This window comes from Nocardioides sp. Z21_20, from assembly GCF_059766585.1.
Genome location: NZ_JCBAJX010000012.1, coordinates 1 through 54950, shown reverse-complemented (window position 1 = coordinate 54950; position 54950 = coordinate 1). Strand labels below are relative to the sequence as shown.

At 70.9% G+C, this 54950-nt stretch carries 56 protein-coding genes, 1 tRNA gene, 1 rRNA gene and 1 other RNA gene (1 of these 59 running past the window's edge); 23 read left to right on the top strand and 36 right to left on the bottom strand.

The window, feature by feature from the left end:
- Both AC6EH9_RS16415 and AC6EH9_RS16410 read right to left on the bottom strand, forming a co-directional pair.
- Positions 1 to 1246, bottom strand: the 5' portion of a protein-coding gene (locus AC6EH9_RS16415; protein ID WP_498424580.1) for a glutamine synthetase family protein. The gene continues 95 nt to the left of window position 1, outside the view; the window shows 1246 of its 1341 coding nt (coding positions 1-1246); it begins with the start codon at positions 1244 to 1246; its stop codon lies off the left edge, out of view.
- A 21-nt stretch (positions 1247 to 1267) separates the two neighbouring features.
- Positions 1268 to 3316 carry an NAD(+) synthase gene (locus tag AC6EH9_RS16410; RefSeq protein WP_498424579.1) on the bottom strand — a complete coding sequence of 683 codons (2049 nt, stop codon included), beginning with the start codon at positions 3314 to 3316 and terminating at the stop codon, positions 1268 to 1270.
- A gap of 140 nt (positions 3317 to 3456) precedes the next feature.
- Here AC6EH9_RS16410 and panB point away from each other — a divergent pair, with 140 nt between their 5' ends.
- On the top strand, positions 3457 to 4344 hold the full coding sequence (gene panB, locus AC6EH9_RS16405) for a 3-methyl-2-oxobutanoate hydroxymethyltransferase (protein WP_498424577.1): 888 nt from the start codon (positions 3457 to 3459) through the stop codon (positions 4342 to 4344).
- A gap of 18 nt (positions 4345 to 4362) precedes the next feature.
- Positions 4363 to 5517 carry a PQQ-dependent sugar dehydrogenase gene (locus tag AC6EH9_RS16400; protein ID WP_498424575.1) on the top strand — a complete coding sequence of 385 codons (1155 nt, stop codon included), beginning with the start codon at positions 4363 to 4365 and terminating at the stop codon, positions 5515 to 5517.
- Positions 5518 to 5523: 6 nt separating this feature from the next.
- On the opposite strand, the gene AC6EH9_RS16395 is transcribed toward AC6EH9_RS16400, so the two are convergent.
- Entirely contained in the window at positions 5524 to 5790 is a 267-nt protein-coding gene (locus AC6EH9_RS16395) for a hypothetical protein (RefSeq protein ID WP_498424573.1), read from the bottom strand.
- On the bottom strand, positions 5787 to 6002 hold the full coding sequence (locus tag AC6EH9_RS16390) for a hypothetical protein (protein ID WP_498424572.1): 216 nt from the start codon (positions 6000 to 6002) through the stop codon (positions 5787 to 5789). Before AC6EH9_RS16390 ends, AC6EH9_RS16395 begins: the two co-directional genes overlap by 4 nt.
- A gap of 24 nt (positions 6003 to 6026) precedes the next feature.
- Here AC6EH9_RS16390 and map point away from each other — a divergent pair, with 24 nt between their 5' ends.
- The gene (gene map, locus AC6EH9_RS16385) at positions 6027 to 6875 is read left to right on the top strand and encodes a type I methionyl aminopeptidase (protein ID WP_498424570.1); all 849 of its coding nucleotides are present in this window, start codon (positions 6027 to 6029) and stop codon (positions 6873 to 6875) included.
- Positions 6876 to 6899: 24 nt separating this feature from the next.
- Here the strand turns inward: map and AC6EH9_RS16380 are convergent, their stop codons facing one another.
- A complete protein-coding gene (locus AC6EH9_RS16380) occupies positions 6900 to 7382 on the bottom strand; it encodes a tetratricopeptide repeat protein (RefSeq protein ID WP_498424569.1) in 483 nt (160 codons plus the stop codon).
- A 38-nt stretch (positions 7383 to 7420) separates the two neighbouring features.
- On the opposite strand from AC6EH9_RS16380, the gene rnpB reads away from it, so the two are divergent.
- Both rnpB and AC6EH9_RS16370 read left to right on the top strand, forming a co-directional pair.
- Positions 7421 to 7827, top strand: an RNA gene (rnpB, locus tag AC6EH9_RS16375) — RNase P RNA component class A.
- 28 nt (positions 7828 to 7855) lie between these two features.
- Complete coding sequence (locus AC6EH9_RS16370) at positions 7856 to 8212, top strand: hypothetical protein (RefSeq protein WP_498424568.1); 357 nt, start codon at positions 7856 to 7858, stop codon at positions 8210 to 8212.
- A gap of 4 nt (positions 8213 to 8216) precedes the next feature.
- Here the strand turns inward: AC6EH9_RS16370 and AC6EH9_RS16365 are convergent, their stop codons facing one another.
- From AC6EH9_RS16365 to AC6EH9_RS16340, 6 genes are all read right to left on the bottom strand, one after another.
- A complete protein-coding gene (locus AC6EH9_RS16365; protein ID WP_498424567.1) occupies positions 8217 to 8591 on the bottom strand; it encodes a hypothetical protein in 375 nt (124 codons plus the stop codon).
- A gap of 154 nt (positions 8592 to 8745) precedes the next feature.
- Positions 8746 to 10380 (bottom strand): translation initiation factor IF-2 N-terminal domain-containing protein, encoded by a 1635-nt coding sequence (locus tag AC6EH9_RS16360; RefSeq protein WP_498424566.1) that lies wholly within the window; start codon positions 10378 to 10380, stop codon positions 8746 to 8748.
- Positions 10381 to 10576: 196 nt separating this feature from the next.
- Positions 10577 to 11860 (bottom strand): ApeA N-terminal domain 1-containing protein, encoded by a 1284-nt coding sequence (locus AC6EH9_RS16355; RefSeq protein ID WP_498424565.1) that lies wholly within the window; start codon positions 11858 to 11860, stop codon positions 10577 to 10579.
- Positions 11861 to 12007: 147 nt separating this feature from the next.
- Positions 12008 to 12631, bottom strand: a complete 624-nt coding sequence (locus tag AC6EH9_RS16350) for a DUF8453 domain-containing protein (RefSeq protein ID WP_498424564.1) — start codon at positions 12629 to 12631, stop codon at positions 12008 to 12010.
- A gap of 329 nt (positions 12632 to 12960) precedes the next feature.
- Positions 12961 to 13524 carry a hypothetical protein gene (locus AC6EH9_RS16345; protein ID WP_498424563.1) on the bottom strand — a complete coding sequence of 188 codons (564 nt, stop codon included), beginning with the start codon at positions 13522 to 13524 and terminating at the stop codon, positions 12961 to 12963.
- Between the two features lie 94 nt (positions 13525 to 13618).
- A complete protein-coding gene (locus tag AC6EH9_RS16340; RefSeq protein WP_498424560.1) occupies positions 13619 to 14566 on the bottom strand; it encodes an alpha/beta hydrolase in 948 nt (315 codons plus the stop codon).
- A gap of 111 nt (positions 14567 to 14677) precedes the next feature.
- Between AC6EH9_RS16340 and AC6EH9_RS16335 the strand changes: the two genes are divergently transcribed.
- Entirely contained in the window at positions 14678 to 15196 is a 519-nt protein-coding gene (locus tag AC6EH9_RS16335) for a TetR/AcrR family transcriptional regulator (RefSeq protein WP_498424559.1), read from the top strand.
- A 425-nt stretch (positions 15197 to 15621) separates the two neighbouring features.
- Positions 15622 to 16449, top strand: coding sequence for a GIY-YIG nuclease family protein (locus AC6EH9_RS16330; protein WP_498424558.1), 828 nt, complete (start codon positions 15622 to 15624; stop codon positions 16447 to 16449).
- A gap of 28 nt (positions 16450 to 16477) precedes the next feature.
- Here AC6EH9_RS16330 and AC6EH9_RS16325 read toward each other — a convergent pair whose 3' ends face one another.
- The 4 genes from AC6EH9_RS16325 to AC6EH9_RS16310 form a co-directional block, all read right to left on the bottom strand.
- On the bottom strand, positions 16478 to 17434 hold the full coding sequence (locus AC6EH9_RS16325) for an NAD(P)-dependent alcohol dehydrogenase (protein ID WP_498424556.1): 957 nt from the start codon (positions 17432 to 17434) through the stop codon (positions 16478 to 16480).
- Positions 17435 to 17624: 190 nt separating this feature from the next.
- Entirely contained in the window at positions 17625 to 17948 is a 324-nt protein-coding gene (locus AC6EH9_RS16320) for a hypothetical protein (RefSeq protein ID WP_498424555.1), read from the bottom strand.
- 201 nt (positions 17949 to 18149) lie between these two features.
- Entirely contained in the window at positions 18150 to 19064 is a 915-nt protein-coding gene (locus AC6EH9_RS16315) for a DUF480 domain-containing protein (RefSeq protein WP_498424554.1), read from the bottom strand.
- A gap of 110 nt (positions 19065 to 19174) precedes the next feature.
- Positions 19175 to 19576 (bottom strand): VOC family protein, encoded by a 402-nt coding sequence (locus AC6EH9_RS16310; protein WP_498424552.1) that lies wholly within the window; start codon positions 19574 to 19576, stop codon positions 19175 to 19177.
- A 755-nt stretch (positions 19577 to 20331) separates the two neighbouring features.
- On the opposite strand from AC6EH9_RS16310, the gene AC6EH9_RS16305 reads away from it, so the two are divergent.
- Positions 20332 to 22203, top strand: coding sequence for a RecQ family ATP-dependent DNA helicase (locus AC6EH9_RS16305; RefSeq protein ID WP_498424551.1), 1872 nt, complete (start codon positions 20332 to 20334; stop codon positions 22201 to 22203).
- An 11-nt stretch (positions 22204 to 22214) separates the two neighbouring features.
- Here the strand turns inward: AC6EH9_RS16305 and AC6EH9_RS16300 are convergent, their stop codons facing one another.
- Positions 22215 to 22415, bottom strand: a complete 201-nt coding sequence (locus AC6EH9_RS16300; protein ID WP_498424549.1) for a hypothetical protein — start codon at positions 22413 to 22415, stop codon at positions 22215 to 22217.
- Between the two features lie 184 nt (positions 22416 to 22599).
- Between AC6EH9_RS16300 and AC6EH9_RS16295 the strand changes: the two genes are divergently transcribed.
- A complete protein-coding gene (locus AC6EH9_RS16295; protein WP_498424548.1) occupies positions 22600 to 23166 on the top strand; it encodes a DUF2231 domain-containing protein in 567 nt (188 codons plus the stop codon).
- 15 nt (positions 23167 to 23181) lie between these two features.
- A complete protein-coding gene (locus tag AC6EH9_RS16290; RefSeq protein WP_498424547.1) occupies positions 23182 to 23544 on the top strand; it encodes a TfoX/Sxy family protein in 363 nt (120 codons plus the stop codon).
- On the opposite strand, the gene AC6EH9_RS16285 is transcribed toward AC6EH9_RS16290, so the two are convergent.
- Entirely contained in the window at positions 23528 to 24334 is an 807-nt protein-coding gene (locus AC6EH9_RS16285) for a GTPase domain-containing protein (protein ID WP_498424546.1), read from the bottom strand. The genes AC6EH9_RS16290 and AC6EH9_RS16285 overlap by 17 nt on opposite strands.
- Positions 24335 to 24503: 169 nt before the next feature.
- Positions 24504 to 24800 (bottom strand): DUF4193 domain-containing protein, encoded by a 297-nt coding sequence (locus AC6EH9_RS16280; RefSeq protein WP_498424544.1) that lies wholly within the window; start codon positions 24798 to 24800, stop codon positions 24504 to 24506.
- A 214-nt stretch (positions 24801 to 25014) separates the two neighbouring features.
- Between AC6EH9_RS16280 and AC6EH9_RS16275 the strand changes: the two genes are divergently transcribed.
- Complete coding sequence (locus AC6EH9_RS16275) at positions 25015 to 25335, top strand: ribonuclease E inhibitor RraB (RefSeq protein WP_498424542.1); 321 nt, start codon at positions 25015 to 25017, stop codon at positions 25333 to 25335.
- A 13-nt stretch (positions 25336 to 25348) separates the two neighbouring features.
- On the opposite strand, the gene AC6EH9_RS16270 is transcribed toward AC6EH9_RS16275, so the two are convergent.
- The 3 genes from AC6EH9_RS16270 to AC6EH9_RS16260 form a co-directional block, all read right to left on the bottom strand.
- Positions 25349 to 25618 carry a PepSY domain-containing protein gene (locus AC6EH9_RS16270; protein WP_498424539.1) on the bottom strand — a complete coding sequence of 90 codons (270 nt, stop codon included), beginning with the start codon at positions 25616 to 25618 and terminating at the stop codon, positions 25349 to 25351.
- A 36-nt stretch (positions 25619 to 25654) separates the two neighbouring features.
- On the bottom strand, positions 25655 to 26944 hold the full coding sequence (locus AC6EH9_RS16265) for a sensor histidine kinase (RefSeq protein ID WP_498424538.1): 1290 nt from the start codon (positions 26942 to 26944) through the stop codon (positions 25655 to 25657).
- Positions 26945 to 27039: 95 nt separating this feature from the next.
- Positions 27040 to 27369 (bottom strand): DUF6221 family protein, encoded by a 330-nt coding sequence (locus AC6EH9_RS16260; protein WP_498424537.1) that lies wholly within the window; start codon positions 27367 to 27369, stop codon positions 27040 to 27042.
- Positions 27370 to 27548: 179 nt separating this feature from the next.
- Between AC6EH9_RS16260 and yaaA the strand changes: the two genes are divergently transcribed.
- Positions 27549 to 28328 carry a peroxide stress protein YaaA gene (yaaA, locus tag AC6EH9_RS16255; protein ID WP_498424536.1) on the top strand — a complete coding sequence of 260 codons (780 nt, stop codon included), beginning with the start codon at positions 27549 to 27551 and terminating at the stop codon, positions 28326 to 28328.
- A 7-nt stretch (positions 28329 to 28335) separates the two neighbouring features.
- On the opposite strand, the gene AC6EH9_RS16250 is transcribed toward yaaA, so the two are convergent.
- The 5 genes from AC6EH9_RS16250 to AC6EH9_RS16230 form a co-directional block, all read right to left on the bottom strand.
- Entirely contained in the window at positions 28336 to 29364 is a 1029-nt protein-coding gene (locus AC6EH9_RS16250) for an ATP-binding protein (RefSeq protein WP_498424535.1), read from the bottom strand.
- A gap of 101 nt (positions 29365 to 29465) precedes the next feature.
- Positions 29466 to 30677, bottom strand: a complete 1212-nt coding sequence (locus tag AC6EH9_RS16245) for a bifunctional RNase H/acid phosphatase (RefSeq protein ID WP_498424534.1) — start codon at positions 30675 to 30677, stop codon at positions 29466 to 29468.
- A complete protein-coding gene (locus AC6EH9_RS16240; protein WP_498424533.1) occupies positions 30674 to 31378 on the bottom strand; it encodes a zinc ribbon domain-containing protein in 705 nt (234 codons plus the stop codon). Before AC6EH9_RS16240 ends, AC6EH9_RS16245 begins: the two co-directional genes overlap by 4 nt.
- Positions 31379 to 31469: 91 nt before the next feature.
- The gene (locus AC6EH9_RS16235; protein WP_498424532.1) at positions 31470 to 32603 is read right to left on the bottom strand and encodes a Nif3-like dinuclear metal center hexameric protein; all 1134 of its coding nucleotides are present in this window, start codon (positions 32601 to 32603) and stop codon (positions 31470 to 31472) included.
- Positions 32604 to 32623: 20 nt separating this feature from the next.
- A complete protein-coding gene (locus AC6EH9_RS16230) occupies positions 32624 to 34165 on the bottom strand; it encodes an AMP-binding protein (protein WP_498424531.1) in 1542 nt (513 codons plus the stop codon).
- Between the two features lie 106 nt (positions 34166 to 34271).
- Between AC6EH9_RS16230 and AC6EH9_RS16225 the strand changes: the two genes are divergently transcribed.
- From AC6EH9_RS16225 to AC6EH9_RS16215, 3 genes are read left to right on the top strand one after another with little or no spacing between them, the layout of a single operon-like run.
- Entirely contained in the window at positions 34272 to 34616 is a 345-nt protein-coding gene (locus tag AC6EH9_RS16225; RefSeq protein ID WP_498424530.1) for a hypothetical protein, read from the top strand.
- 34 nt (positions 34617 to 34650) lie between these two features.
- Complete coding sequence (locus AC6EH9_RS16220) at positions 34651 to 36102, top strand: sensor histidine kinase (RefSeq protein WP_498424529.1); 1452 nt, start codon at positions 34651 to 34653, stop codon at positions 36100 to 36102.
- A complete protein-coding gene (locus AC6EH9_RS16215; RefSeq protein WP_498424528.1) occupies positions 36087 to 36758 on the top strand; it encodes a response regulator transcription factor in 672 nt (223 codons plus the stop codon). The genes AC6EH9_RS16220 and AC6EH9_RS16215 overlap by 16 nt, the downstream gene beginning before the upstream one ends.
- Here AC6EH9_RS16215 and AC6EH9_RS16210 read toward each other — a convergent pair.
- On the bottom strand, positions 36748 to 37623 hold the full coding sequence (locus tag AC6EH9_RS16210) for a serine/threonine-protein kinase (protein WP_498424527.1): 876 nt from the start codon (positions 37621 to 37623) through the stop codon (positions 36748 to 36750). The two genes, AC6EH9_RS16215 and AC6EH9_RS16210, sit on opposite strands and share 11 nt — an antisense overlap.
- Before the next feature lie 35 nt (positions 37624 to 37658).
- Positions 37659 to 38054 (bottom strand): hypothetical protein, encoded by a 396-nt coding sequence (locus AC6EH9_RS16205; RefSeq protein WP_498424525.1) that lies wholly within the window; start codon positions 38052 to 38054, stop codon positions 37659 to 37661.
- A 235-nt stretch (positions 38055 to 38289) separates the two neighbouring features.
- On the opposite strand from AC6EH9_RS16205, the gene AC6EH9_RS16200 reads away from it, so the two are divergent.
- A complete protein-coding gene (locus AC6EH9_RS16200; protein WP_498424524.1) occupies positions 38290 to 39201 on the top strand; it encodes a glucose 1-dehydrogenase in 912 nt (303 codons plus the stop codon).
- 12 nt (positions 39202 to 39213) lie between these two features.
- Here AC6EH9_RS16200 and AC6EH9_RS16195 read toward each other — a convergent pair.
- The 4 genes from AC6EH9_RS16195 to AC6EH9_RS16180 form a co-directional block, all read right to left on the bottom strand.
- Positions 39214 to 39285 (bottom strand) — tRNA-Val (locus tag AC6EH9_RS16195).
- A 208-nt stretch (positions 39286 to 39493) separates the two neighbouring features.
- The gene (locus AC6EH9_RS16190) at positions 39494 to 39961 is read right to left on the bottom strand and encodes a peroxiredoxin (RefSeq protein WP_498424523.1); all 468 of its coding nucleotides are present in this window, start codon (positions 39959 to 39961) and stop codon (positions 39494 to 39496) included.
- 100 nt (positions 39962 to 40061) lie between these two features.
- On the bottom strand, positions 40062 to 41669 hold the full coding sequence (locus AC6EH9_RS16185) for an AMP-binding protein (RefSeq protein ID WP_498424522.1): 1608 nt from the start codon (positions 41667 to 41669) through the stop codon (positions 40062 to 40064).
- Between the two features lie 35 nt (positions 41670 to 41704).
- Entirely contained in the window at positions 41705 to 42202 is a 498-nt protein-coding gene (locus AC6EH9_RS16180; RefSeq protein ID WP_498424521.1) for a DUF3052 domain-containing protein, read from the bottom strand.
- Between the two features lie 246 nt (positions 42203 to 42448).
- Here AC6EH9_RS16180 and aceE point away from each other — a divergent pair, with 246 nt between their 5' ends.
- The gene (gene aceE / locus AC6EH9_RS16175) at positions 42449 to 45217 is read left to right on the top strand and encodes a pyruvate dehydrogenase (acetyl-transferring), homodimeric type (protein WP_498424519.1); all 2769 of its coding nucleotides are present in this window, start codon (positions 42449 to 42451) and stop codon (positions 45215 to 45217) included.
- Between the two features lie 39 nt (positions 45218 to 45256).
- On the opposite strand, the gene AC6EH9_RS16170 is transcribed toward aceE, so the two are convergent.
- Positions 45257 to 46273 (bottom strand): alpha/beta fold hydrolase, encoded by a 1017-nt coding sequence (locus AC6EH9_RS16170; RefSeq protein ID WP_498424518.1) that lies wholly within the window; start codon positions 46271 to 46273, stop codon positions 45257 to 45259.
- Positions 46274 to 46373: 100 nt separating this feature from the next.
- Here AC6EH9_RS16170 and AC6EH9_RS16165 point away from each other — a divergent pair, with 100 nt between their 5' ends.
- The 6 genes from AC6EH9_RS16165 (at position 46374) to AC6EH9_RS16140 (ending at position 52950) form a co-directional block, all read left to right on the top strand.
- Positions 46374 to 47573: a PucR family transcriptional regulator gene (locus AC6EH9_RS16165; protein ID WP_498424516.1), complete on the top strand. Its 1200-nt coding sequence runs from the start codon at positions 46374 to 46376 to the stop codon at positions 47571 to 47573.
- Positions 47574 to 47657: 84 nt separating this feature from the next.
- Positions 47658 to 48839 carry an acyltransferase domain-containing protein gene (locus AC6EH9_RS16160; RefSeq protein WP_498424515.1) on the top strand — a complete coding sequence of 394 codons (1182 nt, stop codon included), beginning with the start codon at positions 47658 to 47660 and terminating at the stop codon, positions 48837 to 48839.
- A complete protein-coding gene (locus AC6EH9_RS16155) occupies positions 48839 to 49849 on the top strand; it encodes a beta-ketoacyl-ACP synthase III (protein ID WP_498424513.1) in 1011 nt (336 codons plus the stop codon). Before AC6EH9_RS16160 ends, AC6EH9_RS16155 begins: the two co-directional genes overlap by 1 nt.
- 48 nt (positions 49850 to 49897) lie before the next feature.
- Positions 49898 to 50143, top strand: coding sequence for an acyl carrier protein (locus tag AC6EH9_RS16150; protein ID WP_498424512.1), 246 nt, complete (start codon positions 49898 to 49900; stop codon positions 50141 to 50143).
- Positions 50144 to 50263: 120 nt separating this feature from the next.
- Positions 50264 to 51514, top strand: coding sequence for a beta-ketoacyl-[acyl-carrier-protein] synthase family protein (locus tag AC6EH9_RS16145; RefSeq protein WP_498424510.1), 1251 nt, complete (start codon positions 50264 to 50266; stop codon positions 51512 to 51514).
- Positions 51514 to 52950: an acyl-CoA carboxylase subunit beta gene (locus AC6EH9_RS16140; protein WP_498424509.1), complete on the top strand. Its 1437-nt coding sequence runs from the start codon at positions 51514 to 51516 to the stop codon at positions 52948 to 52950. The genes AC6EH9_RS16145 and AC6EH9_RS16140 overlap by 1 nt, the downstream gene beginning before the upstream one ends.
- A 176-nt stretch (positions 52951 to 53126) precedes the next feature.
- Here AC6EH9_RS16140 and AC6EH9_RS16135 read toward each other — a convergent pair whose 3' ends face one another.
- The 3 genes from AC6EH9_RS16135 to rrf all read right to left on the bottom strand — a co-directional run.
- Positions 53127 to 53603: a DUF3145 domain-containing protein gene (locus AC6EH9_RS16135; RefSeq protein WP_498424650.1), complete on the bottom strand. Its 477-nt coding sequence runs from the start codon at positions 53601 to 53603 to the stop codon at positions 53127 to 53129.
- A 231-nt stretch (positions 53604 to 53834) separates the two neighbouring features.
- The gene (locus tag AC6EH9_RS16130; protein WP_498424508.1) at positions 53835 to 54776 is read right to left on the bottom strand and encodes a tetratricopeptide repeat protein; all 942 of its coding nucleotides are present in this window, start codon (positions 54774 to 54776) and stop codon (positions 53835 to 53837) included.
- A 106-nt stretch (positions 54777 to 54882) separates the two neighbouring features.
- Positions 54883 to 54950, bottom strand: a 5S ribosomal RNA gene (gene rrf, locus AC6EH9_RS16125); the annotation flags it as partial.

Here is a 54950-nt window from a genome sequence, read left to right as displayed (position 1 = left end):
AGACGTGCTCACCGAGGGTCTCGGCCAGCAGCTCGGAGGACTCGGCGACGGCGATCGCCTCGGCGAGCGACTTGGGCAGCGGCTCGATGCCGAGGCTCTTGCGCTCGCGCTCGGTCAGCGACCAGACGTCGTCCTCGGCCTCGCGGGGCAGCTCGTACTCCTCCTCGATGCCCTTCATGCCGGCGGCCAGGACCACCGCGAACGCCAGGTAGGGGTTGCAGGCGGCGTCGAGGGTGCGCAGCTCGATGCGCGTGGACTGGCCCTTCTCGGGCTTGTACATGGGGACCCGGATCATCGCCGAGCGGTTGTTGTGGCCCCAGCAGATGTACGACGGGGCCTCCCCGCCGCCGATCAGCCGCTTGTAGCTGTTGACCCACTGGTTGGTGACGCAGGAGATCTCCGGCGCGTGGCGCAGGATGCCGGCGATGAACTGGCGACCGGTGCGGCTCAGCTGGTACTCGGCGCCGGGCTCGTAGAAGGCGTTGCGGTCGCCCTCGAAGAGCGAGACGTGGGTGTGCATGCCCGAACCGGGGTGGGTGGTGAAGGGCTTGGGCATGAACGAGGCCCAGATGCCCTGGCTCAGCGCGACCTCACGGATGACGGTGCGGAAGGTCATGATGTTGTCGGCGGTGCTCAGCGCGTCGGCGTAGCGCAGGTCGATCTCCTGCTGGCCGGGGCCGCCCTCGTGGTGGCTGAACTCCACCGAGATGCCCATCGACTCGAGCATGCCGATCGCCTCGCGGCGGAAGTCGGCGCCCATCGACTGCGCGGTGTGGTCGAAGTAGCCGCTGCGGTCGACCGGCACCGGGTCCTTGCCCGGCTCGGGGGTGTCCTTGAACAGGTAGAACTCGATCTCGGGGTGGGTGTAGAACGTGAACCCCTTGTCGGCCGCGGCGCTCAGCGTGCGCTTGAGCACGTAGCGCGGGTCGGCGTACGACGGGCTGCCGTCGGGCATCACGACGTCGCAGAACATCCGCGCCGTGGAGGGGCCGTCGCCGCTGCGCCAGGGCAGGATCTGGAACGTCGAGGGGTCGGGCATGGCGAGCATGTCGGCCTCGTAGACCCGGGCGAAGCCCTCGATCGCGGAGCCGTCGAAGCCGATGCCCTCCTCGAAGGCTCCCTCGAGCTCGGCCGGGGCCACCGCGACGGACTTGAGGTAGCCCAGCACGTCGGTGAACCACAGCCGCACGAAGCGGACGTCGCGCTCTTCAAGAGCGCGGAGAACGAAGTCTTCCTGCTTGCCCATGGAGCAACTATGGCGTATGCCTCACCGCGGTTCGCCGGAGGGCACGTTCTCCAGCTCCGCGAGCCAGGCGGCGGGGCTGGCGTCGGACGGCATCCGCCAGTCGCCCCGCGGCGACATGGTCCCGCCGGGCGACACCTTCGGCCCGTTCGGCAGCGCCGAGCGCTTGAACTGCGAGGCGAAGAACCGCTTGACGAAGACCTCCATCCAGCTCTTCACTTCTGCCAGGTCGTAGGCCTTGCGCCGGTCCTCGGGGTAGCCGGGGGGCCACTCGCCGGCCGCGGCGTCGCGCCAGGCGTGCCAGGACAGGAAGGCGATCTTGCTGGGCCGGTAGCCGCGCCGGATCACGTGGTAGAGCGTGAAGTCCTGCAGCGCGTAGGGACCGACGGAGTCCTCGGTGGCCTGCGGCTTCTCGCCCTCCCGGGTGGGCACCAGCTCGGGGGTGATCTCCAGGGCCAGGATGTCGCGCAGCACCTCGTTGGTCTCGTCGGTGAACTGCCCGCTCTCGATGACGTAGCGGATCAGGTGCTGGATGAGGGTCTTGGGCACGCCGGCGTTGACGTTGTAGTGCGACATCTGGTCGCCCACGCCGTAGGTGCACCAGCCCAGCGCCAGCTCGGAGAGGTCGCCGGTGCCCAGCACGATGCCGCCGCGGTGGTTGGCGAGCCGGAACAGGTAGTCGGTGCGCAGGCCCGCCTGGACGTTCTCGAAGGTGACGTCGTAGACCTCCTCGCCGTCAGCGAAGGGGTGGTCGAGGTCGTCGAGCATCTGCCGGGCCGCGGGGGTGATGTCGATGGTCTCGAACGTCACGCCCAGCGACTCCGAGAGCCGGGTGGCGTAGCCCTTGGTGGTGGCGCCGGTCGCGAAGCCGGGCAGCGTGAAGGCGTGGATGTCGCTGCGCGGGCGCCCGAGGCGGTCCATCGCCTTGGCCGCCACGATCAGCGCGTGGGTGGAGTCGAGGCCGCCGCTGACGCCGATCACGATCTTCGGCTGGCCGATCGACTCCAGGCGCTTCTCCAGGCCGGAGACCTGGATGTTGTAGGCCTCGTAGCAGTCCTGGGCCAGCCGCTCCACGTCGTCGGGGACGAAGGGGTAGCGGTCGACCTTGCGGCGCAGGCCGATGTCCCCGCTCGGGGCGCCGAGGAGGAAGCCGATCGTGCGGAACTCGGCGATCCGGTCCGCGAACGAGCGGCGGTTGTCGTCGAAGGTGCCCATCCGCAGCCGCTCCTGGCGCAGCTTGTCCACGTCGATGTCGGCCACCGAGCGGCGGGGGCCGTCGGGGAACCGCTCGGTCTCCTCGAGCAGGTCGCCGTTCTCGTAGATCATCGTCTGCCCGTCCCAGGACAGGTCCGTGGTGGACTCCCCCTGCCCGGCGGCGGCATAGACGTACGCCGCGGAGCAGCGCGAGCTGGCGCTGCGGCACAGCAGGTGGCGGTCCTCGGCCCGGGCGATGGTGATCGGGCTGCCGGACAGGTTGGCCAGCACGGTGGCCCCGGCCAGCGACGCCTCGGCGCTGGGCGGGATCGGCACCCACAGGTCCTCGCAGATCTCGACGTGCAGGACCAGGCCGGGCACGTCGCCGGCGGCGAAGAGCAGGTCCGGCCCGAGCGGCACCTCGCGTCCGGCCAGGGTGATCGTGGCGCCGCGCAGGTCGTCGCCGGGGGCGAACCAGCGGCGCTCGTAGAACTCGCGGTAGTTCGGCAGGTGCGACTTCGGGGCGACGCCGAGGATCTCGCCGCGGTGGATGACCACGGCGGCGTTGAGCAGCCGCAGCCCGGCGCGCACCGGGGCGCCCACGACCAGCACCGGCATCAGGTCGGCCGAGGCCGCGACGATCTCGGCCAGCGCCGCCTCGGTTGCCTCCAGCAGGGTGTCCTGCAGGAAGAGGTCGTCGCTGGAGTAGCCGGTCAGGCACAGCTCCGGGAAGACGGCGATCGCCACGGACTCGTCGTGGCAGGCGCGTGCCTGCTCCAGGACGCGCGCCGCGTTGGTGGCGGGATCGGCGACCGAGACCGGAAGCGTCACCGCCGCGACGCGGGCGAAGCCATGGGCGTAGGCCGAGTAGAAGTCCACGCCGGCGAGTGTGTCACGTGGCCTGTCCCACGAAACCCGGCGTGAGCGTCGCCACAGCCCATCGGCAGCCGCCCGGGACTAGCCTGTCGGTGGTCCGTGGACTCCACCCGGGAGCCGCGAGAGCACACGAGGTGAACCCCATGAGCGAGCAGAACGCCGCTTCGGCAGCGAGCGGCGAGGTAGCCGCGCCGTACGGCACCGGGCCCGCGAAGCCGGCCGGCACACCGGCGCCGATCCGCCGGATCCGCACCCACCACCTGCGTGAGATGAAGCAGCGCGGCGAGCGCTTCGCGATGCTGACCGCCTACGAGCAGTACGCCGCGCAGACCTTCGACGAGGCCGGCATCGAGGTGCTCCTGGTCGGCGACAGCGCCTCCAACAACGTCTACGGCAACGAGACCTCGCTGCCGGTGACCGTCGACGAGCTGATCCCGCTGACCCGCGCCGTGGCCCGCTCCGCGCACCGGGCGCTGGTCGTCGCCGACCTGCCGTTCGGCTCCTACCAGGCCTCCCCCGAGCAGGCCTTCCACACCGCGGCGCGGTTCATGAAGGAGGGCCTCGCGCACGCGGTCAAGCTCGAGGGCGGGGTCGCGATGACGCCGCAGACCAAGCTGCTGACCGACGGCGGCATCCCGGTGATGGCGCACATCGGCTTCACCCCGCAGTCCGAGCACAACCTCGGCGGCTACCGGGTCCAGGGCCGCGGGGACTCCGCGGCGCGGATCATCGAGGAGGCGCGCGCGTTCGAGGAGGCCGGCGCGTTCGCGCTGGTGATGGAGATGGTGCCCGGCGACGTGGCCGCCCAGGTGACCGAGGCGCTGTCGATCCCCACCATCGGCATCGGCGCGGGCTCGCGCTGCGACGGGCAGGTGCTGGTCTGGCAGGACGCGTTCGGGCTGCGCACCGGGCGGATGCCCCGCTTCGTCAAGCAGTACGCCGACGTGCACGGGGTGCTGCTGGCGGCGGCACGCGAGTACGCCGCGGACGTCAAGGCCGGCACCTTCCCCGGTCCCGAGCACACCTTCTGAGGCCGTAACCTGGGTCACATGCGCCTGGCACTCGGAGCCCTCACCCTCGCCCTGGTCGGTTCGTTCACCCCGGCGGTGGCCGTCGCGCCACCAGACACTGCGCCGGCAGTGCAGCGGGCCGCGGCCCCGGCACTGTCGGTGACGCGTGCCGTGGGCGGCCTGACGCTGCCCTGGGACGTGCAGACCATCGGCGGTGGCGACCTGCTGATCACCGAGCGCGAGTCCAAGCGGTTGCTGCTGCACGCCGATGGCCGGACCACGCCGGTCGCCTTCCCCTCCGGCACCGTGTGGGCCAGCGGGGAGACCGGGCTGATGTCGCTGGCGGTGGACCCGGGGTTCGGCACCAACCGGCGCTTCTACACCTGCGCGGGCGGCTACCGCTCCGGCGGTGGGAACGACGTGCGCGTCACGGCGTGGACGCTGAGCGCCGACGGCAGCCGAGCGACGCTCAGCCGGACCCTGCTGGCCGGGCTGCCGGCCACCACCGGGCGCCACGGCGGCTGTCGGTTGCTGATCACCCGCCAGGGCGCGCTGCTGGTCGGCACCGGCGACGCCGGGGTGGGCCACAACCCCCAGCGGCTCGGCTCCCTGGGCGGCAAGGTGCTGCGGCTGAACCGGATGACCGGGGCGCCGTGGCCGCAGAACCCGTGGGCGAAGTCGGGCAACAAGAACCGCCGCTACGTGTTCACCTACGGCCACCGCAACGTCCAGGGGCTCGCCCAGCGCGCGGACGGCAGCCTGTGGTCGGTGGAGCACGGCAGCTACCGCGACGACGAGGTCAACCGGCTGCGCCGGGGCGGCAACTACGGCTGGAACCCGGTGCCGGGCTACAACGAGTCGGTGCCGATGACCGACCAGTCGCTGCCGGGTCGTCAGGTCGCGGCCCGCTGGCGCTCGGGCACGCCCACCATCGCCACCTCCGGGGCGGCGTGGGTGCGCGGGAAGCGCTGGGGCGCCTACAACGGCACGCTCGCGGTGGCCGCGCTGGCCGGCGAGCGGCTGGTCTTCATGAAGTTCGACCGCGCCGGGAAGCTGCGGTGGGCGCGGGCTCCGCGGGCGCTGCGCACCCTGGGCCGGCTGCGCTCGGTGACCCGGGCGCCGAACGGCGACCTGCTGGTGACCACGTCGAACGGGTCGAACGACGCCGTGCTGCGCGTCTCGCCGCAGCGCTGAGAGGGCTCAGGCCCCCCAGCCCCACCAGAGCGCGCCGGCCGCGATCGCGCCGATCCAGGCGAGCAGCGCGACCAGCGGCAGCGCCGCCACCCGGACCGGGTGCGGCGTCCACCAGCGGGCGCCCAGGACGAGCAGCACCAGCCAGAGCGCCAGGAGAGCGGCGACGCCCCACCAGGGCGCGACGGCTCCACTGGCGGCGTACACGAAGAACATGCAGGCCAGACCGCCCATCCCCAGGAACGGCCAGGGCGGCGCCGCGGTGTTGCGGCTCACGCCTTGGGCTCGGGGCCGGGCTCGCCGTCGACGTCGTCGTTCCAGTCGGGGTCGTTGTCCCACGACTCGTTGCGCTCGGCCACCGTCTCCAGGGCCCGGGCGGCCTCGGCCGCGGAGGCGTAGGGCCCGAGCCGGTCGGCGTTCTTGCAGCCGTCGCGCTCCTCGACCACGTGGTGGGTCAGGCAGAACCAGTACTCGCGGGGGTCACTCATAGCGGCGAAACTACACTCGCCCCCATGTCCGCCATAGCTCCTGCCACGATCTCGCCGCAGCGCCGCGTGCCCACCCACATCCCCCGGCCCGAGTACGTCGGCAAGGACGCCCCCGCGAAGTTCACCGGCAGCGAGGTCAAGGACGCCGAGACCATCGAGCGGATGCGCGCCGCCGGCCGGCTGGCCGCGCAGGCCCGCGAGCTGGTCGGCAGCCACGTGGCGCCGGGGATCACCACCGACGAGCTGGACCGGATCGGGCACGAGTTCCTCTGCGACCACGGCGCCTACCCCTCGACGCTGGGCTACCGGGGCTTCCCCAAGTCGCTGTGCGCGAGCGTCAACGAGGTGGTCTGCCACGGCATCCCCGACAGCCGAGTGATCGAGGACGGCGACATCGTCAACATCGACATCACCGCCTTCCTCAACGGGGTGCACGGCGACACCAACGCCACCTTCCTGGCCGGCGACGTCGACGAGGAGTCACGGCTGCTGGTCGAGCGCACCCGCGAGGCGCTCGAGCGCGGCATCCGCGCGGTCAAGCCGGGGCGGCGCCTCGACGTGATCGGCCGGGTGATCGAGTCCTACGCGAAGCGCTTCGGCTACGGGGTGGTCCGCGAGTTCACCGGGCACGGCATCGGCACGTCGTTCCACAGCGGGCTGGTGGTCCCCCACTACGACGAGTCCGGCTACGACGACCTGATCCTGCCGGGGATGACGTTCACCATCGAGCCGATGCTCAACCTGGGCACCCACGAGTGGGAGATGTGGGACGACGGCTGGACGGTGGTGACCCGCGACCGGCGCCGCAGCGCGCAGTTCGAGCACACGCTGCTGGTCACCGCGACCGGCGCCGAGGTGCTCACCAACCCCTGAGCCCGGCCGGGCCCTTCGCGCGGCTCAGCGCAGGTCGTCGAGGGAGCCCTCGGGGCTCTGCGCGAGCAGCCGCTCGACGCGCAGCACGGCCAGCTCGTGCTCGGGGTCGCCGCTCATCGCCGCGGCCAGGCGTAGGTGCGGCAGCGCCTCACGCATCCGGGACTGGCGCTCCAGGCTGCGGCCCAGCGCGTGGCGGACCCAGTCGTCGTCGGGCAGCAGCTCGACCAGGTCGCGCAGCTCCGCCTCCGCCTTGACCAGGTTCGCGCGCATCAGCAGCGCCCATGCCTTGAGGACGCGCAGGCCGGTGGCGTCGGGGTCCTGGGCCAGCGCGGGCTCGATGATCTCCAGCGCCTCGCGCGGGGCGCGGCGGACCAGCAGGTCGTGCGCGGTCCGGTACGCCGCGACCGGGCTGTCGGCCTGGCCGGGGAACACCACCGCGGGGGCCGGCAGCTGCTCGTCGTACTCCATCGTCGTCCTCTCCGTGTGGTGGCGTGGGGTCAACGTCATGCTCCGGCGCGTTCTTCCCCTATCCTGACTCACGCGGATGGGCTGGCCGGGCGACCGCGTCGTCCTCTCACGAGGATGCCGAGGAAGGTCCGGGCTCCACAGGGCAAGGTGGTGGGTAACGCCCACCCGGGGTGACCCGCGGGACAGTGCCACAGAAAACAGACCGCCTCCCGGCTTGCCGGGCGGTAAGGGTGAAACGGTGGTGCAAGAGACCACCAGCGCTCCGGGCGACCGGAGTGGCTAGGTAAACCCCACCTGGAGCAAGATCAAGAAGCCGTTCCCTCTCCGGAGGGGCGGTGCGCGAGTGTTCGAGGGCGGCCCGCCCGAGCTCGCGGGTAGATCGCCCGAGGCTGTCGGCAACGGCAGCCCTAGATGGATGGTCGCCAACCGTGTGGTCGCGAGGCTGCATGGCGAACAGAACCCGGCCTATGAGCCAGCCCCTCCGCACCCTCTCCCTAGGGCAGGATGGCCCGATGTCGACCACGCCCCTGCGGACCACGCGCCGGGCCTCCTCCGTCGCCGCCGCCTGCACGGCCGCAGTGTTCCTGGTGACCTACGCCTACGGCTTCCTCCAGCAGAACGGGGTCTGGGACGTCGAGGAGACGTGCGAACTGGACGCCGGCGTGCCCTTCGACGTGGACTACTACGCCGCACACGTGGACGCGCCGTGGTGGACGTTCACCAACCCCTGCAACGCAGAGCACGACCTCGTCCCGTCCTGGGTGACACCGACCGCCTGGACGTCCTTCACCCTGTGCGCCGTCCTCACCGTCACCGCGATCGGGCTGAGGATCGCGGCCTCGAGGCGTGCGGCTGCCGAGGCACCATGACCGGTCAGTCCAGCGGCCTGTCGAACCTCAGGAAGAGACGGACCTCGTCGCCGACGACCTCCAGACCTGAGCACACCTTTCGACGATCGAGCAGGCTCCGGGCGGCGCAACTCTCACCTGTGCTGTTGATGCCTGCGGCGACCTCCGCCGCCGACCAGGCGTGCGGCCCGCTGACGGTCCATTCGCGCCAGCAACCACCGGAAGCGCAGTTCACCCTCGGGTCGGTGGCGGCGAACCCATCGGGAAGGGGCGGCGCATCCGTCGCGGGCGGTACAGCAGTCTCGTCGATCGCTAGCCACAGCACGGGCGCGGTTACAGCGGTTGCTGCGAACGCGAGTGCCGACAGCACGATCACGAGGATGGCGGCGGTGCGACGCATCTGTGGACTGTAGGCCGCCGCACGCTCGTTGGCATGTGTGGACGGGCTGGGACTTCGATCGCTATCACCCGCAATCGGATGGGGGGCGTGCTGGGACGACCTGCGTGGCGCCTTGGTCACCCACGCATATCGCCCACTATGACGCAACTGGCGCTCAAGCCGGACCCTGGCTCAACCGCAATGCGATCGCCCTGTCCACGAGCGAGCTGACCGTGGCGTTCATATTGACCAACTTGATGCGCCGGTTGAAGACGTTGAACCCCATCTCCGCGAACATCTTGCCGATCACCTCGTCGGCGAAGCTCGAAGAGACGACCGCCTGACCTTCGAAGTCCAAGACCACGTGCGGTACTCCATCGTTCAGCACGTTCACGATGAGCGTCTTCAGTTCGCGGGCGGCTTTTCGACTCCCCGAACCTCCCGCTTGGTTTCGGATGCTGATTACGTGCTCACCGTCATCCGACTCCAAGCTCTCCAGAAACATGTTCGTGGGGCTGTAGTTCAGCGCATCCCCAAGACTCACCGGCTTGTCGATCTGGAGTTGGAAATCGACTGTCGTTCCGTGATTGTCCGGCCCAACAAACTCCTGATCGTTGGCTCCTGAGAATCGGTCACCCTCGAGGAGCATCCGACCCCTGCCAGACGTAAGGTTCATCCGGCCACCGTTCTGCTCGAGGATCTTTACTAGACCGAACAAGCCATTACCTTGGTTAGTCTTGTCATCGCGCGTAACTCCCTCTCTCACCGCGAGGGTTAAAGCGTCGAAGGAGGTCGCGGGCTTGTACTTTGCTGACGACGCTAAGGAGCGTTGGACGCCGATGCCCGTGTCCGACACACAAACTGCTAGGCGTTTGCTGCTGGCATGGATTTGAAGCATCGCGAATCCGGCGCCTGACTTCGAATGCTGGGTGACATTGTCAAGGACCTCCATCAGGCACCACTCCAGCGCTTCCAGAACGCCTTCCCGGCACTCGACCTTCCGCCGAATACAATCCATGAAGGCAGTCGTCAACGCGCTTGCTTGATGGTGGTCGAAGTACACCCATATACGCGACAAGGGTTCGTTCAGATCGTCGAGGTTCGTCCTACTAGCTTCGAGTGGATTCCGCAGTCTCATCGTGTCCGCGATTCGGGGCATGTTCGCCAAGTCAACCGAGACGCCCTCGCGTCGAAAGTGCTGGACGATGGCCACCGCCGGAACAGCAATACTCGGATAGAACCCACTCGCGTCCGAGAGATCGAACAACAAGCGCTCGCCGTCGCGCTGAGCTCGCTTGCACTCCCGCAGGACTGTCCGGACATCGCGATCGCTGGACAAGGAGTGAATGGTTACCGTCCGAGGTGCTTGGGCACCGGCCGCCGATCCCGGCAGGTTGGGAGGGGACACAAGAGTCTGCGGCAACGATGCGGTGGCCCGCGGATCTCCCTTCTGAGGTGCCCTTGGTTCAGGCGCGCGGCTGCTGGCCCTGGGCTCCGGCACGCCTGTCCGTCTGACAGCAGCATGTGTCGCAGCTTCGCGTGCCGCCGTCCGGCGTGCGAAATCGCTCTCCGGTGGGGATGTCGCTGGCGGCGGGGACGGAGCACCTGCCACCGACGGCACGGCGCCCGTCTTGCTTACCCGGTCGAATCCGCGTTCAGCGAGATGTTTCCGGAGGCGCATCTCAGCCGGAAGATTGACGGTAGATGATGCACTTTTAACGAACTCGCCCAAGTCCTTGAGCATCGCGAGGATCGTCTTCGACTCAACGCCGAACTCCTTCGCAAGTTCGTGGACCCGCGTCTTCGCCATCGATCACTCCTTGTAGGTCCCGGTGCAGGCTAGTTCGTGCAACCGACTGGGCGAGGGACTACATCGTGGCCCTAGGCGGTGGCGTTTGAACAACCGCCGGCCGGGTTACCCCGTCTGGCACCGACGGGTTAGGGCCGCATCATTCAACCGCGTTACATCCCTCGTCGTCGCTCCGTAGCCCCGTCTGGTAGCCAGTTCATGGACGAGATGTTCCAAGAACTTCGCGCACGTTGCCTCCAAGAACCCCCAGTGACGTACCGAAGAGGTGCCGGCTCGGCTGCGTGGTGCCCGCGCATTTGTCCAGGATCGCGGCGGTCAGTAGCCACCGACCGGTGATTTCGAGCGCACTTACGAGGTTGGGGTCAAGGTCATCCTCGGGCTGGTGCTTCACGTGGTTGTACGACGCCCAGAATTTGCTCAGCCAGACGTTCGAGTCACCGATCCAGTCGCCCCAGGATGGATCGACTATACGGACGATTGCACCGGGCAGGTCCTCGTCCTTGACCTTCTTCGCCCAGTCGTGGCCCCGTCGGTGCGCCGCTACCCACGACTCCATGGCGGCTGCCGTCGAGAGAAGCCGAGCCTCTGGGGTCTGGTTCGGCTCGAGCACGTGCCGCACGACCGGGGTCACCGCGCGCCGATGACTCCGCACAATCTCGACCCACCTAGCAACCGACCCGAGGCCGCCGAGTTGGTCAAGGCCAATGTGGGGGAAGAAGTGCGCGACGTCGTGCGAACCGTCTGCCGACATGAAAGATGTCTCCCAGAAGCCGCTCCAACTCGAGTCTGCAGTCAATCTCGCGGAACCCCCGAACGCGTGAACCCGCTCGCGGTGCGCGATGTTGAGGAGCGCGTGAACGGCGTCGAGCCGACCGATGTGGTCGTGGATGCTGCGTCGATCAGAGGACTCGACGGTGGCAATGAGCGGGGTGGCGAAGGTCCGACGATCAAACCCACCCCCCACGCTCCAACCCGTGCTCAAGCGCAGGGTGAATCCGTCGTCGAGTGGGACGGTGATTCCCTCGGCGTAGCGAAGCTCGGCGCTCCAGCCAACGTGCTTGCCGTCTTCGATGAGCGGGTCGTCCCGGTAGATCTGGTCGGGAAGCCAATTGTGCAGACCGTGGTAGGCGAACTGCACCGCGACGACCTTGTCGGCGTCGACCAGCTCCAGGTCGAGGTCGACGATCACCCCGTGCGCTGCGTACTTGGCGACCTTGAGCTGGCCCGCACCGTTTCCTCGAGTCCTGATATCGACGAGCAGGATGTCACCCGCCTCCGTGCTTCCGCCGACGGCGACGGCGTCGATCGGGAGCCTCTCGTTATCGAACGCCTCATCGTCGGCGACCAGCTTTGCGACGACGGCGTCTGCGCCCAGTTTGATCAGCCCGGTGAGGAGCCGATCCTGCGGCGGCTCCGTCGCTGGCGCCAGGAGTCCGACCACTCCCTCGCGTAGTTGGTCCATCTGTTCGGCCCGCCTCACGGCTTCCTCACCTCTTGGCTGCGCGAATGCACTCTCTGCTCCCCTCGATTTAGTTGAGAGTCACCTTGCAGGACTCCTCCGACACCGGGTCTGCTGCATGAATCGATGCCAGCACGACCTAGCCCATTCCGCGTCTGCATGCTCGGCCTACTGCCGGAGCATTCCAACGTGGGTGTTCAGAGTGCGCAGCGCCCGGTCAATGTTCGCCAGACTCTCTTCGGACTTGGTGAGGCTCGAACTCGAGATCTTGCTTCCTGTTGACGGGGAGGGCGCCACGGGCCCGTATCCCTCTGTCACAACTTCGAACTGGTCGAAGTACTCGGTCCCCCCGACATCGTTGTAAGTGGCGGTCACATTCACATCGGAGTCAGCACCCGCGACCGTCCGCCCAGGATCTCCCTCCATCCGCCACATCACGCGACGTCGCGCACCTGGCGGAAGCGTGTGGGATCGCGACAAGAACTGGGACAAGCGCTCGCTGATGTGATCGTCCGCATCTCGTGCCGCGAGCGGCCCGGCATCGATGCGGACGTTGCGCGCGATCGAGCGGCCAACGTTCTCGATGGTGATGTCCCAGAATCCATTTCCATGAAGCCCTGGGGCGAGATCGATGTTCACGTAAGGGCGGGTCTGTCGAGCACTGTCGGTTGCGAGCAACTTCAATTGTGCGACCGAGGCTCGGAAGGCCGTGAAGGCGAATACAGCAAGACCCAACGTCCCGATCGCTGTCGCGATGCCGGCACAAACAGTCAGCCACTCAAACGTCGTCATGACGGCTAGTGTGCACGGACGCGCCGAGAGTGAAGTCGCTACCGATCCACCGCTGTGGGCCGTCCTTCCGACCGCCTGCCTACACCCGTCGGATCTGGGTACGGGCTCGCTCTCGCTGATACGTCTTCGAGGGGCTCAACGCGCCAGTGCGTCTTACCACCGCCTGTGGCCGTAACGACCCTGTTGTTGCCGGTGTGGTGTGCCTGTCCGCGCCCTCGCCATCGCCGCAGTCCGTGCCTCGCGCAAACACACGGCTTCACAGTCCACCACAACCGACACCGGTAGCACGGGTAACGGCGCATCGCTTTGGTCCGGCGCGGTCGGCTGGCTTAAGGCCTGGGCAACTGCGGCAGCGTAGGTAGAGCGGGCGGCACAAATGTGAGCGCGGGATCCTCGAGGTGGTCCTGCAAAACCTTGATCACCCCGTCGCCATAGCCAGCGAGCGCCTTCTGGTATCCCTGCACGACTGGATACGTGGACGTCAACTCGTCCGCCGTCACCAAGAACTGCGAATCACGGACCCACTGCCGCCAAGCGAGGGACGTGTCGTAGAAGTCGTGGACCACGCGATAGCTGGGATAGCGGCCTAGTGGCACGTAGGTAGTGAACAACGCATTACGCATGCGCCACAGCACTGCCGTGCCCGCCAAGCCCCTCCTACGTCCGCAGACATCGTCGCGAAGATTGCTGACTTCGACCATGAGCTGAGCAGCGGCGGCAGCGCGCTCGTCCGCTGCCTTCCGTGCGTCGACTTCTCGCAGCTCGTCGCGGCGGGAGCGCTCGCCGTACCGGTACGCCAAGAGCACGCCAAGTAACACAGTAAGGGCCCCCAGAACTGCGCCGAGAAGCGTTGATGCCCATCCCGACCATGCGTCGGCCGACTCCATCTGCATGAGGCGACGTTACTGCCGCGATCGTGCGACCCGCGTCCTTCCACCGCGAGTCGGACGCACGGATCTGAGGATGAGCGGACGGCCTGCCTTGCCCTCAGTGGAGGCCTCGCACCGGGACCTGGCCGCGCAGGAAGTCCAGTTGGTCGCTCACCACTTGCTCGAAGTGGGGTTCCACGTAGGGGTCGAAGTGCCCGCAGTCGTAGACGCGCACGGTCGACTGGGGCATCTTGGCGGCGGCTCTCTCGGCCACTGGGCGGGGCGTGACGGTGTCGTGGGCGGCGATCTGGACCAGCGCGGGGCACGTCACGCGATCTGCATACCTGGCTGGCGAGTAGAGGCCGATCTTGAGAGTGACCCGGGCTGCGACGTAGGCGGGGTAGTCATCCTCGACGAGACCTGATGCCTCGATCTGCCGGGCGAGACCTGGCGCGGCGTCGGGGGTGGTCATGACGGCGGTCGTGCCGGGCTCACCCACGGCCTCGACGTAGACAGGAGTTCGTCGGCGCAATGCCGCGACTTGGTCGAGCACAGCTGGGCGCAGGAGACGCAGAGCCGCGACGATGCCCGTCGCCCGCACCGCTGCGGGACCACTGACGTGCGGGACCTGCGCGATGATCGCGGCTAGCCTCTCTCCCTGTCCCGCCAGGGTGAGGACGTGGCCACCGCCGAACGAGGTGCCCCACGCGATGAGCCGCTCGGGGTCGGCACCCGGCAGTGCGCGGGCGAAGCCTAGCGCGGACCGCCAGTCCTGAAGCTGCATGGCGACGTCCAGCACCTGTCGGGGACTGCCCTCGCTCTCCCCGAACCCGCGGTAGTCGAAGACCACGACCAGGTAGCCGGAGGCGACGAAGCGCTCGGCATAGGCATAGAGCCGCAGCGCCCGGACACCGCCGAAGCCGTGACCCATCACGATGACCGGCCTGGGGTCGTCCGCAGCCGAGGGGTGTGCGCTTGGGCGATAGACGCGGGCCGCGCACGCGGTCCCCTCGGATCGGAATGTCTGCTCCGAGGTGGTGAACGGGAGATCGGACGGCTCTGGCACTGGCTCTCCTGGCTCGTCTTGAATGGCGCGCAAGAGAGCCTCGCCGACTCTTGAACCGCGGTCAAGATAAGGTGACCCATGCCTCGAAACCGCCGCCAGCAGGACCCCGGGGTGAAGCGCGCCGAGATCGTCGATGCCGCAGCAGGACTGTTCACCGAGGCCGGCTACGACAACACCTCCATGGCCAAAGTCGCAGCAAGCGCCGGAGTCACGACGAACACGATCTACTGGTACTTCAAGGACAAGGACGCGCTTCTCGTCGGCGTACTCGACCACCTCCTCAGCGAGTCGCTGGCGGCCGCTTCCCTCCACGCCGGCGAGCCCTGGGTCGACCAGGTGCTGTGGGCAGTCGAGCAGCTCGACCAGTACAACCGGCTCGTCACGGACGTCCACGCCAGAGCCTCCACCTCGCCCGCCATCGAGGCCTGGCACAAGAGCTTCCACGACCTCATGGACTCGCTGATGGCCAAAGGTTTCCGCGGAGTCGGCGTAGCAGAGGCCGACCTGGACGCGATGAACCGAATCGGCGCCTTCGTCGTCGAGGGCCTCCTGATGCACCCACACACGGGGCCGAGCCGACGTGAGATCGTCGAGCAACTTGCCCGTCCTCGTGGAGATCGAGGCGCGTAGCTCGCCCGTCGCTCAGCTTGCATCAACGTCCGCAGCCGCGATCCGCGCGTATGCCTGGTGCGTCTAAGCGCCGTCTGCCGGCCGCGCGGTTCTGCCGAGATCCGGCCGTGTTACGCATCGCTTCAGGTACTGTCCTCGTGCGGTCATCTCAGCGGTAACAAAGGCGCAGAGGGGTCCTCGGCAGAGCCGAGAACTAAGGCTGAGTGAAGTCCCGGCCTCGCTCTAACCAGTGCCTCCCCGGAAGGCGCCGCACTCCGCGCTCAGCAGCGCAAGACGCACGATCTGCCGCGATCCGCGTATGCCTGGTGCGACTTAGCGCCGCCCGCGGGCGACACCCCGAACGTCCGCTCATGCAGGCCGATGTCCACATGACCGCCCGGCGCGTGCGAGCCCGCTATATGACGCGGCCTGCCTATGGTCCATCCATGGAAGCCATCCCGCTCGCCGCGCTCCTCCCCGCCGGGCTGGACCCGACCGCCTTCAAGGTCCACTTCGCAGTCTGGAACGGCGTCAAGCACCCGATCGACGTCCTAGCGAGCAACCAAGAGGAGTGGCAGGGCTGGAACTCCTGGCGTAGCGGGAAGGACGACTTCAACCGCGAGTTCATTTTCTCGCTCGCCCAGGACAAGCACGACGCGAGCCTCTGGCTCTTCGGCGGGATCTGGGAGGTCCTAGAACGCCGACCCGAGCAGCAGGCGCATTCGTACACCGTGGCGCTCCGTGAGGACCTGATGGGTCCGTTCATGCGCCGTCTCTATATCCGCCACAAGCGGACCGGTAGGAACATCCGACGCACGATGGAGTCGGTGCTGCCCACGATGACCGTCTCATCGATCTTGGAAGAGCCGTTTACCGGTGACCCCTTCCCGGGACACGACCGAATCAACCACAGCCTCGCCGACCTCCAGGCTGTCGTCGCGCAGGCCCGGGCCGATTGGCGAATCGCGTTGGAGAGCATGAAGGGCGTCTACGTCATCCACGACAAGGAGACCGGGCAGCGGTACGTCGGTTCCGCCTACGGGGACACCGGCGTCTGGCAGCGGTGGGCGACGTACGCGGCCACGCTGCACGGCGGCAACGTCGGCCTGAAGGAACTCGTCGACGAGAAGGGCGAGGAGTATTACCGGACCAACATGCGGTTCGCGCTCCTGGAGTATTGGTCCATGCGGACCGGTGACGATCACGTCCTGGAGCGGGAGTCGTACTGGAAGGACGTGCTTCACGCGCGATCACTCGGACACAACAAGAACTGACCGGAGCGAGCGGATCTGCGCAGCGACTCTATGACGGCACGATCACGACCTTGCCGAGCGACTGCCCTTCTCCGACGTACGCGAGCGCGGCAGGGGCCTCCTCGAGCGAGAAGGTCCGGTCGATGGGAATCACTATCTCCCCCGTAGCGCACCGCTCGGCGAGCGGCTGGAAGCGGACCGGGCCTCCCTTCACGGCGAGCACCCCGATGGAGCGGCGGCTGAGGAGCCCGACTGCCGAACCGGCGGTGAGCACCCGGAGCAACGTGCCGACCGACCCACCTACACACCGGTAGCGGCCCCCACGATTCAGCGCGCGCCGGTAGGCGAAGACCGACCGATGCGCGACCAGGTCCAGGATCAGGTCGAAGGGCTGGGACAGGCGCGTGAAGTCGTCCGCGGTGTAGTCGACCACGTCGTCGGCGCCCAGGGACCGCATGAAGTCCAGCTTCTTGCCGTTGTCGACGCCGGTGACGTGGGCGCCCGCCCGCTTCGCGAGCTGGATGGCGAACGCCCCCGAGCCTCCGCCGGCCCCGTTGATCAGCACCCGCGACCCTGACCGGGCCCAGCTGGTCCCTTGCCAGGCGATCGCTCCCGACTGCGGGACGGACGCGGCCTGCGCGAACGTCAACGCAGACGGCTTACGGGCCAACACCGACTCCGGTGCCACGGCATACTCCGCGAAGCCGCCCTTGAGCGCGAGGTTGTCGCCGTACACCTCATCCCCAGCGCGGAAACGGGTCACCCCCTCGCCGATCGCCTCGACCACGCCGGCGATGTCCGAGCCGAGCGTCGGGCGCGCCGGAGAACGCAAGCCACCGATCCGCGCATAGACGGGCGAGCCACGCAGGCACTCCCAGTCGCTGAGGTTGATCGAGGTCGCCGCGACCTTGATCAGCACCTGACCGGCGGCGGGCGACGGCAACGGCACGTCCTCAATGCGGAGCACCTCAGGACCGCCGTACTGGCCATAGATGACAGCTCTCACTTCGCCGCTCCCGCCTTGGGGCCCTGCAGAGCCCCGCCCCAGCAGGGTAGGCGGCGAGCTACGACTTGTCTGGCCCACGCGGCGCTCCAGCCGGTGCGTCAAGCCACCGCGAGCCGGCGCGGTGGCACCGTTGCTGGTCTCGTCCTAGGAAAGGAAGAACACTCTCTCCGCGGCTAGCTGACGCGCTGGGTCAGTCGCCTACCGTGGCGGTGAGCGCGAGCCAGCCCTGGAGCACCGACCCGAGGATGAAGAAGGCCAGTGCCGCGCCGACCCTCGGCGCCTTGTCGATCAGCGCCTTGATCACGTCGCTCCCGGGTAGATCGATCTTCGTCCCGGCTGCGTCGGTGATCGAAACCGTTGGCGCCGACTTGAACTTCGTCACCGCCCAATCGGCGATGTCTACGAGGACTAGTGCGACTCCGATAGCGATGCAGATGAATACAACGGCGCCCTTCCTTTGTTGCTCCTCCCGAAGTGTTGCTCGACGGTAGGGCTGCTTGACGTACGGCGTCATGACCCGATTGCGGCACGCGAAACGGGGCAGCCGATCCTTCGGGTATGACCACGCGGCATCTCTCCTTGCCGAAGCCCGCCAAGGTGGTCATGGCGATCGCCGCCAACCAATCGAGTCCTAGCGCCCGTCGAATGGCATGTCCGCGGGCCGGCTTCACGTGTCCCCGAAGAGGCGTCTATCCGCCGCGGACGACCAAGGCCCTCAGCTTGCGTGGTGCTGAACGACGTTGAGCACGTTGCCATCGGGAGCGCGGACGAAGAAGCGAGTCACGCCCCATGCCTCGGTTGTCAGGGGATGCACGATCTCGTACCCGCGCTCCTGTGCTTGGCGGTAGGCGGCTTCGACGTCGTCGACCATGACCGAGACCACGGGGTCCACGGGCGCGGTGGCATCGCTGGTCATCACCTGGAGCGTCGCCCTGGATACCGGCGACGTGTGGCGGGCCACCCAGCCCAGGTTGAACTCCTCTTCGGCTAACCCGAGGTAGTCGCTGTAGAAGCCCCTGGAGGCGGGGAGGTCGGGTACGTGGAGGTCGGCGATGATCTGCGTGACGCGGATGCGTGACGGGTCGGCACTCCCAGCTCGGGCCGTTTCGCCTGAGTTCTGCTCCGACACGGCGCCCAGGAGGTGGATCCAGCGAGGATCCTGCTGGCCCGACCGGCGCTCGAGTTCGCGTACCAGCGGTTGCGGGCGGCTCGCCATCCGGTGCAGGCACTCCTCGACCTGGCCCCGGTCGGCGAACCGGTGCAAGCGCTCGGTGCGGGTGCGCAACTCACCCGGCGCCTGCGCGCCGCGTAGCAGCAGCACCGTGAGCAGCGCCCGCTCGTCGGGCTCGAGGGCGAGGTGCTCGTCGAGGATCTGGTGGTACTTCAGTGTCCGGCGCCCGGTGTCGGACCACACGATCCGCAGCAGCCCGCGTTCCTTGAGCGACTTCGCGGTCCGTTCGACGATCTGCTGGTCGAGGTCGGTGACGGGGTCGCGGCTGCTCGTCTGGTTGCACGCCGACATCAGTGCGTTCGCGGAAAGGGGATAGGTGGCGGGCACGGTCGTCTGCTTCTCCAGCAGGCTGCCGAGGATGCGCTGGTCAGTCGCATCGAGGACGGGGAGTTCTCTCACGTCACGACCTTAGGTCTGCCTGGCACGATGCGGATCAAACAGCGTCTATTCACCGCGAATCAGCGTGGAGCCGCGCAGTCGATCAGTCGGCGACGCCCCTGCCGTGTTGCCTAGCCTGCGAACGTTGCGAAGGTCCAATGGTTGCCGTCGGGGTCAGCCACCGTGAAGTCGCGCGACGGATAGTCGGTCTGGTCGACGATCTCGCGCACGACTCTCGCGTCCAGTGAAATTGCGCGAGCCAACACCGCGTCTGGATCTGCGGTCACCACGTGCAGCGAGGCGGTCCCCGGCCTGCACGGTGTGGGTCGCTCACCGGTGCTTGAGAGCAGGATCCGCCCACCCTCGGGCCAGTCGAGCTGGCAGTGGTGAATGGCATCCACACGCTCACCGGGAATCAGAAGGTCTTCGGCGAACCCGAGTTGGAGCAGCCAACCGCGAAGGGCCTGGGCGTCATCGCTGACGAGGCTCGCCCAGACGCTGTGCTGCAACACCCGACTAACCCGGACGGTCATGATTGTCAGCGTACGTCTCACGCGCCCGACAGTGCCTGCATCCTGCCGGGCCCCGCCACCCTGAGGGGCCTCGTACGCGCTCCGAATCAGTCACGCTGTAGTCGGCGTACGGCCGGTGCTCGGTCGATGCGGCGGCCGTCACTGATGCCGAACTGAACGAAGATCTCCGGCTCTCGGTGTCCCCGCAGACAGCGAGTGGGAACGGCGAGCCGAATGCGCGCCTGCTCCCACGTACCTTCGACACCTCGACAGCGACGCGGGGCCGCATCGAAGTGGTCGAAAAAGAGGAGCTTGGTGCGTGCTGCTCGTCCCCGTCTCTTGCTGATCTCGACGACATAACCAGCCTCGAATATCTCGAAGCGCGAGATGCTGAGCGAGGCAGTCCCATTCCGCCGAAGCCCCGGAACTTGGGCCGTGACCGCGACTTTTTCGGACGTATGCACGTATCGCGCGCTCTTAATGTCAATCCCGGCCGGAGCGTCGTTCAACCTGTCCTCACGAGTAACTACCTCAGCCGAGGCAATCCCTGCCGGGATGGTGAGCATGAGAGTGACTGCGGCGATCAAGGCACCGGACCTATTCATTCACGCAGGATGACACGAGGATCTGGTTCGCCACCTGCGGCCTCGGGTGCCACGAGGGATCCGAGGGCTGCTTTGGCCAGTCCCTCCTCCTCACGCCGCTGACCTGCCCAGATGCAGGCCGCCCGAGGGGCGGCCGCCGTCCCGGGTCGACGATACGAGACGGTAGACCCCGTGCGCCGCCCCGACCTGACTCCGCTCCAGGTCCTGAGGACCACCTTCGGCCACCAGGCGTTCCGCGGTCCACAGGCCGCCATCGTCGACACCGTCACGGCCGGCGGCGACGCCCTGGTGCTGATGCCTACCGGCGGCGGGAAGTCGCTGTGCTACCAGATCCCGGCGCTGGTCCGCCCCGGCACCGGGATCGTGGTCTCGCCGCTGATCTCGCTGATGCAGGACCAGGTCGCCGCGCTCGCGGCGCTCGGCGTGCGGGCGGCGTTCTGGAACTCCGCGCTGACGCCACCCGAGCGCGACGAGGTCGTCCGCGCGTACGGCGCGGGCGAGCTCGACCTGCTCTACCTCTCCCCCGAACGGCTGGCGGCCCCTGGCACGCTGGAGCTGCTGGGCCGGGCCCCGATCAGCGTGATCGCGATCGACGAGGCGCACTGCGTCGCGTCCTGGGGGCACGACTTCCGGCCCGACTACCTGACGATCTCGCGGCTGACCGCGCAGTTCCCAAACGTCCCCCGGATCGCGCTCACCGCGACCGCCACCACCGCGACGGCCGCCGAGATCGCGGACCGGCTCGACCTCCGCCTGGGCGACGACGACGCCGGCCGGTTCGTGGCGTCGTTCGACCGCCCCAACATCGAGTACCGGATCGTCGCGAAGACCGATCCGCATGCCCAGATCCTCGACTTCCTGACCCGCGAGCACGCCGGTGAGAGCGGCATCGTCTACTGCCTCTCGCGCCGCTCCGTCGAGGAGACCGCGGCCTTCCTGACCCGCCAGGGCATCGAGGCGCTGCCCTACCACGCGGGCCTGCCCACGGCCGTGCGCGCCGAGACCCAGGCCCGGTTCCAGCGTGAGTCGCCGCTCGTCGTGGTGGCCACGATCGCGTTCGGGATGGGCATCGACAAGCCCGACGTCCGGTTCGTCGCGCACCTCGACCTGCCCAAGTCCGTCGAGGGGTACTACCAGGAGACCGGCCGCGCGGGCCGCGACGGCGCCCCGGCGACCGCGTGGCTGGCGTACGGCGCGGCGGACGCGGTGCGGCTGCGCGGGTTCATCGCCCGCTCCCCCGGCGGCGCCGCCCAGCGCAAGGTCCAGACGGCGAACCTGGACGCGATGCTCGCGCTGTGCGAGACGATGCGCTGCCGGCGCGCCCAGCTGCTCACCTACTTCGGTCAGCTCACCGTGACCGCCTGTGGGAACTGCGACACCTGCACGAGCCCGCCCGAGGACTACGACGCGACCGTGCCTGCGCAGGAGCTGCTCACCGCGGTGGCGCGGCTCGCGCAGAGCCGGCAGGTGCTCGGCGTCGAGCCGCTCATCGAGCTGCTGCGCGGGGAGGGCTCCCCCACCACCGAGCAGGAGTGGCGCGCCGTGGTCCGCCAGCTCGTGGCGCAGGGCTACCTCTCCTGCGACGTCCGCGGCCGGCAGACGCTGCACCTCACCGACACCTCGGCGCTGCTCCTGGACGGCGAGGTGAGCCTCCGGCTGCGCAAGGAGACGCCGGTGGCCGCGGCGCCGGCCGCGCGGGCGGCACCGCGCGCCGCCCGCGCCTCCCGCCGCCGTGGTCGTCGCGGCCGCACCAAGCGCAGCCGCAAGCGCAGCACCCGCAAGACCACGGCCCCCGCACCGCTCGTCCTGGGCGACCTCGACGCGGACGCCCAGGCCCGCTACGGCGCCCTGCACGCGTGGCGCTCCGACCAGGCGCGCGACCTCAGCCTCTCGCCGTTCCTGATCCTCAACGAGCGCACCCTGCTCAGCATCGCGCAGCAGAACCCGAGCAACCCCGACCAGCTGCTCGACATCGTCGGCATCGGCCCGCAGAAGCTCCAGCGCTGGGGTGCGCCCGTCCTTGGGGTGCTCGCCGACGCCTGACCCGGCTGGGCTTACGGCCCGTGGAAGCCGATGACCAGCGCGACCGCCCGCTGCCAGCGCCGCAGCCCCTCGAGGATCGCGCGCATGGCGTAGCTCGCGCAGACGACCACCTCGTAGTCGCCGCCATAGCGACGGCGCAGCTCACCGCCGATGACCTCGCGCGTGACCGCATCGATGGTCGCGAGCAGCATGATCGGGTCGGTGTCCTCCATGGCTCAGGCTGCCTCCTCGGCTCCTCGCGGCGTGGTCCCCCCGCGGGCCGATCTCGCCCTCTCCTCAGCCTGACCCCGGGCGGGCCGGAAAGTCATCGCAACGGGACGGGCTGTTTCCCTGTTGACCGATGCGGTGGTGCAGGGCACCGTGAATCGGAACGGCGCCGTGCGCGAGGAGAAGCCGATGAGCTCGATCGAACGTCCCCCGGCCATCGTTCGCTGGACGCTGCGCCTCGAGGAGACCGCGGCCCTCGACCGTGCGGTACAGGCCATCGAGCCCTCGATCCGCGCCGAGTTCGGGACGGGCACGCGAGGCTCGGTGCTGCGCGGCGACTGGCTCGGGCACGCGGTCCATCCCGCGCTCACCGACGTCGTCCTCGGCACCTGGACCTCCGCCACGGTGCTGGACCTGTTCGGCGGACCCGGGTCAGCGGCGGCGGCGCGGCGACTCGTCGGCACCGGCCTGCTGTTCGTCGTTCCCACCGCCTGGACCGGGTGGGCCGAGTGGTCGAGTGCCGGCCCGCGCGAGCAGCGGGTCGGCGTGGTGCATGCGGCCACCAACGCCGCCGCGGTCCTCACCTACGCGGCGTCCTGGACCGCCCGCCGCCGGGGCCGGCAGCGCGCCGGGGCGCGGCTCGCGCTGGCCGGCGCGACGATCGCGGGAGTCGGCTCCTACCTGGGCGGGCACCTGGCCCGGGCGCGCCAGGTGTCCTCCCACGATCCCGCCTACGACGCTGCGCCGGGCGAGTGAGGACACAGGCTCCCGATGACCTACGACGAGAGCCTGGCCGAGCGGATCCGGGCCGCGGTCCTCGTGGCGGCCGGGGCGGACGGCATACGCGAGATCAAGATGTTCGGTGGCCTGTGCTGGACCGTCAACACCCACATGGCCGTCGGTACCGGCGCCGATGACCTGATGGTCCATGTCGGCGTGGACGGAGTCCACGAGGCACTCGCCCAAGGCGCCCGCCCGGCGATGATGGGGGCGCGCACCATGGGCGGCGTGGTGCTGGTCCCCGCGGCCGATCTTCCGGACGCCGACGCGCTGGGGGCCTGGGTGGGCCCGGCGGTCGAGCGCGCCCGGGCGAGGCCACCGAAGCCGCCGAAGCCGCTCAGACCTGCCCGCTGAGCTGCTCCAGCCGAGCCGCGAGCGCATCCACCATCGCGCCGGCCCTCTTGGCGGAGATGGCCGCGTGCCGGTCGCCGCCCTGGCTGGACACCGGGAGCACGTCGACCGAGAGCCTCGCGCCGCCGGCCAGCGCCCGCAGCTCGTCGATCTTGTCGCCGAACGGCGAGCCGCTGCCCGGGGAGTAGTAGCGGACGACCTCGTCCAGCTCGTCGGCGTACAGGTCGGCCTTCGTCACCGCGATCACCAGCCAGATCGGCCGGTCGCGGCGTACCGCCATCGAGGCGATCCGGTGCGCGGTGATCGCCCAGTCCTCGAGCTCCGCGGCCAGCTGCTCCTCGCGGGTCGCGACCGCGACCCCCGTCGTGCCCGCGGTACGCCGCGGCGTGGCGTGGCCGTTGGCGACGACGTGGATCACCCCGTCCACGGGCTCGTCGTGGAAGACCTCGTCGAGGGCACCCAGGCGCGTCGCCGCGTTGTCGCCGGGCACCACCAGGAACCGGAAGCCGTGCAGGCGGGCCGAGCGCCGGGTGCGCCGTTCCATCACCGCCGAGCCGACCTCGGCCACCCCGTCACCGGAGGTGCGCCGCGCGAGCCGATCGGCGAGCTGGGTCTTGCCGACCCCGGTCATCCCGGTGACGGCCACCGTCGGGAAGCGCCGACGGAAGAGTCGCCCGATCCGGTCGGGGGCCGACGCGAGGCCGGTCAGCACCCCGCCGGCGAGGGTGGCCCCGAGGGCCGCGCGGCCCGATCCGGGCAGAATCGTGCGGAATCGATCTGCGGCGTGGGGCACGGCGCCTCCTCGGTCTGCGTTCGGTGCGGGTGCGGCACGCGCGAGCCTACGTTCCTGCGGCCCTCACGCACCGCAGCGCGGACCCGGATTGAGCGTGAGGCCGTCCCTACCTCCGCTCGATCCGTGGCGCGTTCACGGGCAATGCGCTGAGCTGGGGCTCGCTGTCGTGCTAGTCGCAGTCGCTGCAGAGGTCCGAGCCCGGCGCCGAGCGCCGCGACCCGTGCTGGACCAGGTAGCAGCCGGTGCAGGTGAACTCGTCGGCCTGCATCGGCGTGACCTCGATGGAGAGCGTCTCGTGGGAGAGATCCGCGCCCGGAAGCTCATACGACTCGGCCAGCTCGGCCTCGTCCTCGTCCACCTTCCCCGAGGTCTTGTCCTGCTCGCCCGAGGTGAGGCGTCGAGCCTCCAGGCTCTCTTCCTTCTGCTCGTCCTCTGTCTTGCGGGATGCGTCGTAATCAGTGGCCATGCGGGGTCCTCTCTGGGCGGAGCGCGAATGTTATCGCCGCAGGTTTCCCGGCCCGCAATCACGGTGCCGCCGGGCCGCGCGGGGGACGGCTGGTGGGCGACCGTTCAGAAGGAAAACGCGAGCCCCGCCAGGCTGCTCCAGGCGTGGGCGCCGACGTGTTTTCCTTCCGAACGGTCGCCACCCCCAGCGGCTCGGAGCCATGGGAGAGTGAGCCATGGGCATCTTCCGGAGGAAGCCGGTGATCGAGCCGCCCGCTCCGCCCAGCGAGCCGAGCGTCGGGCGGCATTGGATCCACTACCTCTACTTCGCCGGCGAAGACGCGGCCCGCGCCGCCGCGGCACAGATCAGCACCGCCGGCTGGGGCCTGCAACGGGTGGACCGGTCCGCCGGCGGCGGTCCGGAGTGGATCGTGATCGCGGAGGCGCACGGCGCGGTCGTCGATTCCGAGACGGTCGACAGGGCGCGCAGCTTCTTCGAGGCGGTCGCTGCCGCCCACCACGGCGGGGACTACGACGGCTGGGAGGCCAGTCTCTGAGCAGGCACGCCCCTCAGCTGCTGGGGTTGAGCACCTCGTAGTCCTCGTCGAGCTGGATCTCGACGTCCTCGCCGTTGTCGAGCGTCACCTCGACGACGTAGGCGTAGGGGTCGTCACCGTCCCCCTTCTCCACCTCGGTGACGCGGCCCTCGCCGACCTCCTCGAGGGCGACCTCTCCGGCGCGGTCGCGCTCGCTGTCGCTGACGGAGTCGTCCTCGCCACAGGCGGAGGCTCCCAGGACGAGGATCAGGGCGGCGGTGAGGGTCGAGGCTGTGCGGCGCATGGTGGGTCCTTCCCGAGCGGAGGTCGCTCTTCGAGGCTACTCCCGGCCGGTTTCGCCCAGCCGAGTCGAAGGCGCCGAGCGGAGACCGAACACGGCGGCGCGGAGGTCGCGGATCGTGGTGTCGATCTCCTCGATCGCCTGGCCCAGGCGGCGTCCCATCTCCACGTGGTCGTGCAGGGACGCCGTGCCCTGCAGCTCCAGCTCGATGGTGAACAGCCGCTGCAGGACCAGGCCGTGCAGGTCCTGGGCGATCCGGTCCCGATCCTCCAGCACCGCCAGCCTCTCCGCGGCGCGACGGGTGCGGGCGATGTGCAGGGACAGCGCCGCCTGCTCGGCCAGCAGCGCCACCAGCGCCGCGTCCGGCGGGCGGACGGCCGCGGCGGCGTCGGCGTCGGCGTCGGCGCACCAGCCCAGCGTGACCACGCCCTCAAACCCGATCGCGCTGCGCAGCGGCACGCCGATCCCGGCGGCGACGGGCTCTCCGCCCAGGGCCCGGCTGACGTCGACGGCACGCGGGTGCTCGGACAGCCGCTTCACGGCGAGGGGGCGCCCGCAGGCGGCGGCACAGCGCGAGAGCGACCTGCTGAAGTCCAGCCCGGACATCGCGTCGGGCTGCGCGGGCAGACCGGAGACCACCTGGAGCCGCAGGTGGGCCGGGTCGGGGCCGGTGACCAGCCAGGCGACGTCGGCCCCGGCCAGGTCGCGGGCCCGGTCCGCCACGATCTGCAGGGCGACGTCCTCGGCGTCGGGCCTGAGCACCGCGGTGGCGAGGTCGGCAGCGGCCGCCAGCCAGCGCTCGCGGCGCAGCGCGTCCTCGCGCAGCCGGGCGTGGTCGATCGCCACCACCGCGGCCGCGACCAGAGCGGCCACGAGCTGCTCGTCCTCGTCGCCGAACCCGCCGCCGGGCGCGGCGGTGAGGTGGAGCGTGCCGAGGACCTTCTCGGCCAGCCGGAGCGGGACCCGCAGGAAGGGGCGCCGGGGTGGGTGCGGTGTCTGCGCCGCGCCCCGGATGCGCGCCACCTCGTCGACGGCGGGACCGTGGCTGGCCAGCACCCGCTGCCCCACCGCGCCGTCGGCGATCGTCAGCGTCGCGGAGCGGGCCCGGGTGAGGTCGGCGGCGACCGCGAGCACGTGGTCCAGCAGCTGGGCGAGCGACAGGTCCGCGCCCAGGGTGGCGAGGGCGTCGACCAGCGAGTGCCAGCGGCCCTCGCCGCTCGTGGCGCCGTCGACCTGCTGACCTGCCATGCGCATGAGCTCGTCGAAGGAGATCTCGTCCCACGCCGGAGACGAGCCCTCCCCCTCGAGCTCGCCCGAGGACTCCTGCATGCCGCTCCTAGAACACGGACGCCGCCGGTCGTGGCAGCCACCCTGATCACGGTAACGCGACCGGGACCCCGAAGGGCACCAGAAGCGGCGCCGAATCAGTCCCGGGCGTGGTCCGCCACCTGGCGGCGCCGTGCCCGCGATCGAGGAGCCTCGGCGCGCCGCGTGCCGGGGCGCCACTCCTCGCGGTAGTCGGGGTGGTCGGCGTACAGCTCGGCGCGCATCTGCAGCGCGTGCAGGCGACGGTGGGTGCGCGGGTCCTCGCCCTGGCTGCGGACCCGCTCCACGCCGGCCAGCGTGATCCGGCTGCCGTCGACGAGGACCAGGTCGGCCGACCCGTCGGCACAGGCCGCCTCCTCGTCCTCACGCGCGCGGGCCTCGAGGAACTCGAGCATGGTGGACAGGGACGTGGATGAGGGGCAGGTCATGGCGGGTCCTGAGGAATTAGCGGTGCGGGTACGGCGTGGACCCTTTCTCTACCCGCGGGTAGGCCGCGCTCATCGACCAGGAAGGTAAAGGATCCCCACAATTGGGTAACAAAACGCAGGCTGCGCTCCACTCGACCCACGCCGCCGGCCGCGCGGCCGCACCGCCTACCCTGTCGGTCGTGCTGATCCTGTTGCCGCCCAGCGAGGGCAAGGCCGCGCCCCGCCGGGGCCGCCCCCTCGCCCTCGACACCCTCGGCTTCCCGGGACTCACCGACGCTCGCCAGGAGGTCCTCGACGCCCTGGTCAAGCTGTGCGACGGCCCCACCGAGGAGGCCGCGAAGGTGCTCGGTCTGGGCGCGACCCAGCTGGACCTCGTGCAGCGCAACGCCGAGCTCCGTGAGGCCCCGACCGCTCGAGCCGACAAGGTCTACACCGGGGTGCTCTACGAGGCGCTCGACTTCGCGACGCTCTCGACCGCAGCCAAGCGCCGGGCCGGTGCCCGGGTCGCGGTCACCTCGTCGCTGTTCGGGCTCGTCCGTCCCGGTGACGCGATCCCCGCCTACCGGCTCTCCGGCGACGCGACGCTGCCGGGCGTCGGCTCGGTGGCGGCGCTGTGGCGCGCCCACCTGGGCGCGGCCGCGGTCGAGGCGCTCGGCGAGGGCCTGCTGGTCGACCTGCGCTCCGGGATGTACGCCGCGTTCTGGCGCCCCGGGCCGGAGCTCGCGGCGCGGGTGGCGACGGTGCGGGTGCTGCACGAGGTCGACGGGGTCCGCAAGGTGGTCAGCCACTTCAACAAGGCGACCAAGGGCCGCATCGTGCGGGCCCTGATGGAGGACGGCCGCGCGCCGCGCACCCCCGCGGCGCTCGCCGAGGTGCTGCGCGACCTGGGCTGGGTGGTCGAGCTCGGCACCCCCGGACCGCGCGGCACCCAGCTCGACGTGGTCGTCGGCGACGTCTGAGGGCCGCTCAGCCCTCGGAGCCCTGCCACAGCGGATGCGTGGCGTCGTAGGACAGCGACTTCACCATGTGCACGACCGCGCCGGACTGCGGCTCGTCGCGGAAGTGCAGCCGATCCACCAGCGCCCGCATCAGGGTGAGCCCGCGTCCCGCCTCGGCCGACTCCTCGGCCGTGCGTGGGACCGAGCTCGCGTCGAAGCCGCTGCCGCTGTCGACGACGATGATCGCGCACCGGTCGGCGGCCAGCTCGACCTTCACGTCGTAGGTGTCGGTCTCCATGGCGTGGTCGATCACGTTGGCGCAGGCCTCGGTGATCGCGAGCTGGACGTCGTCGATGTCGGAGTCGACGACCCCGAAGGCCTGGAGCGCCTGGGCCGCGAGCCGGCGCACCACGGGCACGCTCACGCTCTCCCGGGGCAGGCTGAGCGAGAGGTCCAGGTGCGGCGTCGGGCCCTCGTGCCGGGCAGCGGTGGGCGGCCAGCGGTGCGTCTCGCCCTCCTCTTGGCCCCGGGAGCCGAGCCAGATCTGCAGGTGACACTCCCCCGTCTCGCCCTCGATGGGCCGCTCCAGCGCGACGGTGGCGACTCCGTTGAGGCGGGCGCCCAGCCGGCCGGCGAGACCGCTCACCACGTGGCACAGCGTCTCGCTGCCCGGGCCGGAGGCTCCCAGGGGGCAATCGAGCACCATCACCTCGACGGCATCCTCCGCGACGGAGACCAGCCGTGCCCGCCCGCCCAGGACGCGGTGGGCCTCGAGGAAGATCTCGCCCACCTCCGCCGCCGCCCGGGGTGGCGAGTCCCCGACGAAGCGGTCCGCGAGCGCGGCGCCGGCCAGGGAGGCCATCTGCGCCGGGGTCGCCGTGGGGTGAGCCTCGGCGGCGGCGGCCAGCGCCACCGCGACGCTGACTGCCCCGATCTTGCGGGGGTCGGCGTCGATCTGCGGCATCGGCGGCGGGCCGTCGTCGAAGGTCCTACGGACGCGGACCGTGGCCGGCGACGCCGCCGCTGCCCCTTCCGACGGGTCGAGGATCCGGTCCATGGCGCCGCCTGTCGGTAGGGGATGTGGCACCTCACGATTCCCCGGCGCGGCACGGACAAACGGGGCGCCGAGCGCTCGGCATCGGCGCCCCGCTGTGACGACTATCTCAGGGCGGGGTGGTCCGCCGGCCGAGCGTTGTACAGGCGCATCGATGCCATCGACTCGTCGCCGTCGTGCCCGCCGAGGAAGTAGGACAGCACCGTGACCGACGCCGGCGAGAGCTCCATCCGGTAGACCGACTCCAGCGGTGCGCGCAGCGCGTCGGCCACCAGCGTCTTGATCGGGGTGACGTGGCTGACCACGACCACCGTCTTGCCGGCATGGCGGGTCAGCAGCCGGTGCAGCCCGGCCAGGACCCGCTTCTCGACGGTGCGGAACGACTCGCCGCCGCCGGGGGCCACGTCCATCGAGCCGAGCCAGGCGTCCAGCTCGCTCGGGTGCCGACGCGCGATCTGGGCGAAGGTCAGCCCGTCCCAGGTGCCGAACTCCATCTCCGCGAACCCCGGCTCGACCTCGACCTCGCGCGGGGCGCCCTCGTCGAGGAAGTCGGCGATGATCTGTGCGGTCTCCAGGGTGCGCCGCACCGGCGAGGAGACGATCGCGTCGATGTCCTCGACCAGCGGCGCCAGCCACTCGGCGGTGGCCCGGGCCTGGGCGCGGCCCTCGTCGCTGAGACCGGGGTTGTCGCCGCCGAGGCCTCCGGAGAACCGCTTGGCCGAGGTGTGCTCGGTGACGCCGTGGCGCACCAGCACCACCGTCGTCGGCTTGTCGCCGGTGGCGGCCCAGCCGCGTGCCGGCTGGGTGTCGGGGTCGGAGAGCTCGGGGTCGTCGAGGCCCTGGTCGGGGTCGATCCCGGCGGCGGTGATCCCGTTCCGCTTGCCGTCGAGCGCCTCGTTGGCGAGCCGGTCGGCGTGGCTGTTCTTGGCGCGCGGGATCCAGGTGTACGTCGTGCCGGGCGGCGCCAGTCGACGCGCCTGCTCGGCCAGCGGCCGCATCGAGGGGTGCTTGATCTTCCACCGCCCCGACATCTGCTCGACGACCAGCTTGGAGTCCATCCGGACCTCGACCTGCGCCCCGGCGGCGAACTGCTCGGCGAGCTTGAGCCCGGCGATCAGGCCCGAGTACTCCGCGACGTTGTTGGTCGCGACGCCCAGCGTCTCGGCCGCCTCCGCGATCACCGCACCGGTGCGGGCGTCCTTGAGCAGGGCGCCGTACGCCGAGGGGCCGGGGTTGCCGCGGGAGCCACCGTCGGCCTCGACGACGACGGCCTCGTGCGTGGGCAGTCCCGAACCCTGGCCGGAGCCAGCGCTCACAGGCCCGACTCGTCGGTGCGGACCAGGATGCGCGAGCACTCCTCGCAGCGGATCACCTGGTCGGAGGGCGCCGCCTTGATCACGGCCAGCTCGGCGGCGTCCACGGTCAGCCGGCAGCCGCCGCACTGGCGGGCCCGCAGCGCCGCGGCGCCGACCCCGCCGTGCTTCTCGCGCAGCTTGTCGTAGAGCGTCACGAGGTCCTCGGGGAGGCCCTCGGCCTCGGCGGCGCGCGAGGAGCGCACGGCCTCGAGGTCCGCGTCGATCTCCCGGGTCCGCTCGTCGCGGGCCGCGGCCAGCTCGGCCAGCCGCTCGTCGATCACGGCCAGCTCACCGGTGAGGCGGTCCAGGTCGCGCTGGGCGTCCTCCAGGCGCGCCATGATCTCCAGCTCCTCGTCCTCGAGGCTGTTGATCCGGCGGTCCAGGGAGACCAGCTCGGTCTGCATCCGGGCGAGGTCCTTGGGGTTGGTGATCAGCCCCTGGTCCATCCGCTCGCTGTCGCGGCGTCGACGGGTCTTGACCAGCTCCACGTCACGGTCGGCCTTCTTCTGGTCCACGCTCAGGTCGTCGACCACGATCCGGGCGTCGCGGACCTGGTTGTCCAGCCCGGTGCGCGTCTGCTGCAGCTCCGCGATCTCGGCGATCTCGGGCAGGGTGCGGCGCTGGTGGGTCAGCCGCGCGATGCGGGCGTCGAGCTCCTGCACGTCGAGCAGCTTGAGTTGGGCGAACGGGTCGGCTTTCAGCGTCGGCTCCTCGATCAGGGGGTGGCACGGTGGTGGCGGGCGGGTCGGCGACTCACAGCCGGAACCGCCACGGGTCGGTGGGCAGGGTGCTCACGCGGGTCTCCACCGTATCCCCCGCACCGCCCTCGCCCAGCGCCGCGGCCACCCGAGCCGCCACCACCGGCAGCCAGGTCCACTCCGCGGCCCAGTGCGCCACGTCGACCAGCGCCGGCCCGCCCTTCTCGACGAACTCCGAGGCGGGGTGGTGGCGCAGGTCGCTGGTCAGGTAGACGTCCACGTCGCTGGTGGCCATCCGGTCCAGCAGGAAGTCCCCCGCGCCGCCGCAGACCGCCACCCGCCGTACGACGCGATCGGGGTCGCCGGCGACCCGGACGCCGTGCGCGGTCTGCGGCAGGCTGGCCGCGACCCGTTCGGCGAAGCCGCGCAGGGTGGTCGGCGCGACGTCCCCGACCCGGCCGGTGCCGGTCTCGGCCAGCCCGGGGTCGGCCAGCTCGACGACGTCGTAGGCGGGCTCCTCGTAGGGGTGGGCGGCCAGCAGCGCGGTGACGACGCCGCCGCGCCGCGAGCGCGGCAGGACGGCCTCCACGCGCACCTCGTCGACGACCTCGAGCCCGCCGACGGAGCCGACGACCGGCTGGGCGCCGGGCAGCGGCCGGAAGCGGCCCTCGCCCGGCGTGCTGAACGAGCAGTGGTCGTAGTCGCCGATCGCGCCCGCCCCGGCGGCGGCGAGCGCCTCACGCACCCGCTCGGCGTCGCCGCGCGGGACGTAGGTGGTGATCTTGTCGAGGGCGTCCGCGTCGGCCGCGATGATCGGGCTCAGCCCGGTCAGGCCCAGCGCGTGGGCCAGCGCCTCGGAGACTCCCCCGATCGCCTGGTCGGCGTTGGTGTGCGCGGCCAGCAGCGCGCAACCGGCGCCGGCCAGCGTGGCCAGGGTGCGTCCCTTGGGCGTGGTGGCGGCGAACCCGTGCACGGGCTTGAGGAAGAGCGGGTGGTGGGTGACCAGCAGGTCCGCGCCCCACTCGGCGGCCTCGTGCGCCACCTCCGGGCTGGGGTCGACCGCGAAGAGCACCTTGCGCACCGGCGCCGCCGGGTCGCCGTACACGAGGCCCACGGCGTCCCAGGACTCCGCGGTCGCGGGCGGGTACCAACCGTGCAGCAGCGAGACCAGGTCACCGAGCGTCGTCATGTTCGCAGGCTAGTGCCGGCTCAGTTGACCTGGCGCTCGCGCCCCTCCCAGTACGGCGCGCGCAGCTTGAACTTCTGCAGCTTGCCGGTGGCGGTGCGGGCCAGCTCGTCTCGGAACTCGATCGCGGTCGGGGCCTTGTAGCCGGCGGCCCGCTGCTTGCACCAGGCGATCAGGTCGGCCTCGGTCACCGCCTGCGCCTCCTCGTCGGGGGCCTTCACCACCAGCGCCATGATCGTCTCGCCCCAGCGGTCGCTGGGCACCCCGATCACCGCCACCTCGGCGACGGCCGGATGGGAGAAGAGCACGTCCTCGACCTCGATCGAGGAGACGTTCTCGCCGCCGGTGATGATCACGTCCTTCTTGCGGTCGCTGATCGTCAGGTAGCCGTCCTCGCCGAGGGTGCCGCCGTCCCCGGTGTGGAACCAGCCGTCCTCCAGCGCGCGGGCGCTCTCCTCGGGCTGCTCCCAGTAGCCCTCCAGCACGACGTTGGAGCGGGCCAGCACCTCGCCGCTGTCCGAGGTCGCCAGGCGTACGCCGAGCGCGGGCACCCCGGCGCGGACCAGCTTGGCGGCGCGCTCCTCGGCGGTGAGCTCGTCCCACTCCGCGCGGCTGCGGTTGACGGTGAGCAGCGGCGAGGTCTCGGTGAGGCCGTAGATCTGGATGAACTCCCAACCGAGCTCCTCCTCGACGCGGGCCACGGTCTTGGTCGGCGGCGGCGCGCCGGCGACGACGATGCGGACCCGGTCGCGACCGGGGATCTCGCCCGGCCAGGTCTGCGCGGCCTCGAGGACGGCGGCGACGACGGCCGGCGCCGCGCACATGATCGTGACGCCGTGCTCGGCGACGCGGCGCAGGATCTCCGCGCCGTCGACCTTGCGCAGCACGATCTGGGGCACGCCGAGCCCGGCGGTGGCGAACGGCATCCCCCAGCCGTTGGCGTGGAACATCGGCAGGGTGTGCAGGTAGACGTCGCGGTCGCTGAGCCCCAGGTGCATCGCCATCGTGGTGGCGTTGACCCAGATGTTGCGGTGGGTGATCTGCACGCCCTTGGGGCGCGCCGTGGTGCCGGAGGTGTAGTTGATGCACGCGGTCGCGGACTCGTCCGGCTCCCAGGGCACCGGCTCGGCGCCGGCTGGGGCGAACAGCTCCTCGTCGGAGCCCAGCACGATGCGGTGCTCGACCGGGACGACGTCGAGCTCCTCGGCGATCTCGGGGTCCACCAGCAGCACCCGGGCACCGGAGTGCCGCACGATGTAGTGCACCTCGTCGGGGCGCAGCCGGAAGTTGATCGGCACCAGCACCCGCCCGGAGCCGGCCACCGCGAAGAACGAGGCGAGCATCCGCGCGCTGTTGTGCGAGGCGATGGCGACCCGCTCCCCGACCCCGATGCCCAGCTCGTCGAGCCGGGCCGCCTGACGTCGGGCCAGCGCGGCCAGCTCGCGGTAGCTGAGCGTCCCCAGCGCGGGGGCGGGCTGCTCCGGCTCGTCGAGGACCCCGGGGCGCTCGCCGTACACGGTCTCGGCGCGGTCGATGAAGTCCGTGACGCTGAACGGAACGAACATGTGCTCTCCCTCACACGCTGGCGTGGGCGTCACTGTAGCCAGCCGATGAGGGTCCTCTCATCAGGCTCTCACCACGGGCCCACGATGGGGCAGGATCGTGGGTCTGATGAGCACGCTGCTGAAGGTCCTGCTCGGGCTGCTGATCGCACTGCCGATGACGGCGTACGTGGTCGGCTCGCTCGCCGCGTCCTCGCGGGAGCATCCCAACCGGCTCGAGCCGGTGGTGATCACCGAGGCCCCTGCGTCCCCGCGCCCCCCGGCAACCACGCCGAGCCGCGCGCCCGAGCCCGAGCGCTCCCCCGGCGACGGCGGCGACGTCCGGGTGCTCACCCCGCAGCCCACCCAGCTCGACGACGACCTGGACGACGGACCGGACGAACTGGACGACGGGCCGGACGATGACCGGGACGACGACGCCGACCGTGAGGGGGACGACTCTGACGAGGACTGAGCGATCGCGGCGCGGTGTCCTGCCGCAGTTCTCGGTGCGGACCCGCCTGGTCGCCGTCATCGCGCTGCTCACCGCCACCGCCATGGCCGTGGCCGGGGTGCTGGTCTACGCCCTCGAGTCCCAGCGCATCGACCGAGCGGTCACCGAGCAGATCGAGCAGGAGGTGGCGGAGTTCCGCCAGCTGCAGACCTCGGGGAACGACCCCGCCACCGCCCAGCCGTTCCGTGAGGTCAGCCGCCTGCTCAAGGTCTTCCTGGTGCGCAACGTCCCCGACGACGACGAGATGCTGGTCGCCCACTACCGCGGCCGGGCGCGCGACGTCACCGCCAACCGCTACGGCCAGGAGATCCTGCAGAGTCCGGCCTACACCGCCGCCGTCGGGCGGATGCTCCAGGACGGAGGCACCGAGGAGATCGAGTCCTCGGAGCTGGGCGAGGCGTGGGTGACGATCGTGCCGGTCCGCAGCACCCGGGACGCGGGCGGGCTGATCATCGTCAGCTTCCTCGACGCTGAGCGGGCCGAGCTCAACCGGACCATGCAGACCTACTCCCTGGTCGCCCTGCTCGCCCTCGGCGCGGTGACGGCGCTGGCCGGCTGGCAATCGGGGCGGCTGCTCGCGCCGCTGGCCACCCTGCGCCGGACTGCCACCGAGATCACCGCAACCGACCTGTCGCGCCGCATCCCCGAGCGCGGCAACGACGACATCACCGCGCTGACCCGCACCCTCAACGACATGCTCGACCGGCTGGAGAGCGGGTTCGCCGACCAGCGCCGCTTCCTCGACGACGCCGGACACGAGTTGCGCACCCCGCTGACCGTGCTGCGCGGCCACCTGGAGCTGCTCGACGCCGACTCTCCCACCGACGTCGCCGAGACCCGCGAGCTGCTGCTCGAGGAGGTGGATCGGATGTCACGGCTGGTGGGCGACCTGATCCTGCTCGCCAAGAGCCGGCGCCCCGACTTCCTCGCTGCGCGCCCGGTCGGGCTGGGGCCGCTGACGCACACCGTGTGGGCCAAGGCCCAGGGCCTGGCCGAGCGCGACTGGCGCCTGGACGGCACCGGCGAGGGCACCGTGATCCTCGACGAGCAGCGGCTCACCCAGGCGCTGTTGCAGCTGGCCGACAACGCCGTCAAGCACACCGGTCCCGGTGACGTGGTGGCGGTCGGCTCCTCCTACGAGCCGCAGCCCGGGTCGCCGGACGTGCCGGGCACCGTCCGGCTCTGGGTGCGCGACGAGGGTCCCGGCGTCGCGGCACAGGACCGTGAGCACATCTTCGAGCGCTTCGCCCGCGGCAGCGTGTCGGTCGCCGACGAGGGCTTCGGGCTGGGGCTCTCGATCGTCTCCGCGATCGCGGCCGCGCACGGAGGCGAGGTGCACGTCGAGGACGCCGAGCCGAGCGGCTCACGGTTCGTGATCACGCTCCCCGCCCAGCCGCCCGCTGCGCGCCGTACGACATCGCAGGAGGACACATGGCCCGAATCCTGATCGTGGAGGACGAGGAGCGCATCGCGTCGTTCGTCGCCAAGGGGCTGCGCGCGGACGGTCACCGGACCACCGTCGCCGCGGACGGGCGCGAGGGGCTCGACCTGGCGCTCGGCGGGGACTTCGACCTGGTGGTGCTGGACATCGGGCTGCCGGGTCTGGACGGCTTCGCGGTGCTCGACCAGCTGCGCTCGCAGGGGTCCCGGGTCCCCGTCATCGTGCTCACCGCGCGCGACTCGGTGACCGACACCGTGTCGGCGCTCGAGGGTGGGGCCGACGACTACATGCCCAAGCCGTTCCGGTTCGCGGAGCTGCTGGCCCGGGTCCGGCTTCGGCTGCGCCAGGACGGGGCGCCGGGCGCCGGGGGTCGCGAGGAGGTGCTGACCGTCGGCGCGGTGCGCCTGGACCTGCGCACCCGTCGAGCCGTGGCGGCCGGGCGGCAGGTCGACCTCTCCGCACGGGAGTTCGCGCTCGCCGAGATCTTCATGCTCAACCCCGGCCAGGTTCTCTCCCGCGAGCAGCTGCTCGACCACGCCTGGGGCTACGACTTCGACCCCGGGTCCAACGTCGTGGACGTCTACGTGGGCTACCTGCGCCGCAAGCTCGGGGCGGGGGCGATCTCCACGGTGCGCGGGATGGGCTACCGGTTCAACGCGTGAGCCTGAACCCGGCCAGGTGGCCGCGCGGCTGGCGGGCCAGCACCGGCTCCAGGGCGTCGGCGATCTCGTGCGGAACCGGCCGGTCGGCCGGGTCCGGCTCGAGGGCGGCCGCGATGACCTTGGCGACCTCGTGCGGCACCGCGTCGGGCAGCTCGTACGGCGCGTCGCGCAGCTGCGGGAACCGTTCGGCGAGGTCCGCGGCGTCGGGCTCGCCGACGTCGAAGGGCCGGTAGCCCGCGACGGCCTCGAACAGCGTCGCCCCCAGTCCCCACACGTCGCTGGCGTGTCCCGGCCTGCCGGTGCCGGGCGGATCGCACTGCTCGGGCGCCATGTAGGCGTCGGTGCCGATGGGGCTGCGCAGTGCCTGCGCGTCCTCGACGCGACGGGCCACGGAGAGGTCGATCAGCCGCGCCGGGGCCCCCATGATCACGTTGCTCGGCTTGATGTCGAGGTGGGTGTGGCCGACGTGGCGCAGATAGTGCAGGGCGGCCGACACGTCGATGGCCAGGGGCAGGTACTGCTGGGCCTGCAGCGGCCCGAAACGCCGGATCAGCGTCGAGAGACGGGGCCCGTCGATGTGTTCGAGGACGACGTGGGGTCGCTCGCCCGCCAGCTCGTGGCGCAGGCCGCGCACGAGCACCGGGTGGCTGGCCAGGGCCAGCGACGCCACCTCACGGCGCAGCCCCCGGAGGCTGGCCTCGTCGGCGACCTGGTCGGGGCGCAGCACCTTCACCACGACCGGCGAGTAGGTGATCTCGTCGAACGCCAGATAGGCCTCGTAGGCCGCTCCCCCGCCGAGCAGCCTGGCCACCGTCAGCTCGGGGGTGAGGGCGTCGCCCTCGGCCAGCCTCCAGCTCTGCGTCATCTCTCCCGACCTCCCGGTGCTCGCGTCGTACGCCGTCAGCCGCGGCCGCGGGTGTCGTTGCGCGAGCGGTCGTTGGTCCGGTTCGCCGACCAGTCGCGCTTGCGCTGGCCGGCGCCGTCGCGGGTCCAGTCCCGGGTCTTGTCGCTGCGGCTGAGGTCGCGGTTGCGGCTCACCCGGGTGAAGTTGCTGCGGGTGTTGTCCCGGGTGGACCGGCTGAACCCGCTGTCGCGATCGCGGGTGTTGGTGTGGGTGTCGGCGTTGGTGTCATCGTCGTCGTCGTCGGCGACCAGCACCAGCTCGGGGACGTCGTCCTCACGCTTGCTGAACTCGTCGCCTCCCGTCGCCGACACGGACGGGGACTGCATCGCCAGCAGCCCGACCGTCACCATCCCCGTCAGCGCGAGCACTCCGGTGGTGAGTAGCTTCCTCATCGCGATCTCCTCTCGTTGCGGCGGGCGGCCCGCCTGTGCACCTGACCCCCCAGACGCTGCCCGCCCCCCGTGAGCACACCGTGAGCCCCCGATGAGACCCCTCTCATCTCCGCGTTACATGAGGGTCCTCGGCGCCGCGGGCGGCGTTTTGTGGCTCAGCCGAACGGGTACCCGGCAGCGCCCCGTCACCGGGCGGGGTCGCAGAGCGCTCACCCCCGAGGAGCAGGAGCAGCCGATGCCCGACCAGTCCCCCGAGACCACCGACCCGCACCGCCAGCACCCGCAGCCGGACACCTCCGGCGAGCAGCTCCCGGCACCCGGCTCGTCGGGGTCGGTCACCCCCGCCATGGACAGCCAGCCCGACCACGGCGAGGACAGCTACCGGGGCACGGGCAAGCTCATCGACCGGGTCGCGCTGATCACCGGCGGCGACTCCGGGATCGGGCGCGCGGTGGCGCTGGCGTTCGCCCGTGAGGGCGCCGACGTGGTGCTCACCTACCTCCCCGGCGAGGAGGAGGACGGCCGCGCGACCGTCGCCCTGGTCGAGGAGGCCGGTCGCCGCGCGGTCGCGGTGCCCGGGGACCTCACCTCGGAGGAGTTCTGCCAGCAGCTCGTGGACCGGACCGTCGAGGAGTTCGGGCGCATCGACATCCTGGTCAACAACGCCGCCTACCAGATGTCGCAACCCGGCGGCCTGGCCGACATCACCACCGAGCAGCTGGACCGGGTCTTCAAGACGAACCTCTACGCGATGTTCTGGCTGTGCCGGATGTCGCTGCCCCACATGAAGCGCGGCGCCTGCATCATCAACACCTCGTCGGTGCAGGCCTCCTCCCCGTCCTCGCACCTGCTCGACTACGCCACCACCAAGGCCGGCATCGCCAACTTCACCCGCGGCCTGGCGGCCAGCGTGGCCGAGGACGGGATCCGGGTGAACTCGGTGGCCCCCGGCCCGATCTGGACGCCGCTGATCCCGGCCACGATGACCGAGGAGAAGGTCGAGAGCTTCGGCGAGCAGACCCCGATGGGTCGCGTCGGCCAACCGGCCGAGGTGGCCACCGCCTTCGTGTTCCTGGCCTCGGCCGAGTCGAGCTACGTCACCGGCGAGGTGCTGGCCGTGACCGGGGGCCAGCCGGTCACCGTGTGAGGCCGGCGGGAGTGGGCGCAGAGGGGATCGAACCCCCGACCGCTGGTTTGTAAAACCAGAGCTCTACCGCTGAGCTATACGCCCGTGAAGCCCGCACAGACTAGACGAGATCGACACGTGCGGGGCAACTCGGCCGGGTAGGCCGGGACCCATGCCGGACAACCGCCGGACAAATGAGAGTCGCGCCGCTGGCGTCTCGGGTCACCAGCGGCGCGACATCAACAAGATTAGCGCGGGGTCTCGCACCCGTCAGGAATCGAGGCGGAAATCACCGGAAACCCGCCGCCTCGGTCTAGACCGCGGCGTCGTGCAGCTCCTTGAGGTGCTCGTCGAGGTCGCGGCCCTCGGGCATCGCGTTGTGCACCGACCAGGTCACCCGGCCCTCGGCGTCCACGATGTACGACGAGCGCCGGGGGCAGCCCTTGGCCTCGTCGAAGACGTCGTACGCGCGGGCCACCTCGCCGTGCGGCCAGAAGTCCGAGAGCAACGGGAAGTTCAGCCCGTCCTGGTCGGCGAACGCCCGCAGCGAGTAGACCGAGTCGCAGGAGATCGCGAGGACCTCGGTGTCGAAGGTGAGGAACTCCGCGAGCCGGCCGCGGATGCCGGCCAGCTCACCGGAGCAGACACCGGAGAAGGCGTAGGGGTAGAAGAACAGCGCCACCGCCTTGCGCCCGCGGAACGAGGACAGCGCGACGTCCTGGCCGAACTGGTCGCGCAGCGCGAAGTCGGGGGCGATCCCGCCGAGCTCGATGCCGGTCATCGAGCGGCCCCGCTGGGTCGGCGCTGGTGGTCGGCACTCATGGCCCCATCCTCGCACCCGGGAGCGCGGCGGAGCCCGTGCGGGTCCCGGCCGCCCCCGCTCACGCCTCGTGCAGCTCGCGCTTGAGCACCTTGCCCGTGGAGTTGCGGGGCAGCTCGTCGAGGAACACGATCTCGCGCGGCACCTTGTAGCGGGCCAGGTTCTCCTTCACCCAGCCCTTGAGGTCGTCCTCGCTCGCCGCATCGGCACCGCGCAGCACGACGAAGGCGCGCAGCCGCTTGCCGAAGTCGGGGTCGTCGACGCCCACCGCGGCCACGTCGGCGACGTCGGGGTGGCGGGCCAGACAGTCCTCGACCTCCTTGGGGAAGACGTTCTCCCCGCCGGAGACGATCATCTCGTCGTCGCGGCCCTCCACGTAGAGCCGGCCGTCCTCGCCGAAGCGGCCGACGTCCCCGGTGGACATCAGGCCCTCGACGACCTCCTTGTGACCGCCGCCGGTGTAGCCCTCGAACAGGAAGCTGTTGCTGACGAAGATCCGCCCGGTGGTGCCCTGCTCGACCTCCTTGCCCTGCTCGTCGAGGATCCGCACGACCGTGGCGTAGGGCGGCTTGCCCGCCGAGCCCGGCGCCGCGCGCAGGTCCTCGGGGGTGGCGATGCTCGCCCAGGCGACCTCGGTGGAGCCATAGATGTTGTAGAGGGTGTCGCCGAAGCGGTCCATCCAGGCGAGCGCCAGGTCGCCGGGCAGCGCGGAGCCCGAGGCCGCGACGACCTTGACCGCGCTCAGGTCGTGGCGGTCCAGCGCCTCCTCGGGCAGCTGGAGGATCCGCTGGAGCATCACCGGGATCACCACGAAGGAGTCGCAGCGCTCCTCCTCGAGCACCTGCAGGCACCCCTCGGGGTCGAAGCGGCGCCGCAGCACCAGCGTGGATCCCAGGAGCATGGACAGGGCCATGTGGGCGAAGCCCCAAGTGTGGAAGAGCGGCGCGGCCACGTGGGTGCGCCAGCCCGCGCGCAGCGGCATCCGCGACAGCAGCGCCACCGCGGCGTCGATGCCGGCCTCGCGGCGCGGCGCCCCCTTGGGGGTGCCGGTGGTGCCGGAGGTGAGGATCACGATCCGGGCGTGGCGCTCGGGCGGGTCGAGGTCGTCGTCGGCACCAGCGCGGATCAGCGCCTCCAGGGTGGGTACGTCGTCCTGCTCGGAGTCGACCCACGCCAGGATCCGGTGCTGCGCGTCCGCCTCGGCGAGGAGCTCGGTGAACTCCTCGTCGTGGATCACCACGACCGGCTTCTCGCGGGCCAGCACGTCCACCAGCTGAGGTCCGGCGAAGGCGGTGTTCAGGTAGAGCAGGTCGGCGCCGAGCTTGGCCACCGCCACGGTCGCGTCCAGGAACCCGCGGTGGTTGCGCGCCATCAGCGCGACGCTGTCGCCCTCGCCGACGCCCCGCTCGCGCAGCCCCCGCGCCAGGGCGTTGCTGCGGCGGTGCATCTCACCGAAGGTGAGCGGGCCCAGCTCGTCGACCAGGCCGACACGGTCGGAGAACCGGGCCGCGAGCGTCGTGAAGCCTCCCGCCGGTCCGGTGCCCCAGGTGAGCACGGTGCGGGCCAGCCGGCCCAGCACGAGGGGCGGGAAGGGACGGAGCACGCCGGCCGAGGTGAGCACCCGGGCGCTGGTCGCGGCCGTCCCGGCCAGGTCGAGAACGCGTCGCATCAGCCTGCTTCCGGGTCGTGGGGACGTGCGGGGCGTCAGGCAGGGGGCTTGGGTGCCATCAGCCGCGTGGCCGACCAGTCCTTGCTGACCGTGGCCGTGGTGGTCTGGGCCAGTCCGGCGACCGGCGCGGCCTCGGAGATGTCCGCGGCGTCCACGGCGTCGGGGCGGCCGACCTTCGGCGTCAGCAGCCAGATCGCTCCGCCGCCCACCAGGTCGGTCAGGGCGTCGACGAGGGCGTCGACGAGGTCGCCGTCGTCCTTGCGCCACCACAGCACGACGGCGTCCACCACGTTGCCGTAGTCGCCGTCGACCATGTCGGCGTCGATGCAGTCCTCGATCGCAACGCGCAGCTCGTCGTCGCTGTCGTTGTCCCAGCCGAGCTCCTGGATGACCATGCCCGCCTTGAAGCCGAGCCTGGCGGCCGGCCCCGAGGGCGTGGACTTGTCTGCATCCTGCGAAGCCGGACCGGTCTGGCCTGCTTCTGTCTGGCCTGCATCTGTCTGGGTGGACCCGCCACCCGCGGTCGGACTCACTGACGCCTCCATCTGCTCTGCTGATCGACACGGATGCGGAACAGTGTCCCGCACTTGGTTCCCGACCAAACACCGCCCGTTCGCGTGGCGCTCTGCGCTGCGACGTACGGGGTGGCGTGGGCAAGGGTGGGGGTAGTCCATCGAAGTTCCTCCACCGACGCAACCCTTGCCCCCGTTGGACCCGCGCGACGCGCGATTAGTCGTGGGTGGATTTCCTGTCAACAGCGCGCGTGCAACGATGGTTCGGTGACCGACGACGTACCCCAGTCCCGTGCCAGCTCCACCCCGTCCGTGATCCACGAGGGCCTGCCGACCCAGTTGCCCGACATCGATCCGGACGAGACGCACGAGTGGATCGACTCGTTCGATGCCCTCGTGGACGACCGCGGCCGGGAGCGTGCCCGCTATGTGATGCTCCGCCTGCTCGAGCGCGCCCGCGAGAAGCAGGTCGGGGTGCCCGCCCTGCGCAGCACCGACTACATCAACACGATCCCTCCCGAGCGCGAGCCCTGGTTCCCCGGCGACGAGGAGATCGAGCGACGTATCCGCGCGTTCATCCGCTGGAACGCCGCGGTGATGGTCTCGAGCGCGAACCGCAAGGGACTCGAGGTCGGCGGGCACATCGCGTCGTACCAGTCCTCGGCCAGCCTCTACGAGGTCGGCTTCAACCACTTCTTCCGCGGCAAGGACCACCCCGGCGGCGGCGACCAGATCTACATCCAGGGTCACGCCTCCCCCGGCATCTACGCGCGCGCCTTCCTCGAGGGCCGCCTGGAGGAGCAGCAGCTCTTCCGCTTCCGCCAGGAGGTCCAGCACGGACCGGGCAAGGGCCTGCCGTCCTACCCGCACCCCCGGCTGATGCCGGACTTCTGGGAGTTCCCCACCGTCTCGATGGGTCTCACCGGCCTGAACTCGATCTACCAGGCCCGCTTCAACCGCTACCTGCACAACCGCGGCATCAAGGACACCTCCCAGCAGCACGTGTGGGCCTTCCTCGGTGACGGCGAGATGGGCGAGGTCGAGTCGCTGGGCGCGATCTCGGTGGCGGCGCGCGAGGAGCTCGACAACCTGACCTTCGTGGTGAACTGCAACCTCCAGCAGCTCGACGGACCGGTGCGCGGCAACGGCAAGATCGTCCAGGAGCTGGAGTCGATCTTCCGCGGCGCCGGCTGGAACGTGATCAAGGTCGTCTGGGGCCGCGAGTGGGACGCGCTGCTGGCCCGCGACGTCGACGGCGTGCTGGTCAACAAGATGAACACCACGCCCGACGGCGACTTCCAGACCTACTCGGTGGAGACCGGCGGCTACGTGCGGGAGAGCTTCTTCGGCGGCGACCCGCGCCTGCGCAAGATGGTCGAGCACATGAGCGACGACCAGATCCGCAAGCTGCCGCGCGGCGGCCACGACTACCGCAAGGTGTACGCCGCCTTCGACGCCGCGACCAAGCACGTCGGCCAGCCGACGGTGATCCTCGCGCACACCATCAAGGGCTGGACGATCGACGCCCTGGAGGGCAAGAACGCCACCCACCAGATGAAGAAGCTCACCCCGGCCGACGTCAAGAAGTTCCGCGACCGGCTGTACCTGCCGATCAGCGACCGGGACCTGGACCGCTCCTACGAGCAGAACGGCACCGCCCCGCTGTTCCACCCGGGCGCCGACTCCGCGGAGATCGAGTACATGCTCGAGCGTCGCCGCCAGCTCGGTGGCTCGCTGCCGCGCCGCGTGGACCGGGCCAAGCCGCTCCAGCTGCCGGGCGACTCGGTCTACGCCGCTCTCGGCCAGGGCTCGGGCAAGAACAAGATCGCCACCACGATGGCGCTCGTGCGCCTGCTCAAGGACTGGATGAAGGACCCGGAGATCGGCAAGCGGATCGTGCCGATCGCGCCCGACGAGTACCGCACGTTCGGCATGGACGCGATGTTCCCGACCGCGAAGGTCTACAACCCGGCCGGCCAGCAGTACCAGTCCGTCGACCGCAAGTTGTTGCTCTCCTACAAGGAGTCCGCACAGGGTCAGATGCTCCACGAGGGCATCTCCGAGGCCGGCGCGCTGGCCTCCGCGACCGCCGCGGGCTCGGCGTACGCCACGCACGGCGAGCACATGATCCCGTTCTACATCTTCTACTCGATGTTCGGCTTCCAGCGCACCGGCGACTCCATCTGGGCGATGGCCGACCAGATGGCCCGCGGCTTCCTGATCGGCGCCACCGCCGGGCGCACCACGCTGACCGGCGAGGGGCTGCAGCACGCGGACGGGCACTCGCCGCTGCTGGCGGCGACCAACCCGGCCGTCGTGCACTACGACCCGGCGTTCGCCTACGAGGTCAGCCACGTGATGCGCTCGGGCCTGGAGCGGATGTACGGCGCGCACCCGGAGAACGTGATCTTCTACCTGACCGTCTACAACGAGCCGGTCACCCAGCCCGTGGAGCCCGCGGACGTGGACGTCGAGGGCATCCTCAAGGGTCTGCACAAGGTGTCGACGGCCGAGGCGGAGGGCCCCCGGGTCCAACTGCTCGCCTCCGGCGTCGCCTACCCGTGGATCCAGGACGCCGCGCGGATGCTGGCCGAGGAGTGGGGCGTCGCCGCCGACACCTGGTCGGTGACCTCGTGGAACGAGCTCTCCCGTGAGGCGATCGCCTCGGAGGAGTGGAACCTGCTGCACCCCTCGGCGGAGCCCCGCACGGCGTACGTGACCGACAAGCTCTCCGGCTCCGAGGGTCCCGTCGTCGCGGTCTCGGACTTCATGGCGGCGGTGCCGCTGCAGATCGCCCGGTGGGTCCCGGCCGACTACCGGGTGCTGGGAGCCGACGGCTTCGGCTTCGCCGACACCCGACCGGCCGCCCGGCGCTTCTTCCACATCGACGCGCAGTCCGTGGTGGTCCAGGCCCTGCAGGCCCTGGCCGACGACGCGCAGATCTCCCCGGAGGTCGTGCAGCAGGCGTTCGAGAAGTACCGCATCGACGACCCGACCGCGGTCGCGGACGTCGAGCAGGAGGGCGGCGACGCCTAGTTCCGCGTAGCACCGGCAGCGGCCGGGCGGGCCACCACCTCAGGCGATGGTGGCCCGTCCGGCCGTTGCGTTCGGCTCCGCGCCGCGTCCGTGCCGGTCCACGGGTGCGACCGGGCGGTGCCCCGCCTCGGCCTCGCGAGGCAGCACCGTGGCACCGTGCTCGAGCAGGGCGCGCCACTCCTCGCGGCTGTGCTGGGCCGACTCGGTGGCCCGCACGAAGTCGTTCACGATCTTGACGAACCGCTGCGGGTGGTCCTTGTGCGGGAAGTGCCCGGCGTTGCGGATCACCTCGACCCGCGCGTTCGGTGCGAGTGCCGCGGCGTTGGCGGCGTGATGCACCGGGATGACGGCGTCGTCGCGCCCCCAGATGACGCACATCGGCAGCGCCTCGGTGAGGTAGGCGCGATCGGCCATCGTCACGATCTGGCCCTTGAAGTCCACCACCGCCCGCACCACGTGGCGGATCGCGGCCCGGGCCTCGGGGTCCTTGAAGGAGTCGTAGATCTCGGCGACCTCGGCCAGGTCGCGGGTCCCCTTGAGCGGGCTGAGCCTGGCGATCGCGCGCATCCCGGCCCGGCCCAGGTGACGCACCCCGGGCAGCGTGAGCACTCCCATCGCCTGGTGGAAGCCGGGCGTGGTGACCACCCGGATGGCGGGGCTCACCTCGGGCCCCAGTCCCCCGCTGGCGACCAGCACCAGACGCTCGGTGCGCTCCGGGTACTGGTAGGCGAACTGCATGGCGACACCGCCGCCGAAGCTGTGTCCCACCACGGTGGCGCGGTCGATGCCCAGGAGCGTGAGCAGGTCGCGCATCCCGTTGGCGTAGCCGCCCAGCGTGTAGTCGGCGCGCGGCTTCGCCGAGCGCCCGTGCCCGAGCAGGTCGGGGGCGATGACGGTGTAGCGGCGCGCCAGCGCGTCGATCACCGGCGACCAGGTGGTGTGGTCGCAGCCCAGTCCGTGCAGCAGGAGCAGGGCAGGGCCCTTGCCGGCCTTCACGAAGGCGCGGCGATGGCCGTGGATCTCGAGGTACTGGACCTCGTGCGGCGTTCCGGTCATCGGAGCCTCCTCAGGTATCCCCCGATTCAAGCAGACCTGGGGCCCGGCGGAGGGGGAAGCCGGTGTCCACGGGCGATCGACATCCTCTAGCCTCGCCCTCGTGACCACTCCCGAGCTCTCCGGACGACAGGCCCGGGCCCGGGCTGCGGACGCCCTGTTGCGCTCGGTCGGCGCCCTGAGCACCTCCGCGGTGACCCGGATGGAGTCGGCGCTGCCCTGGTTCCGCGGGCTCAGCGCGGAGGACCGATCCTGGGTGGGCCTGATCATCCAGGCGGGCATCCGGGCCTTCGTGGAGTGGTACCGCCACGAGGCGCGCCGGCTGAGCGGGGAGCACGCGATCGCGGCCGAGGTCTTCGGCGCGGCGCCGCAGGCCCTCACCCGGGTGATCAACCTGCGCCAGACCGTCGACCTGGTGCGGCTGACGCTGGAGGTCGTGGAGGAGCAGGCTGCCACCTTCCTGCACCCCGAGGACGTGCCGGCCGTGCACGAGGCGGTGCTGCTCTACGGTCGCGAGGTCGCCTTCGCCACCGCGGAGGTGTACGCCCGCGCCGCCGAGCAGCGCGGCGCCTGGGACGCCCGGCTGGAGGCCCTGGTGGTCGACTCCATCCTGCGCGCGGACGCCGACGAGGAGGTGCTCTCCCGGGCCAGCGCCCTGGGCTGGGAGGGCCGGGCCGGCGTCGCCGTGATGCTCGGCAGCCTGTCCTCCGCCCGACCGCAGACGGACCTCTTCGAGGAGGTGCGCCGTACCGCCCAGGGCGTCGGGATGGACGCGTTGTGCGGCACGCACGGCGATCGGATGGTGATCGTCCTCGGCGGGGTCGAACTGCCGGCGGACACCTCGGTCGCGCCCCTGGCCGAGCTGTTCGGGCCGGGGCCGGTGGTCGTGGGGCCGGTCCTGGGCGACCTCGGCGGTGCTCACGTCTCCGCGCGGGCGGCGCTGTCCGCGCACCGCGCCAGCGCCGGCTGGCCGCAGGCGCCGCGCCCGGTGCAGAGCGACGACCTGCTCCCGGAGCGGGCCCTGTCCGGCGACGGGCACGCCCGGCGCCACCTGATCGAGGAGGTCTACCTGCCGCTGCTCCAGGCGCGCGGCACGCTGATCGAGACGCTGGCCGCCTACCTGCACGGCGGCGGCTCGCTGGAGGGCACCGCACGCGAGCTGTTCGTGCACACCAACACGGTGCGCTACCGGCTGCGCCAGGTGGCGGAGCTGACCGGGCTCACGGCCTCGCACTCGCGGGACGCGTTCACCCTCCGGATCGCCCTCGTGCTCGGACGCCAGTCGGGCCGCGGGCCTCAATAGTTGTAGGAACCCTCCAAAGAACCCCGCTCGGGTTGGTGTGCGCCGAAGGCGAATCTGAGCCCGGCCAAGGGGCACAGTGGTGTGGTGCTCGTCATTGTCGCCCCCGGCCAAGGGGCCCAGACCCCCGGCTTCCTGACCCCGTGGCTCGAAGACCCGGTCTTCGCGTCGCGCTTCGAGTGGCTGGCCACCGTCGCCGGCCTCGACCTCGTCCACTACGGCACCGAGGCGGACGCGGAGACCATCCGCGACACCCGCATCGCCCAGCCGCTGCTGGTCGCCTCCGGCCTCGTCGCCGCCCTCGAGCTCTTCCCGCACCCGGCCGACGCGTTCTCCCGGATCGGGGCCGTCGCCGGGCACAGCGTGGGCGAGCTGACCGCCGCGGCCGGTGCCCGCGCGATCAGCGCCGAGCAGGCGATGGTGCTGGTCCGCGAGCGCGGCCGGGCGATGGCCGACGCCGCCGCCGTCACCGCCACCGGGATGACCGCGATCCTGGGCGGGGAGCGCACCGACGTGCTGGCCACCCTGGAGCGCCTCGGCCTCACCGCCGCGAACGACAACGGCCCCGGCCAGATCGTGGCCGCGGGCACCACCGAGCAGCTCGCCGCCCTGGCCGAGCAGCCCCCCGCCCGCGCCCGGCTGATGCCGCTCAGCGTCGCCGGCGCGTTCCACACCGAGCACATGGAGCCGGCGGTGGGCCACCTCGCCCAGCTGGCTCGCTCGGTGTCGACCCACGACCCGCGCACCGCCCTGATCTCCAACCGCGACGGCCAGGTCGTCCACGACGGCCGGGAGGCCCTGGCCCGCATCGTCGGCCAGATCGCCAGCCCGGTCCGCTGGGACCTGTGCATGGAGGCGATGCTCGACCTCGGCGTCACCGGCATCCTCGAGATGCCTCCCGCCGGGACGCTCACCGGCATCGCCAAGCGGGCCCTCAAGGGGGTCGAGACGTTCGCGCTGAAGACCCCCGACCAGCTCGACGACGCCCGCGCCTTCTGCGACAAGCACGGCGAGGCCAACGGCCTCGACCTCCACCCCACCTGGCGGATGGTGGTCTCGCCCGGCAAGGGCACCTTCCACCGTGCGCGCGAGGTGGCCGACGCCGAGTTCCTCCCCGCCGCCACCGTCATCGGCGAGGTGGCCAGCACCCGGGACCGCACCTCGATCAGCGCCCCGCACGGCGGCCAGGTGGTGGAGTGGCTCGTCGAGGACGGCGACCTGGTCTCCCCCGGCCAGCCCCTGCTGCGCCTGCACCCCCAGGAGCCGTGATGAGCGCGTCCGTCCTGTCCGGCGGCACCCCCGGCGCAGCCCACGCGGGCGTGCTGGGCGTGGGCGCCTACCGCGCCAGCCGGGTCGTGCCCAACTCGGAGATCATCGACGCGATCGACTCCACCGACGAGTGGATCCAGCAGCGCTCGGGCATCCGCCAGCGCCGCTTCGCCACTGCGGCGGAGACCATCCAGATGATGTCGGTGGCCGCCTCCCGGGGGGCCTTGGAGAGCGCCGGCATCGACGTACGCCAGATCGACTGCGTGATCGTGGCGACCGTGAGCCACCTGCTCCAGACGCCGGCCATCGCGACGGCGATCGCCCACGAGCTCGGCACCGAGCAGGCGGCCGCCTTCGACATCTCCGCCGCCTGTGCGGGGTTCTGCCACGGGGTCGCGCTGGCCTCGGACATGGTCCGCGGCGGGACCGCTCGCCACGTCCTGGTGATCGGTGTCGAGCGGCTCTCCGACATCACCGACCCGGCCGACCGCGGGACGGCGTTCATCTTCGCCGACGGCGCGGGGGCGGCGGTCGTGGGCCCCAGCCCGACGCCCGGGATCAGCCCGGTGGTGTGGGGATCCGATGGTGAGCAGTTCGACCTGATCCGTCAGCGCGAGGACTGGCGCGACGTGATCGCCTCCGAGGCCCCGCTGATGCCGCACCTGACCATGCAGGGCAACCCGGTCTTCCGCTGGGCCTCCTTCACGATGGCCAAGATCGCGCAGCAGACGCTCGACCGGGCCGGGATCACCTCCGCCGACCTCGACGTCTTCGTCCCCCACCAGGCCAACATGCGCATCATCGACGCGATGGCCCGCGCGATGAAGCTGCCCGAGCACGTGCGCATCGCCCGCGACGTCGCCGACCAGGGCAACACCTCGGCCGCGTCCATCCCCCTGGCGCTGCACCGGATGATCGCGGAGGGCGAGGCCCGCAGCGGCGACAAGGCCCTGCTGATCGCCTTCGGCGCCGGGCTCTCCTACGCCGCCCAGGTCGTCGTCGTGCCCTGAGCGGCACCCCCAGAGTTCACCCCCCACCCCCACAGAGAAGGAACACAGATGGCCACCACTGAAGAGATCCGCACCGACCTCGCCGACATCGTCAACGAGGTCGCTGGGATCGACACCGACGACGTCCAGCTGGACAAGTCGTTCGTCGACGACCTCGACGTCGACTCGCTGTCCATGGTCGAGGTCGTCGTGGCCGCCGAGGAGAAGTTCGGCGTGTCCATCCCCGACGACGAGGTCAAGAACCTCAAGACCGTCGGTGACGCCGTCGCCTTCATCGAGCGCGCCCAGGGCTGAGCCCCCTCGGTGGTCCCGCTGCCAGCGGGACCACCGGTCCAGGCTCCGGTCGGCCCCGTGGCCACCACCCAGCTCGTCACCACCCCACGTGAGACCCCCGCAACCCGAAGGACCTTCCTCATGTCGCTCAAGCGAGTCGTCGTCACCGGTCTCGGTGCCACCTCCCCCGTCGGTGGGGACGTACCGACCACCTGGGAAGCGCTGCTGGAGGGGCGCTCGGGCGTCGGTGTCCTGAACGACGACTGGGCCCAACCCCTCGGCACCCGGATCGCCGCCCGCGTCGCGGTCGAGCCCGGCGAGGTGCTGGACCGGGTCAAGGCGCGCCGGATGGACCGCTCGGGCCAGCTGGCCATGGTCGCCGCGCTCGAGGCGTGGCGCGACGCCGGGCTCGCCGTCGAGGACGGCGAGGAGCCGCTGATGGACCTCGAGCGCCTCGGGGTGGCGCTGGCCTCCGGCATCGGCGGCGTCACCACGCTGCTCAACAACTACGACAGCCTGCTCGCCAAGGGCCCGCGGCGGGTCTCCCCGCTGGCCATCCCGATGCTGATGCCCAACGGGCCCGCCGCCGCGGTCGGGCTCGCGATCGGCGCCAAGGCGGGCGTGCACACCCCGGTCTCGGCCTGCGCCTCCGGCAACGAGGCGATCGCGCTGGGGATCGACCAGATCCAGTTGGGCCGTGCCGACGTGGTCGTCTGCGGCGGCACCGAGGCGGCCGTGCACGCCCTGCCGATGGCCGCCTTCGGCCAGATGATGGCGCTCTCCAAGCGCAACGACGACCCCGCCCGCGCCTCGCGTCCCTGGGACAAGGGCCGCGACGGCTTCGTGCTGGGCGAGGGCGCAGCGGTGATCGTGCTGGAGTCCGCCGAGCACGCCGAGGCGCGCGGCGCACGCATCTACGCCGACGCCGCCGGCGCCGGCATCACGGCTGACTCCCACGACATCGCGCAGCCCGACCCCGTGGGGCGTGGCGCCACCCGGGCGATGGGGATGGCGCTGCGCCAGGCGGACCTCAGTGCGTCCGACCTGGTCCACATCAACGCCCACGCCACCTCGACCCCGCAGGGCGACCTCGCCGAGGCGCTGGCGATCCGCACGGCGCTCGGCGACCCCGCCGACCAGGTCGTCGTCACCTCCACGAAGTCGATGACCGGTCACCTGCTGGGTGCCGCCGGGGCCCTGGAGTCGGTCGCCACGATCCTGGCCCTGCACCACCGCAAGGTGCCGGCCACCATCAACCTCGACGCTCCCGAGGACGTCGGGCTCGACCTCGCCGACAAGGTCCGCGACCTGCCCGCCGGAGACATCGCGGCGCTGAACAACTCCTTCGGCTTCGGCGGGCACAACGTGGCGCTGGCCTTCCGGAGCGTGTGATGACCCAGACCGCCACGCCCGCGCGCCGCGAGAAGCTGCCGCGCGAGCAGGACCCTCGCCACCCGCTCAAGCGGCTGGGCGCCCTGCTCGATGACGGCTCGCTCGAGCTGATCACCGCCGACGACGACTCGGGCATGCTCGCCGCGGTCGGCACCGTCGAGGGCGCACCCGTGGTGGCGTTCTGCTCGGACGCCACCGTGATGGGCGGCGCGATGGGAGACCAGGGCTGCAAGGTGGTGGTCAAGGCCTACCACCGGGCGATGACCGACCGGGTGCCCGTCATCGGTCTGTGGCACTCCGGCGGGGCCCGCCTCGCCGAGGGCGTGCTCTCGCTGCATGCGGTGGGCCGCATCTTCCAGGTGATGACCCAGGCCTCCGGCAAGATCCCGCAGATCTCGGTGGTGCTCGGACCCGCCGCCGGCGGCGCGGCGTACGGCCCCGCGCTCACCGACGTCGTCGTGCTCGGCCCCGAGGGCCGGATCTTCGTCACCGGACCCGAGGTGGTCCGCTCGGTCACCGGCGAGGACGTGGACATGCTCCGCCTCGGCGGCCCCGAGCCGCACGGCCGCCGCTCCGGCGTGGTCCACATCCTGGCCGAGAGCGAGCAGGAGGCCCTCGATCGGGCCCGCGGCGTGGCATCCCTGCTCGGCGCCCAGGGCAGCCTGGATGCCGAGGACGTCGTCGACACGGACCTCGCCGCGCTCCTGCCCGAGTCGCGCAAACGCGCCTACGACGTCCACCCGCTGGTCGACGGCGTGCTGGACGAGGGGACGGCCCAGGAGCTGCACGCCCGCTGGGCCCCCAACATCGTCACGGCGCTGGGCCGCTTCGGGGGTCGCACCGTCGGGGTGGTGGCCAACAACCCGCTGCGCCTGGGCGGCTGCCTGGACTCGCTGTCCGCGGAGAAGGCATCGCGCTTCGTGCGCATGTGCGACGCCTTCGGCGTGCCGCTGATCGTGCTCGTCGACGTCCCCGGCTACCTGCCGGGCGTGGGACAGGAGTGGGACGGAGTCGTCCGGCGCGGAGCCAAGCTCCTGCACGCCTTCGGCGAGTGCGTGGTGCCTCGGGTGACGCTGGTGACCCGCAAGACCTACGGCGGCGCCTACATCGCGATGAACTCACGCTCGCTGGGCGCCACCCGGGTGTTCGCCTGGCCCGGCGCCGAGGTGGCGGTGATGGGGGCGGTCGCCGCGATCCGCGTGCTCCACCGCCGGCGGCTCGCCGAAGTGGCGCCCGAGATCCGTCCGCAGGTGGAGGCGCAGCTGGCCGCCGAGCACGAGCGGCTGGCCGGCGGCATCGACAAGGCGGTCGAGATCGGCGTCGTCGACGAGGTGGTCGAGCCGTCGCGTACCCGCTCGGCGCTGGCCCGTGCGATCTGTGACGCCGTCGAGACCGACGGCGTCAAGCGGGGAGCCCACGGCAACATCCCGCTCTGAGCACCGCCTCGCCCGCACCCAGGGCGGCGCCGCGCCGCGTCGTACGGCGGCGCAGCGTCCCCGGCGGGCACTGAGCACACGAAACCCCCGCTTCCCACGTGTTCCTTCGTGTGGGAAGCGGGGGTTTCACACGTTAACTCGTGAAAGCCGGGGTGATCGGGACCAGAGGGGCTCGCTCAGACGACCTGGTGGAGCCAGCGCACGGGGGCGCCGTCCCCCGCGTGACGGAACGTCTCGAGCTCGTCGTCCCAGGGCTTGCCCAGCAGCTTGTCGACCTCGCCGGTCAGCGTGGTGTCGCCCAGCGCGGCCTTGACCACCGCAGCCTTGAGCCGGTCCTCGGGGATCATGATGTCGCCGTGCAGGCCGGTCACCGCGTGGAAGACGCCGAGCTCGGGGGTGTAGGAGTAGCGCGAGCCCTCCGTGGAGGCGGTGGGCTCCTCGGTGATCTCGAAGCGGAGCTGGTTCCACCCCCTCAGGGCGGAGGCGACGGCAGCGGCGGAGCCCGCCGCACCGGTCCACGAGAGCTCCGCGCGGTAGGTGCCCGATTGGGCGGCCTGCGGAGTCCAGTCCAAGCTGACGGGCACGCCAAGGACACCGCCGACTGCCCACTCGATGTGTGGGCAGAGCGCCGACGGCGCTGAGTGCACGAACATGATGCCCCGCGTCCCCGGACCGTTGGGGCGGGCGGCAGTACGTGTGGTCACGGTGACCTCCTTCATCCTCGGCGTCGAGATACGCCTTCCCCAGCGGTCTCTTTCGAAGATGTCGAAGCCTTGAGTGACACGTGTGTAGTTATGAGGACATTGTGGCGGAAAAACCCGCCGAATGCCAGCAGGTGCGCGTCAATGCCTCAGCGTGTCACGCGGCAACCGACGAGATACAGATCAGCGGTCGAGCTTCTTCTCCAGCTGCTCGGCGCGCTCCGCGGCGTCCGTGGTCTCCTCGCTGTCGATGGCGTGGGTGCGGTGGAACCACTCCAGCGCGTCGCGCTCGCGGCCCGCGGCGACCAGGGTGTCGGCGTAGGCGTAGCGCAGGCGCACCACCCAGTTCGCGCGGGTCTTCGAGTTCAGCGGGGCGAGCTCGAGCGTCCGCAGCGCGGCGTCGAACTGTCCCATGTCGCGGCGGGCGCCGGACTCCACGATCGTCATCTCGGCCTTGGCCTCGGCCGGGAAACCGGCCACCGACGGGCTCTTCGCGAGCTTCAGCGCCTGCTCGGGCTGTCCCAGCGCGCGGTGGCAGTCGGCCATGATCGGCAGGTAGGCGGTGGCGCCGTTCATCCGCTTGGCGGCACGCAGCTCGGCCAGCGCCTCGGCGTAGTGGCCGGCGGCGTAGGCGGCCTCACCCGTCGCCTCTCGTACGACCGCGAGGCGCGAGGCCCGTGCACGAGCAGCCAGCGTGTGCTGATAGGCGGTCTCGGGGTCCTCGTCGATCAGGGTGCCGGCCGCGGCGAGGTGACGAGCCACGCGCGCCGCGAGCTTCTCGGGCAGTCCCTTGAGCTGCGCGGTGATCGACCGGTCGAGCTCCTGGCCGGTGATCCCCTCCGGCAGCGGCGGACCGTCGTAGCGCGCCTGGTCCTCGTCGCGGGTCTTCTGGTCGGTCGCCGGACGCTTCCAGTCACCCTGGCGTGCCGGACGGTCGTCACGACCACGACGGTCGTCGCGACCACGACGGTCGTCACGACCCCGGCGGTCGCCGTCCCTCGCGTCGGAGCGGCCACGCGCAGGCGCGCCGCGGCCTCCGCTCTGGGGCGCACTGCCCGAGCGCTTGGGACCATCGGAGCGTCCTCCACCAGAGGCGGGGCGCTGGCTGCGGCGGTCTTCAGCCACGAGTCTTCCTTCCAGGAGCAGTCGATCTCTCAGACACAGTAAACACTGCGCCTGGTTGTAAATGCCGTAGAGGCCACCCAGGTGGGTGGCCTCTACGTGAAGTGTTGTCCGGCGGCGTCCTACTCTCCCACAACCTCTCGATTGCAGTACCATCGGCGCTGTGAGGCTTAACTT

Bases quoted from the DNA above. Each gene is read 5' to 3' on its own strand.
- panB (WP_498424577.1), top strand. From the start codon at position 3,457: ATGAGCGAGCAGAACGCCGCTTCGGCAGCGAGCGGCGAGGTAGCCGCG.
- AC6EH9_RS16400 (WP_498424575.1), top strand. From the start codon at position 4,363: ATGCGCCTGGCACTCGGAGCCCTCACCCTCGCCCTGGTCGGTTCGTTC.
- AC6EH9_RS16390 (WP_498424572.1), bottom strand. From the start codon at position 6,002: ATGAGTGACCCCCGCGAGTACTGGTTCTGCCTGACCCACCACGTGGTC.
- map (WP_498424570.1), top strand. From the start codon at position 6,027: ATGTCCGCCATAGCTCCTGCCACGATCTCGCCGCAGCGCCGCGTGCCC.
- AC6EH9_RS16380 (WP_498424569.1), bottom strand. From the start codon at position 7,382: ATGACGTTGACCCCACGCCACCACACGGAGAGGACGACGATGGAGTAC.
- AC6EH9_RS16370 (WP_498424568.1), top strand. From the start codon at position 7,856: ATGTCGACCACGCCCCTGCGGACCACGCGCCGGGCCTCCTCCGTCGCC.
- AC6EH9_RS16365 (WP_498424567.1), bottom strand. From the start codon at position 8,591: ATGCGTCGCACCGCCGCCATCCTCGTGATCGTGCTGTCGGCACTCGCG.
- AC6EH9_RS16360 (WP_498424566.1), bottom strand. From the start codon at position 10,380: ATGGCGAAGACGCGGGTCCACGAACTTGCGAAGGAGTTCGGCGTTGAG.
- AC6EH9_RS16350 (WP_498424564.1), bottom strand. From the start codon at position 12,631: ATGACGACGTTTGAGTGGCTGACTGTTTGTGCCGGCATCGCGACAGCG.
- AC6EH9_RS16345 (WP_498424563.1), bottom strand. From the start codon at position 13,524: ATGCAGATGGAGTCGGCCGACGCATGGTCGGGATGGGCATCAACGCTT.
- AC6EH9_RS16330 (WP_498424558.1), top strand. From the start codon at position 15,622: ATGGAAGCCATCCCGCTCGCCGCGCTCCTCCCCGCCGGGCTGGACCCG.
- AC6EH9_RS16320 (WP_498424555.1), bottom strand. From the start codon at position 17,948: ATGACGCCGTACGTCAAGCAGCCCTACCGTCGAGCAACACTTCGGGAG.
- AC6EH9_RS16310 (WP_498424552.1), bottom strand. From the start codon at position 19,576: ATGACCGTCCGGGTTAGTCGGGTGTTGCAGCACAGCGTCTGGGCGAGC.
- AC6EH9_RS16300 (WP_498424549.1), bottom strand. From the start codon at position 22,415: ATGGAGGACACCGACCCGATCATGCTGCTCGCGACCATCGATGCGGTC.
- AC6EH9_RS16295 (WP_498424548.1), top strand. From the start codon at position 22,600: ATGAGCTCGATCGAACGTCCCCCGGCCATCGTTCGCTGGACGCTGCGC.
- AC6EH9_RS16290 (WP_498424547.1), top strand. From the start codon at position 23,182: ATGACCTACGACGAGAGCCTGGCCGAGCGGATCCGGGCCGCGGTCCTC.
- AC6EH9_RS16280 (WP_498424544.1), bottom strand. From the start codon at position 24,800: ATGGCCACTGATTACGACGCATCCCGCAAGACAGAGGACGAGCAGAAG.
- AC6EH9_RS16275 (WP_498424542.1), top strand. From the start codon at position 25,015: ATGGGCATCTTCCGGAGGAAGCCGGTGATCGAGCCGCCCGCTCCGCCC.
- AC6EH9_RS16270 (WP_498424539.1), bottom strand. From the start codon at position 25,618: ATGCGCCGCACAGCCTCGACCCTCACCGCCGCCCTGATCCTCGTCCTG.
- AC6EH9_RS16265 (WP_498424538.1), bottom strand. From the start codon at position 26,944: ATGCAGGAGTCCTCGGGCGAGCTCGAGGGGGAGGGCTCGTCTCCGGCG.
- AC6EH9_RS16260 (WP_498424537.1), bottom strand. From the start codon at position 27,369: ATGACCTGCCCCTCATCCACGTCCCTGTCCACCATGCTCGAGTTCCTC.
- AC6EH9_RS16250 (WP_498424535.1), bottom strand. From the start codon at position 29,364: ATGGACCGGATCCTCGACCCGTCGGAAGGGGCAGCGGCGGCGTCGCCG.
- AC6EH9_RS16235 (WP_498424532.1), bottom strand. From the start codon at position 32,603: ATGACGACGCTCGGTGACCTGGTCTCGCTGCTGCACGGTTGGTACCCG.
- AC6EH9_RS16230 (WP_498424531.1), bottom strand. From the start codon at position 34,165: ATGTTCGTTCCGTTCAGCGTCACGGACTTCATCGACCGCGCCGAGACC.
- AC6EH9_RS16225 (WP_498424530.1), top strand. From the start codon at position 34,272: ATGAGCACGCTGCTGAAGGTCCTGCTCGGGCTGCTGATCGCACTGCCG.
- AC6EH9_RS16215 (WP_498424528.1), top strand. From the start codon at position 36,087: ATGGCCCGAATCCTGATCGTGGAGGACGAGGAGCGCATCGCGTCGTTC.
- AC6EH9_RS16210 (WP_498424527.1), bottom strand. From the start codon at position 37,623: ATGACGCAGAGCTGGAGGCTGGCCGAGGGCGACGCCCTCACCCCCGAG.
- AC6EH9_RS16205 (WP_498424525.1), bottom strand. From the start codon at position 38,054: ATGAGGAAGCTACTCACCACCGGAGTGCTCGCGCTGACGGGGATGGTG.
- AC6EH9_RS16200 (WP_498424524.1), top strand. From the start codon at position 38,290: ATGCCCGACCAGTCCCCCGAGACCACCGACCCGCACCGCCAGCACCCG.
- AC6EH9_RS16190 (WP_498424523.1), bottom strand. From the start codon at position 39,961: ATGACCGGCATCGAGCTCGGCGGGATCGCCCCCGACTTCGCGCTGCGC.
- AC6EH9_RS16185 (WP_498424522.1), bottom strand. From the start codon at position 41,669: ATGCGACGCGTTCTCGACCTGGCCGGGACGGCCGCGACCAGCGCCCGG.
- AC6EH9_RS16170 (WP_498424518.1), bottom strand. From the start codon at position 46,273: ATGACCGGAACGCCGCACGAGGTCCAGTACCTCGAGATCCACGGCCAT.
- AC6EH9_RS16155 (WP_498424513.1), top strand. From the start codon at position 48,839: ATGAGCGCGTCCGTCCTGTCCGGCGGCACCCCCGGCGCAGCCCACGCG.
- AC6EH9_RS16150 (WP_498424512.1), top strand. From the start codon at position 49,898: ATGGCCACCACTGAAGAGATCCGCACCGACCTCGCCGACATCGTCAAC.
- AC6EH9_RS16145 (WP_498424510.1), top strand. From the start codon at position 50,264: ATGTCGCTCAAGCGAGTCGTCGTCACCGGTCTCGGTGCCACCTCCCCC.
- AC6EH9_RS16140 (WP_498424509.1), top strand. From the start codon at position 51,514: ATGACCCAGACCGCCACGCCCGCGCGCCGCGAGAAGCTGCCGCGCGAG.
- AC6EH9_RS16135 (WP_498424650.1), bottom strand. From the start codon at position 53,603: ATGTTCGTGCACTCAGCGCCGTCGGCGCTCTGCCCACACATCGAGTGG.